Here is a 57,671-nt window from a genome sequence, read left to right as displayed (position 1 = left end):
GCTCGCCCTGCTCGCCCAGCGCCCCGGTGTGGTCTTCCGCCGGGAGCAGATCATCAGCGAGGTCTGGCGCACCAGTTGGGAGGGGACGGGGCGCACCCTGGAGGTCCACATCGCCTCCCTGCGCTCCAAGCTGCGGATGCCCGCCCTGATCGAGACCGTGCGCGGGGTGGGCTATCGCCTCGTCGCCCCGGCCTGCTGAGCGACCGGGGCTCCCTCGGTGCGCACTCGGCTCCTCCCGCTCCTCATCGTCCTCATGGCGGGCGTGCTGCTCGCGCTCGGCTTCCCGCTCGCGGGGAGTCTGGCCGCCCGGGAGCAGCAGCGTGTGGTCGTCGACCGGATCGACGACACCGCGCGCTTCGCCGCGCTCGCCCAGTTCGTCACCGCCGGGCCGACCGGGGCGGTCGGCGCAGAGGGGAACGAGCGGCTGGGCACCCTGCGCGCCGAGCTGAAGCGCTACCACGACCTGTATGGCATCCGGGCCGGGGTCTTCTACCGGGACCGGGACGCACCGCCCATGGCCGAGGCGCCCGGCGCCTGGCGGCTGCCGGACACGGGCGAGAGCGCCCAGGCGTTCGACGAGGCCCTCGCCGGGCGCCGCAGCCACGATCCGCCCCAGGTGTGGCCCTGGCAGCGGGGCAGGCTCACCGTGGCCTCCCCTGTCGTCCGCGACGGGGACGTGGTGGCCGTCGTCGTCACCGACTCGCCCACCGGCCAGATGCGGTCGCGGATCCTGCACGGCTGGCTGGTGATCGGCGCGGGCGAATGCGCCGCGATGCTGCTGGCCGTGGGGGCCGCCTTCCGGCTCACCGGATGGGTGCTGCGGCCGGTGCGCGTCCTGGACACCGCGACCCACGACATCGCGACCGGGCGGATGCAGTCACGCGTCGCGGCCGCCTCGGGGCCCCCGGAGCTGCGGCGGCTGGCCCGCTCGTTCAACGAGATGGCCGACAACGTCGAGCAGGTCCTGGAGCAGCAGCGGGCGTTCGTCGCCGACGCCTCCCACCAACTGCGCAATCCGCTCTCCGCGCTCTTGCTGCGCATCGAGCTGCTGGCGCTGGAGCTGCCGGACGGCCATGAGGAGATCGCCTCGGTGCGGGCGGAGGGCAAGCGCCTGGCCAGAGTCCTGGACGATCTGCTCGACCTCGCCCTGGCCGAGCACTCCGCCGCGGATCTGCGGCTCACCGATATCGCGGAGCTGGCGACCGACCGGGTGGACGCCTGGCTTCGGGTGGCCGAGCGGGAGGAGGTCGGGCTCGCCTACACCGGCCCCGCAGCCATCACCGGCTGGGCCGACCCGGTGGCCCTGTCCAGTGCGCTGGACGCCGTTGTCGACAACGCCCTGAAGTTCACGCCCGAGGGGGCGCATGTGGAGGTCTCGGCGCGTACGGAGGGCGACACCGTGGCGATCGTCGTCGCCGACGGCGGCCCGGGCCTCACCGAGGACGAACTCGCCCGCATCGGCGACCGCTTCTGGCGCAGCAGCCGCCACCAGAACGTCTCGGGCTCGGGCCTGGGCCTGTCCATCACCCGCGCGCTGCTCGCGGCGGGCGGGGGCACGATCGACTACGCGCCCAACGAGCCCCGCGGTCTGCGCGTGACCATTACGGTGCCGCGGACGGGGCCCGGCGAGACCGTGACGACCGTAAGGACGTGAGGCGGGCTGTGAGGACCGTGAGGCGGGCCGTAAGGACGTGAGGACGTGAGGCGGGCCGTAAGGTCGCTCGCCGCTCAGTCCGGCGGCTTGCGCCAGACGATGCTGTAGCGCCACAGGACGTGACGGCGGTACCGCGAGCCGGGCAGGAGCTCGGCGGCCAGCGCCCGCATCTCCGGGTAGGTCACCGGCGGCGGCCATACGACGGGGGACGGATGGTTCCAGTGCCCTTTCCTGGCGAGGTGGACGGTACCGGCGGCGATGGCGGCGAGGACGCGCGGCAGATCCTTGGGCATCGAGTTCCGGGCGAGGCCGACGACGGCCAGGACGCCGCCGGGCCGCAGCAGGTCGCGCATGCGGGCCAGTCCGGTGGCGGCGTCCATATGGTGCAGGGTGGCCACCGACGCGATGACGTCGAACGAGGCGGGCTCGAAGGGATGGCTCAGGGAATCGCCCAGGACGTAGTCGACGTCGTCCCCGTACGCACGTCCCCGATCGATGCTTGCCGCGTCGAGGTCGATCCCGGTGACCTGTGGCACGGTCCGCCGGAGCGCGCGGGCGAGCATGCCCTCGCCGCAGCCGACGTCAAGGGCGCGCTGGGCGCCGTCGGGGACCGCGTGGAGGATGCGGGGGTGGTAGTGGATGTTGTGGTTCCACCGCCTGCCGTTCTTCACCGCCATGTGATGATCCTGCCGGACGAGGCCCCGTTCGTCCGCCATATCGAGGCGGCAGCGGTGCCGGACTACGGCTTGACCGAGCGGTAATAGCGCGCCGCGCCCTTGTGGAGGGCGAGGGGATCGGTGAAGACGGCGGTCCGCAGGTCCACCTTCTGGGCGGCGTGCACCTTCGCGCCGATGCGGTCCCGGTTCTCTATCACCGTGCGGGTGACGCCCTCCGCCAGATCGGGGGCCACCCGGTCCGTGGTGACCAGGAGGTTCGGTACGGCGATCGTCTTGACCGGCTCCGGCCTGCGTATCTCCTCGTACGCGTCGGCGGGCACGGTGGCCGCCCGGTAGTAGCGCGTCACCCCGCCCTGCCGGTGCAGCGGGCCGGTGAGGTCGCCGAGCTGGACGAGCCGGATCGGGTAGGCGTGGGCCAGGGTGCGCACCGCGGTGGTCGGCAGCCCGCCCGACCAGAAGAAGGCGTCGAGCTTGCCCTGCCGCAGCAGCCTCGGCATGGCGTCGATGCCGACCCGCTCCGCCCGGATGTCCCGGTCGAAGTCGAGCCCGGCGGCCTTGATCAGCGCCCGGGTGATCAGCTGCACGCCAGAGCCGTCGTCGCCCACCCCCACCCGCAGATGCTTCAGATCGCGGGCCGATCGCACGGCCGAGCCCCTCGGCACGACCAGCTGCATGTAGTCGTCGTACAGCCGGGCGCAGGCCCGCAGCCGCCCCGCTCCCTCGCCCTGATAGGCGGCGACGGCGTCGGTGGCCGCGATGGCGAAGGTGGCCCTGCCCCGGGCCAGCCGCTCGACGTTGTCCGGGGACCCCCTGGACTGCTCCAGCCGCACATCGACATCGGGGAGGTCCCGGGCGAGGTCCTGCTCGAGCATCCGGCCGTAAGTGTCGTAGACCCCGGTGGAGACCCCCGTCGCGAACGTCACCCGGCCGCTGGGCGAGGGGCCACCGCCCGACGCCAGCAGCCACCACAGCAGCAGCCCGAGGGCGACGAGGCCCGCGGCGGCGGACTGCAGGGCACGGCGCCGGTCCAGGCGCGGAAGGGTGACGGCCATGGCGAGGATCTTGCCAGGCCGGCTGACGGGAGGGGAGGGGCGAGCCGTGACGGGAGGGCAGGGGCGAGGCGCGTATCCCGTCGAGCGGGCGCGCCCTCCCGCTCACCTGCCGGAGCGCAGGGCCCTCGACAGGCCCAGGGCCGCCGTCCGGACCGCCGGTGCCAGCTGCGCCGGGCGGAAGCGGCCGCGGGGTACGGCCACCGACAGCGCCGCCACCGAGGTCGGTCCGTCGAACACGGGAGCCGCGATGCAGCTGACCCCCGGAGCCGCCTCTTCCTCTTCGTAGGCCAGACCCGCGACCTGGGCCTGCTCGACGGCCGTGCGCAGCCGGTCCGGATCGGTGATCGAGTGGGAGGTCAGGGCGGGCAGAGGCGCGGCCAGGATCTCCTCGACCAACTCGGAGCCCGAGAACGCCAGAAGCGCCTTGCCGACGCCGGTGCAGGTCAGGGGCAGTCGGCCGCCGATGCGGGACGGCAGTCGAAGGGCGTCGTGGCCGTGGATGCGCTCGACGTAGACCACCTCGTGGCCCTCGCGCACCCCGAGGTGCACCGTCTCGTGCGTGGCCTCGAAGAGGTCCTGCAGGAACGGCAGCGCGGCTTCCCGCAGATCGCGCCGGCGCGGGACGAGCGAGCCCAGTTCGAAGAGGGTGCCTCCGAGCCGGTAGGTCTCGGCGTCACGTTCGAGCAGGCCGAGACGGACCAGATCGGCGCAGAGCCGGAACACGGTGGTCTTGGCCAGCCCGGTCCGCGCGGACAGTTCTGTGAGACGGAACGCGCCGCCGTCGGGCCGGAAGCAGTCGAGGACGGCCATCGCCTTGTCGAGCATGTTGCCCTGCGCGCTGTTCCGTGTCATGGAACACAGTGTGCCGGTGCTCGGCCCTCGGTCCACCGCCGGGGGACGGGTCGGTGGCCCGTTCAACCGCCCGGCAGAGGGGCTTCGCGTGAGCGCCTACCCTTGTCGGGTGACCATCAGCAGCGACCGGAGCCCGGCAGTGGACGTTCAAGCACCCAAGAGCTACGAGATCCGCACCTACGGGTGCCAGATGAATGTCCACGACTCCGAGCGGCTCTCGGGCCTCCTGGAAGAGGCGGGCTATGTCCGCGCGCCCGAGGGCACCGGCGAGGGCGAGGCCGACATCGTCGTCTTCAACACCTGCGCGGTGCGGGAGAACGCCGACAACCGGCTGTACGGCAACCTCGGCCGGCTCGCGCCGATCAAGGCGCGGCGGCCGGGCATGCAGATCGCCGTCGGCGGCTGCCTGGCCCAGAAGGACCGCGACACCATCGTCAACAAGGCCCCCTGGGTCGACGTGGTCTTCGGCACCCACAACATCGGCAGCCTGCCGGTGCTGCTGGAGCGCGCCCGCGTCCAGGAGGAGGCCCAGGTCGAGATCGCCGAGTCCCTGGAAGCCTTCCCCTCCACGCTGCCGACGCGGCGCGAGTCCGCGTACGCGGCGTGGGTCTCCATCTCCGTGGGCTGCAACAACACCTGCACCTTCTGCATCGTCCCGGCGCTGCGCGGCAAGGAGAAGGACCGCCGCCCCGGCGACATCCTCGCCGAGGTGGAGACCCTGGTCGCCGAGGGCGTCACCGAGATCACCCTGCTCGGCCAGAACGTCAACGCGTACGGCTCCGACATCGGCGACCGCGAGGCGTTCAGCAAGCTGCTGCGCGCCTGCGGGAAGGTCGAGGGCCTGGAGCGGGTCCGGTTCACCTCGCCGCATCCGCGCGACTTCACCGACGACGTCATCGCCGCCATGGCGGAGACGGAGAACGTGATGCCGCAGCTGCACATGCCGCTGCAGTCCGGCTCGGACACCGTGCTCAAGGCGATGCGCCGCTCGTACCGGCAGGAGCGCTACCTGGGCATCATCGAGAAGGTGCGGGCCGCGATGCCGGACGCCGCCATCTCGACCGACATCATCGTCGGCTTCCCCGGCGAGACCGAGGAGGACTTCGAGCAGACGCTGCACGTGGTGCGCGAGGCGCGCTTCGCCCAGGCGTTCACCTTCCAGTACTCCAAGCGGCCCGGGACGCCCGCCGCCGAAATGGACGGCCAGGTGCCCAAGGCGGTCGTCCAGGAGCGCTACGAGCGGCTGGTCGCCCTCCAGGAGGAGATCTCCTGGGAGGAGAACAAGAAGCAGGTCGGGCGCACGCTGGAGGTGCTGGTCGCCGAGGGTGAGGGCCGTAAGGACGACGCCACGCGGCGGCTGTCCGGCCGTGCCCCCGACAACCGCCTGGTGCACTTCGCGCGCCCCGAGGAGCCGGTGCGCCCCGGCGATGTGGTGACGGTCGACATCACCTACGCCGCCCCCCACCATCTGCTGGCCGAGGGCCCGGCCCGGGGCGTGCGGCGCACCCGCGCCGGGGACGCCTGGGAGCGGCGGAACGCGCCCGAGGAGAAGAAGCCCGCGGGGGTGATGCTGGGCCTGCCGACGGTCGGCGCCCCTCCGCCGCTGCCGGCCGCGCCCGCCGCGGGCTGCGGCTGCGACTGAGCGCACGGCTAGGCTGACGATCATGCTGATCGCCGCCGCCGTCTGCCCGTGTCCGCCGCTGTTGGTGCCCGAGGTCGCCGCCGGAGCCGCCCCCGAGCTGGACGGGCTGCGCGCGGAGTGCTTCAAGGCCATCCACGCCCTCGCGGCGGCGCGTCCGGAGCGCCTGATCGTGGTGGGGCCCGCCGATCGCGCCGGGCGCGGGCCGCATGCGCAGGGCGCGGCCGGGACGTTCCGCGGCTTCGGCGTGGAAGTGGATGTGCGGCTCGCCGCGCCGGTGGCGGAGGACGAGGCGTCCGGCGGCGGTGATGCCGCGGACGGCGGGTCCTCGCGCTCGCTGCCGACGTCGCTGCCGACGTCGCTGCCGACGTCGCTGGCGGTCGGCGCCTGGCTGCTGGAGCACGCGGAGTGGGACCCGGCGGTGCCCGTCGAGGGGCTGGGCGTAGGGGAACCTCTCGCGGCCGAGCGGTGTATTGAAGTCGGAAGGGAGCTCGCCGGGCGGGCGGAGCGGGTCGCGCTGCTGGTGATGGGCGACGGCACCGCATGCCGCACGCTGAAGGCGCCGGGCTATCTCGACGAGCGGGCGGCCCCGTTCGACGCCGAGGTGGCGCGGGCGCTGGCGGCCGCCGACACCGGAGCGCTGGCCGCGCTCGACGAGGAGTTGGCGTACGAGCTCAAGGCGGCGGGCCGCGCGCCGCTGCAGGTGCTCGCGGGGGCGGGCGAGGGGGCGCGCCTGAAGGGGGAGTTGCGGTATGACCAAGCACCGTACGGCGTGGGGTATTTCGTGGCGAGCTGGTCGTCCTAGGGGGCTCGCGGCCGTGGAGCCTGCACTCCACGGCCGCGTACCGGCGGGGCCGGCCGGTCCGGGCCCGGCATCGCCCGCCCCCGTCTTCTGTGCCTTGTCTGCTTGGCCCGTCTTATGCGTCGCCCTTGTCCTTGGGCTTGCGCTCGTCCATCTGCGAGAGGCGGTTGAGAGCGTCCTTCGCCTTGCCCGTGCCAGTCTCGATCTTGGCGCTGTACTTGCCCTTGGTCCTGGTGTCGACCGTCTTGGCCGCCTTCTCCAGGCCCCGCCCGATCCTGGCCTCGTGCTGCTGCGCGAAGCTGCCGGCCTTGCCCTTCATCTGACCGGCCTTGGCCTTGAGATTGTCCATCAGGCCCATGTGCCACCTACCCTCGTCGGTTGCCTATGCGCGGGCGCTCTCACCGGTCTCGCTGTCGGCCGCCTCGGCCGCGGACTGCTGCTTGGGGATCCCGGCGCTTCCACCCACCGGGTTCTCCTTCCCACTCCGCGCGGCCTCAGCCCCATCGGCGGTCCCGGACTCGGTCTCCGCCGTCATGGCGTCGGCCGTGGCCTGGGCGTCCCGCACGGACGGTGCCTCCTCGGACGAGCGGCTCGCCTCCTTCGACACACGACGAAACCTGGAAAACACGCCCATATCTACTCCATACCTTACTCGTGTGGGCGAAACTCGCGTGGGCGGAATCCCGTGCCGCCCGGAGTGCCCCCTTGTGCGGTGCGCGGCGACTGTGCGGCGCGCGGCGGCCGATTCCCCGAACCGGCACTCGAAGCCTCGCAACAGGCAACGAACCCGGCGGTGCCCCGTCACGTCGCTCATTCGAGGAGCCCCCGGGGCATTTGCGAGACTGGCCCGGTGAATACTGCAGGCCACCCGCCGCGAGTCATCGCCGTCGTCGGCCCCACAGCGGCCGGAAAGTCCGATCTGGGCGTCGCGCTCGCCAGACACCTCGACGGCGAGGTCGTCAACGCCGACTCCATGCAGCTGTACCGGGGCATGGACATCGGCACCGCCAAGCTGACGGAGGACGAGCGGCAGGGGGTGCCACACCGGCTGCTGGACATCTGGGACGTCACCCAGACCGCGAGCGTCGCCGAGTACCAGCGGCTGGCCCGCGCCGAGATGGACCGCCTGCTCGCCGAGGGCCGCACCCCCGTCCTGGTCGGCGGCTCCGGCCTCTACATCCGCGGGGCCATCGACGCCCTCGATTTCCCGGGCACCGACCCCGCCGTCCGGGCCCGGCTCGAGGCCGAACTGGAGGAGCGGGGCTCCGGGGTCCTGCACGCCCGGCTCGCCGACGCCGACCCCGAGGCGGCGCGCGCGATCCTGCCCAGCAACGGCCGCAGGGTGGTCCGGGCGCTGGAGGTCATCGAGATCACCGGCCGCCCCTTCACCGCCAATCTGCCCGGGCACGAGGCGGTCTACGACACGCTCCAGATCGGCGTCGACGTCGAGCGGCCCGAGCTGGATGAGCGGATCGCCCTGCGGGTGGACCGGATGTGGGACGCCGGGCTGGTCGAGGAGGTCCGCCGGCTGGAGGGCGCCGGACTGCGCTCCGGGCGTACCGCCTCCCGCGCGCTGGGCTATCAGCAAGTGCTCGCCTCGCTCGCGGGGGAGTGCGCCGAGGAGGAGGCGAGGGCCGAAACCGTGCGCGCCACCAAGCGGTTCGCACGCCGTCAGGACTCCTGGTTCCGCCGGGATCCGAGGGTCCACTGGCTCAGCGGAGCGGCCGACCGCAGAGGGGAACTCCTGGCGAGCGCGCTCGCGTTGGTTGAACGGGCGGTCACAGCCTGATCACGTCATGGCATCGGGAAGCTCAGCTCGTCATTCGGGCCCCGGCGGGCATGCCATCATCAAGCTCCGATCGTGCCGTGGTGTCTGGAGTTGGGAGGGCGTGTGGCGATGGAGGCCGGCCCTCGCGACGCATCGCAGCAATCGCCGCACGGAGACGCGCGGCCACTGACCCCGGACGGCCCTGACGAGGCCGGAAGACTCCACGAACCCGGCGCGCCGGTCCTCGGGGACGGCTCCGAGGGCGAGGCCGGCGCGGGCTCGGTCTCCGGAGAGTCATTCCGGGAGCTGCGCCCGCCGCGTCGGCTGCGGATCTGGCAGATCGCGCCGATCGTCGCCCTCGCCATCCTCGGCTCGCTGATGTTCGCCTTCCCGCTCGCCTTCGAGTTCGGCGACGGAGGGGCCGTCGTGGCCATGCTCGGCCTGCTGCTGAGCTGCTGTGCGGCGGGCTGGGGCCTGATGGCCGCCCGCCGGGTGGGCTACACCTGGCCGGGCCTGCCCCCCAGAGGCTCCGGACGCCGCCCGGACTGGCGCTTCGTCGTGCTCTACGTGGTGATCGTGGCGTTGCTGGCCGCCCTCACCTTCTGGCGGGTGGCCCGCCTCCGCTGAGCGCTCCGCGGGAAGTGGTGCCATGCGTCGTTGGCCGACTGCGGCGCCGTCGTGGCTGGTCGCGCCCGCGCGGCGGAGCCGCACATCGACACGGCCCCGCGCCCCTTCGGGGCGCTGCCCGAACCGTAGCGGGCTTCCTCCGATCTGCTCAGGCCCTCCGGCCAGTGGTTCCCCCAGGCGGCCCGGGCACCGGGGGACGGCGCGCGCGGTGCCCCGTAGGATCGAGGAATGAGCACCGCACCACGGCTGGCCTTCCTGAAGGGGCACGGCACCGAGAACGACTTCGTCATCGTCCCCGACCTGGACGGCCGTCTTGAGCTGTCCGCGGCCACCGTCGCCCGGATCTGCGACCGCCGCGCCGGTATCGGCGGTGACGGCCTGATCCGCGTCGTGCGGTCCTCGGCGCACCCCGAGGCGCGGGCCATGGCCGACCAGGCCGAGTGGTTCATGGACTACCGCAACAGCGACGGCAGCATCGCCGAGATGTGCGGCAACGGAGTCCGCGTCTTCGCCCGGTACCTTCAGCGCGCCGGGCTCGTCGAGGCGGGCGATCTCGCCATCGCCACCCGGGCCGGGGTGCGCCGGGCCCACATCGCCAAGGACGCCGGTGACGCCGCCCAGCCGGGCGAGGCCACGACCGGGTCCGACGCCCCGATCACCGTGGTGATGGGTGAGGCCACACTGCCCGAGCCCGGCCCCGAAGGGGCGATCACGGTCACGGTCGGTGACCACAGCTGGCCCGCGCGCAACGTGAACATGGGCAATCCGCACGCGGTCGCCTTCGTCGACGACCTCGCCCAGGCCGGTGATCTTTTCGCGGCCCCCGCCGTGCGCCCCGCCGCCGCGTACCCGCACGGCACCAACGTCGAATTCGTCGTCGACCGCGGCCCGCGCCATGTCGCGATGCGCGTGCATGAGCGCGGCTCCGGTGAGACCCGCTCCTGCGGCACCGGCGCCTGCGCCGTGATGGTCGCCGCCGCACGCCGTGACGGGGACGATCCGGCGGTCACCGGCCACCCGGTCACGTACACCGTGGACGTTCCCGGAGGGCGGCTTGTCATCAGCGAACGGCCGGACGGTACGGTGGAGATGACCGGCCCTGCCGTGATCGTGGCCGAGGGGGAGATAGATGCCTCTTGGCTGGGCACGGACCTCGGCTGACACTTCCCTCGAATGGGTGATCCGTTTCACTCTGGGCGAGAGCCGGTCGGCCGTGCGTGATGGGCTCGATAGCATCAAGCACCGGCCCCGGGGGAGTACCCACGCCGGTTGACGCTCGACGCCGCCGGAGGTGCCCATGAGCGCAGAGGCCACCGACCAGGCCCCGTTCGGCCGCAGGCGCGGCCTCCCCCGCATCGACCTGCGCAATCTCCGCAGGTTCAGCCGGGCCGCCCTGCTCGGGTCCGCCTCCCGCGGCCGGCTGCCGGACGCGATCGAGCATGTGGCCAAGGTCCACCGCGCGCACCACCCCGGAGCCGATCTGGACGTGCTGCGCAAGGCGTACGTCCTGGCCGAGTCCTCCCACCGCGGCCAGATGCGCAAGAGCGGTGAGCCGTACATCACCCACCCGCTGGCCGTCACGCTGATCCTCGCCGAACTGGGCGCCGAGACCACGACGTTGACCGCCTCGCTGCTCCACGACACCGTCGAGGACACCGATGTGACCTTGGATCAGGTGGGGGAGCAGTTCGGCGAGGAGGTCCGCTATCTCGTCGACGGCGTCACCAAGTTGGAGAAGGTCGACTACGGCGCGGCGGCCGAGCCCGAGACCTTCCGCAAGATGCTCGTCGCCACCGGCAACGACGTCCGGGTGATGTCGATCAAGCTCGCCGACCGGCTGCACAACATGCGCACCCTCGGCGTGATGCGCCCCGAGAAACAGGCGCGCATCGCCAAGGTCACCCGCGATGTGCTGATCCCGCTCGCCGAGCGGCTCGGGGTGCAGGCGCTCAAGACCGAGCTCGAGGACCTGGTCTTCGCCATCCTCCACCCCGAGGAGTACGCGCGGACCCGCGAGCTCCTCCAGGCCCACGCCGGCCGCCCCGACCCGCTGGCCCAGGCCGCCGGGGACGTACGGGGCGTGCTGCACGAGGCGGGCATCACCGCCGAAGTCCTGGTCCGGCCGCGGCACTTCGTCTCCGTCCACCGGGTCGGGCTCAAGCGCGGCGAGCTGACCGGCACCGACCTCGGCCGCCTTCTCGTCCTCGTCTCCGACGACGCGGACTGCTACGCGGTCCTCGGTGAACTGCACACCTGCTTCACCCCGGTGATCTCGGAGTTCAAGGACTTCATCGCGGTTCCCAAGTTCAACCTCTACCAGTCGCTGCACACGGCCGTGGCCGGGCGCGACGGCGAGGTCACCGAAGTCCTCATCCGCACCCACCAGATGCACCGGGTCGCCGAGGCCGGAGTGATCGCCCTCGGCAATCCGTACGCCCCGACGGAGGGCGCCGACGCCCCCGAGGGCGAGCGGGCCGACCCCACCCGCCCCGGCTGGCTGTCCCGGCTGCTCGACTGGCAGAGCGCCACCCCCGACCCCGACATCTTCTGGACCTCGCTCCGCGACGACCTCGCCCAGGACCGGGAGATCACCGTCTTCCGCTCCGACGGCGGGACGCTCGGCCTGCCCGCGGGCGCGAGCTGCGTGGACGCCGCGTACGCCCTGTACGGCGACGACGCGCACTCCTGTATCGGCGCCCGGGTCAACGGCCGGATCGCGACCCTGAGCACAGTGCTGCGCGACGGCGACACCCTGCAGCTGCTGATGGCGAGCGACACCCGGGACACCGCCTCCCACGGCCCTTCGCCGGAGTGGCTCGACCATGCCCGCACCCCGGCCGCCCGGATCGCCATCAACCGCTGGCTGGCCGCCCATCCGGCGTCGCAGCTCGAGCCCCGGGAGGCCGCCGAGGAGCCGGAGTCCGCCTCCGAGCTCACCGGCCGGGACGGGCAGGGCGGACAGGAGGCGCAGGACGGGCAGGAGACGCAGTACGCGCAGGTCACGCGAGGGCCGCAGGTTTCGCAGGGCGGTCAGACCGTCGCCCCCGCGCCCGGTGCGGGCCGTCCCGAGGCGGGAATCGTCGTCGACCTGCCCGGCGCGACCGTACGGCTCGCCCGCTGCTGCACCCCGGTGCCGCCCGACGCGATCACCGGCTTCGCGGTCCGCGGCGGGGCCGTCACCGTGCACCGCGAGCGGTGCCCCGGAGTGGCGCGGATGACCGCGACCGGGCGCTCGACCGTCGGAGTGCGCTGGGCGGACGAGGACGACGGGGACGGGGGCGGCGACTATCGCGTGACCCTCTTCGCGGAGGCGTTCAGCAGACCGCATCTGCTCGCGGACCTCACCGAGGCCATCGCCGCCGAGGGTGCGGAGGTGGTGGCGGCCGCCGTCGAACCGCCGCGTGAGCAGCGCGTCCGGCACACCTACACGCTTCAGCTGCCCGACGCGGGCAGGTTGCCGACGCTGATGCGGGCCATGCGCAACGTCCCCGGGGTGTACGACGTGACGCGCGAGGGCCGCAGCATGGCCGCGGCGCACTGACGGGCGGGCGCGCTCCTCCAGCGGCGCCCTCCTGAGCGCGCACGCTCCTGACCACCGTTGGGTCGTCCGCACTCCTTCGGCCGTCTGAACTCCTTCGGGTGGATCAAGCCCGGGAGCGACTGCGCGGGCGCCGGGACGCTGGTAGCCGTAGGGCATGACGCTTTATTCGGGGCGCCGCCCCTGGCCGCCGCGCACCGGGCGCCGCAGGACCGCGCCGGTGGCCGCCGCCATGGCCGCCGTCTTCCTCGCGGTCGGCCCCTCCTCCGCCGCGGGGCCGGTGTCCCCCGCGCACCCGAGTCCCCTGGGCATCGGCGACCCCCTCTTCCCGCAGCTCGGCAACCCCGGGTACGACGTCACGGCGTACGACATCGCGTTCGCCTACCACCGTCAGGACCGGCCGCTCGACGCCGTCACCACCATCGACGCCCGCGCGACCGCCCCGCTGCGCACCGTCAACCTCGACTTCGCCCAGGGCGTCGTGGACTCGGTGCGGGTCGACGGAGCGCGGGCCCGGTTCGTGACGGCCGGTGAGGACCTGGTGATCACCCCGTCCGCCCCGCTCCGTAAGGGCGCCGCCTTCCGGATCACCGTCCGCCACACCAGCGATCCGCGGAGCGACACGAACGGCGGCTGGGTCCGCACCAGCGACGGGCTGGCCATGGCCAACCAGGCCAACGCCGCCCACCGGGTCTTCCCCTGTAACGACCACCCCGCCGACAAGGCCCGCTTCACCTTCCGGATCACCGCACCGAAGAGCCTTACGGTCGTCGCGGGCGGACTGCCCGGGCAGCGCGTTCGCAAGGGATCGCGCACCACCTGGACGTACCGCCTCGCCCACCCCATGGCCACCGAGCTGGCGCAGATCTCCATCGGCCGCTCCGCCGTGCCGCGCCGCACCGGGCCCCACGGGCTTCCGGTGCGCGACGTCGTCCCCGTGGCGGACCGCGCACGGCTGGAGAAGTGGCTCGCGCGCACCCCCGGGCAGCTGGCCTGGATGGAGAAGAAGGCCGGGCGCTACCCCTTCGAGACCTACGGTGTGCTGATCGCCCACGCCACCACCGGCTTCGAGCTGGAGACCCAGACGCTCTCCCTCTTCGAGCGCGATCTGTTCACCAGCGAACAGCTTCCCCGGTGGTACATCGAGTCGATCATGGTGCATGAGCTGTCGCACCAGTGGTTCGGCGACAGTGTTAGCCCGCGCCGCTGGTCCGATCTGTGGCTCAACGAGGGCCACGCCACCTGGTACGAGGCGCTGTACGCCGATGAGCGCGGTAAGGCGAGCCTGGAGCGGCGGATGCGCAAGGCGTACGGGCAGTCCGACGCCTGGCGGGCCGAGGGAGGGCCGCCCGCGGCCCCCGAGGCCGCCGACCCCGGCCAGCCGATCGGCATCTTCCGCCCGGTGGTCTACGACGGCAGCGCGCTGGTGCTGTACGCGCTGCGGCAGCGGATCGGCCGGGCCGCCTTCGAGCGGCTGGAGCGGCAATGGGTGCTCCGCCACCGCGACGGCGTGGCCTCGACCGCCGACTTCGTCCGGCTGGCCTCCACCGTGGCGGGGCGCGATCTGAGCGGATTCCTCCATCCGTGGCTGTACGGCAGGAAGACGCCGCCGATGCCGGGACACCCCGACTGGAAGCAGACGGAGAAGGAGACCACGAAGGGCGCCGCGCTGCCCGGCGCGCGGGCGGGCCGGCACGCGGTACGTTACGCGGTGCCATGGGCCGTGAAACCCGGGTGACGGCCCGCCCGCCGCGTGCGACCATCAAGGGGTCGGCGTTCGCGTCCGGCCCGGCGGGGAATCCCGCGGGCCCGCCACGCGTTGTCGACAGTGACGGTATTCCACGACCTAAGGATTCCTTTGACCCACTCCTCTTCCCTTCCGCAGGACCGGCAGCGCCTCGCCGAGAGCCTTCGGGCCGACGCCCTGATGGAAGAGGACGTCGCCTGGAGTCACGAGATCGACGAGGAGCGTGACGGCGACCAGTACGACCGCTCCGACCGTGCCGCGCTGCGGCGTGTGGTGGGGCTGTCCACCGAACTCGAGGACGTCACCGAGGTCGAGTACCGGCAGCTGCGCCTGGAGCGGGTGGTGCTGGTCGGCGTGTGGACCTCCGGCACCGTCCGGGACGCGGAGAACTCCCTGGCGGAGCTCGCCGCCCTCGCCGAGACCGCCGGCGCCCTGGTGCTCGACGGCGTGATCCAGCGGCGCAACAAGCCGGATCCCGCCACCTACATCGGCTCCGGCAAGGCCGAGGAACTGCGTGACATCGTGGTCGAGTCCGGTGCCGACACCGTGGTCTGCGACGGTGAGCTGAGCCCCGGACAGCTGATCCACCTCGAGGACGTCGTCAAGGTCAAGGTGGTCGACCGGACCGCCCTGATCCTCGACATCTTCGCCCAGCACGCCAAGTCCCGAGAGGGCAAGGCGCAGGTCTCGCTCGCCCAGATGCAGTACATGCTGCCGCGGCTGCGAGGCTGGGGTCAGTCGCTGTCCCGCCAGATGGGTGGCGGTGGCTCCGGATCCTCGGGCGGAGGTATGGCCACCCGTGGTCCCGGTGAGACCAAGATCGAGACCGACCGGCGCCGCATCCGCGAGAAGATGGCGAAGATGCGCCGCGAGATCGCCGAGATGAAGACCGGCCGCGACATCAAGCGGCAGGAGCGCCGGCGCCACAAGGTCCCCTCGGTCGCCATCGCCGGATACACCAACGCGGGCAAGTCCTCGCTGCTCAACCGGCTCACCGGCGCCGGTGTCCTGGTGGAGAACGCGCTGTTCGCCACCCTCGACCCGACCGTGCGCCGGGCCGAGACCCCCAGCGGGCGGCTCTACACGCTGGCGGACACCGTCGGGTTCGTCCGGCATCTGCCGCACCACCTGGTGGAGGCGTTCCGCTCCACGATGGAGGAGGTCGGCGACGCCGATCTGATCCTCCATGTGGTGGACGGCTCGCATCCGGTGCCGGAGGAGCAACTGGCCGCCGTGCGTGAGGTGATCCGCGATGTGGGCGCGGTCGACGTGCCCGAGATCGTTGTGATCAACAAGGCGGACATGGCCGATCCGCTCGTTGTGCAGCGGCTGCTGCGCATGGAGCGGCGCGCCATGGCGGTGTCGGCCCGCAGCGGGCTGGGCATCGACGAGCTGCTCGCGGTGATCGACGAGGAGCTGCCCCGGCCCCAGGTCGAGATCGAGGTGCTGCTGCCGTACACCCACGGCAAGCTCGTCGCGCGCACCCACACCGAGGGCGAGGTGCTCTCCGAGGAGCACACCCCCGAGGGCACCCTGCTCAAGGCGCGGGTGCACGAGGAGCTCGCGGCGGAGCTGCGGCGCTTCATCCCGGCCGCGGCCGCCGGACAGCGCTAGTCACGACAGCCGCACCGCGTCGGCTACGACACCTGCACGGCGAGGGCCCGCCCCCGGATCTCCGGGGGCGGGCCCTCGCCATGGGATGGATGGCTGCCTGACGGCTACCGGCTCAGCCGGTCACTGGCTCGCGAACTTCTTGCTGACCGCGCTGTAGACGCCCTTCGCCTCGGGGCCCAGGTGCGGGCCCGCCAGCCAGGTCGCGTTGGACGGGCCGATCGAGGTGTTGGACACCAGCGCCGGCTTGCCGTCCGCGCCGTTGGCGACCCAGCCACCGCCGGAGGAGCCCGCGGTCATGGTGCAGCCGATGCGGTACATCGTCGGCTGCTTGGCGTCCAGGGAGAGCCGGCCCGGCTTGTCCGCGCACTGGTTCATCTTCTGGCCGTCGAACGGCGGGGCGGCCGGGTAGCCGGTGGCCGTGATCTCGTCGATGGACTTCACCGCCGGGGCGTTGAAGTCGACCGGCAGCGCGCCGCCCACCGTCTCCTCGAGCGACTTGCCGCCGCTGACCTCCGGCTTCACATGCATCACCGCGAAGTCGTACGGAGCGCCCTTGCCGCCCACGGCCGCGCCGTTGTCGATCCACTGCGAGGAGGTCTGCGCCCAGTCGGCCCACCAGACGCCCTTGGGAGCCAGCTCCTCCTTGGTGGCGTTCTCCAGCTCCGCCTGCGACTTGCCCGCGTCGTTGTAGGAGGGCACGAACATCAGGTTCTTGTACCAGCCGCCGCCCTTGCCCGCGTGGACGCAGTGGCCCGCCGTCCACACCAGGTTGGACTTGCCGGGGTGCGCCGGGTCCTCGACCACCGTCGCGGAGCAGACCATCGAGCCCTCGGGGCCGTCGAAGAAGACCTTGCCCGCGTAGGGGACGTTGGAGCTGTACGGGCTGGCGACCTCCTTGGCCGGGACGGGCTGCGGATCGGGGTCGGTCACCCCCTGGTCGTCCGCGATGTCGCTGTCGTCCACCGGCTTGTCGGGCTCCTGCGCGTCGCGCATCCGGTCCGGCTTCCACAGGCCCTTGATGATCGGGTTGATGAAGTCACCGGCCTCGCGCAGCCAGTCGTCCTTGTCCCACTTGTTCCAGGCACCGTTCTTCCACTGGTCCAGATCGATGCCGAGGTTCTTCAACTTGTCGTTGAGGTTGTCGGGCAGCTTGATGTCGCCCACGCCCTGCTGCTCCGACGACGCGGTCGGCTTGGCGTCGGTGGTGTCGTCCGAGGAGCCGCACGCGGTGGCGGTGAGCGCCAGAACCGAGGCTATGGCGGCCACGGCCAGTGCGGGTCGGCGTTTGGATGGCATGGGCGGGACTCCCCCTGAGGTTCTGAGCTGCTCTACGGCCTGTGTGGAATTGTCATGCACCGCCCCGGCAATGGGGTGGTATCCCACTATGCCGGTGCCGCGTACGACGGCTGCGGGCGGGTCCTTGGTTCCCGGCCGCAAGGATCTTCGCCCAGCCCGTGATCCAGAGCGCCACGCGTCGTTGGTACGTACGGGGGAACAGCCGGAGGGTGTTCAGCAGCAGGAGGACCGAGACGCGTGGCCGTGACCCAGCTCCCGCCGATGGCCCTGGCCGCCGTCTCCGACGACGGCGGCGCCACGCAGGGCATTCTGCGGCGCCAGGCGCTGCGTGAGTCCGCCGCCCGCACCTACGCCCGGGCGCTGCCCATCGTTCCGGTGCGCGCCCGGGGGATGACGGTCGAGGGGGCCGACGGCCGCCGCTACCTCGACTGTCTCTCCGGCGCCGGTGCGCTGGCCCTGGGGCACAACCACCCGGTGGTGCTGGACGCGATCCGGGCCGTCCTGGACGCGGAGGCGCCGCTGCAGGTCCTGGACCTGGCCACACCGGTCAAGGACGCCTTCACGGACGAGTTGTTCGCCACCCTGCCGCCCGAGCTGGCCGCCCGGGCGCGGGTGCAGTTCTGCGGACCGGCGGGCACGGACGCGGTCGAGGCCGCGCTCAAGCTGGTGCGGACCGCCACCGGGCGCGACGGCCTGCTCGCCTTCTCCGGGGCCTACCACGGCATGACGGCCGGAGCGCTGGCCGCCTCCGGCGGCGCCCCGTCGTCCGGTGTGACCCGGCTGCCCTTTCCGGACGACTACCGCTGCCCGTTCGGGGTCGGCGGGGAGCACGGCGCCGACCTCTCCGCGCGCTGGGCCGAGAAGCTGCTCGACGACCCGAAGGGCGGGGTGCCCGCCCCGGCCGGGGTGATCCTCGAGCCCGTACAGGGCGAGGGCGGGGTGATCCCGGCCCCGGACGGCTGGCTGCGCCGGATGCGCGACATCACCGCGGCCCGCTCCATCCCGCTCATCGCGGACGAGGTCCAGACCGGCGTCGGACGCACCGGGGCCTTCTGGGCGGTCGACCACAGCGGAGTGGTGCCCGATGTGATGGTGCTGTCGAAGGCCATCGGCGGTGGCCTGCCGCTGGCCGTCGTCGTCTACCGCGAGGACCTCGACGTCTGGCCTCCTGGAGCCCACGCGGGCACCTTCCGCGGCAACCAACTGGCCATGGCCGCGGGCGCCGCGACCCTCGCCTACGTCCGCGAGAACAACCTCGCCGAACGCGCGGCAACCGTCGGCGCCCGGATGCTGGACCGGCTACGCCAATTCGCCACCGGACGCCGGTGGATCGGAGACGTACGCGGCCGCGGCCTCATGATCGGCGTGGAGCTGGTGGACCCGGAGACCGGGGCTGCAGAGGAGGCCGGGAACGCGGCGTCGGCCGGGTACACCGCGGGGGCCGGGGATGCCGCGCGGGCCGGGTCCGCAACGAACGCCGACCGCGAGGGAACCCCGGGCCGCGCATCCCCGTACCAGGCATCCCCGAGGTACCAGGCATCCCCGAGCGAGACGGCCCCGTGCGGGATGACTCCGCGTGAGGGAGCCCGCCGGGAGGGCACTCAAGGTGACGGCGCGGACGGGGCGTTGGGCGGGGGAGCCCCATGCGCCGGTGACGCGCGTGCGGCGGCTCCGCCCGCCGATCCCGCGCTCGCGGCGGCCGTCCAGCAGGAGTGCCTGCGCCGCGGGCTCATCGTCGAACTCGGCGGACGCCACAGCGCGGTGATCCGCCTTCTCCCTCCACTCACCATCACCGATGAGCAGGCAGAGGCCGTCCTGGACCGGCTCACCGACGCCCTGGACGCGGCGATCCGCACCGCTGGCGCCCGCTCCCGTGAACTCCCTCCCGCCGCCCCGTTCGCACCGCCACTCACCGGAGACCACCGGTGACGCGTCCCGCACCGTACGACCGCACCGCCATCGCATCACCGAAGGAGGCAGGCGCCGGGCCCAGGACATGAACGCCGTGACGCCCGCGCCGCACCCACCATGCCGCACACCCCCGGGGGAGCCCCCTTGTCTCCCCAACCGCAGCCCGCGCCCGGCGCCCTGACCGACCCCGACGACTCCGCTCGCCCCGGCCCCCCGCCGCCCCTCCCGCACCCGCCCCACACCGCGCCTCCCCCGGCCGAGGCGACAAGACCGCCCGCGCCACCCACGGCGGTCCCGACGGTCAGGGCACCGTCCACCGCCACGACGGCTGCGGGCGATCAGGCGGCACCCCCAGCACCGCCATCGCCCCCGGGGGCGGTGCCACCGCCCCCGGCGCCGGTGCCACTGCCCCCGGACGCGTCGCCCGCCACGACGCCGCTCGCCGGCGCGGCGGGAGCGGGGATGGGAGCATCCCAGCCACCTGCCCCGGAGCCGCTACCCGCCCCAGAGCCCTCGGCGGAGGAGTCGCCCGCGCCGCGGCTGCCCGCCCAAGGGCCGCCCCTCGCCGCGACGGCCGTGCCCCGGCAGCACCGCGACAGCCGTGAAACGCCCGACGACCGCGCCCGCGAGGCTGGCGCCCGCGAGGTCGGCGCGGACCCCCTCGACGACCCCGACCCGCAGATCGCGGCCGACGCCGCGGCCGTCGAGAACCTGCTGCGCTGTTGGGTGCGCGAGAGCGGCCTCGCGCGGCCCGACGGCGACACCCTGCGCATTTCCCTCGCCGCCAGCGGAACCGTCCTCCTCGTCCCGGTGCGCTATTGGTCGCCCACCGGCTGGCACCGCTTCGGGCCGCCGCTGCTGGAGCACGGCCCCCATGACGCGCCCGCTGTCGGCGCCGTCACCCTCGCGGCCCTGCTCACCCGCGAGGCGACGTACAGCGCGCGGCGGGACGACCCCGACGCGGACGCCACCGAACTCGTCGGCCGTGTCGCGGACTCCGTACGGCGCACCGCCCTCTTCCTCACCCTCCGCCGGGCCACGCCCGCCGATCCGAGCACGAGCACCCCGTTCCTCAGCGCGGAACAGTCCCTCCTCTTCGGCCACCCTCTGCATCCCACGCCGAAGAGCCGCGAGGGCCTCTCCGACTCCGAATCCACCATCTGCTCACCGGAGACGCGTGGCTCCTTCCCCCTTCACTGGATCGCGGTCGGCCGGTCCGCACTGGCCTGCGAGTCGGCCTGGACGGAGCGCGGCCGGACCGTACCCGCCGAGCGGCTCGCCCTCTCCCTGGCGGGCAGCGGCCTCCAACTGCCCACCGGGACCGTGCCCCTGCCCCTGCACCCTTGGCAAGCTCGCGAGATCCGGCACCGTCCGGAGGCCGCCGCGCTCTTCGACGCGGGCCTGCTGCACGACCTCGGGCCGTCCGGCGGGCCCTGGCACCCCACCTCCTCGGTCCGCACCGTCTACCGGCCCGGTGCTCCTGCCATGCTCAAACTCTCCCTCGGTCTGCGGATCACCAACTCCCGTCGTGAGAACCTCCGTAAGGAACTCCGCCGCGGTGTCGAGGTGCACCGGCTGCTCCGCAGCGGACTGGCCGAGCAGTGGCGGGCGGCCTTCCCCGGCTTCCCGGGCTTCGACATCGTCCGGGACCCGGCCTGGCTCGCCGTCGACGGACCGGATGGCGAACCGCTGACGGGCCTTGACGTCGTCATCCGGCACAACCCGTTCGGCCCCGGCGACGACGCCGTCTGCGTCGCCGGACTCCTCGCGCCGCGCCCCTGGCCCGGACAGCCGGTGATGCGCTCCCGGCTCGCCCGCCTCGTCGCCCGGCTCGCCGCTCGCACCGGCCGTTCCACCGCGGCGGCCGGCACGGAGTGGTTCCTGCGCTATCTGCACACGGTCGTACGCCCCCTGCTCTGGCTGGACGGAGAGGCCGGCATCGCGCTCGAGGCGCACCAGCAGAACACCCTGGTGCTGCTGGACCCCGACGGCTGGCCGGTCGGCGGCCGCTACCGGGACAACCAGGGCTACTACTTCCGTGCGTCCCGGCACGCCGAACTTCAGCGCCGGCTGCCCGGTATCGGCGGCCGCAGCGACACCTTCGTCTCCGACGAGGTCATCGACGAGCGGTTCGCCTACTACCTGGGTGTCAACAACGTCCTCGGACTGATCGGCGCCTTCGGATCCCAGCGACTCGTCGACGAGCGCGTCCTGCTGGCCGCGTTCCGCCGCTTTCTCGCCGAGGCCGCGTCCGGCCCCGGGAGAACCCGCTCACCGCTTCCCGCCCGGCTCCTGGAGACGCCCACCCTGCGCTGCAAGGCCAATCTGCTCACGCGGCTGCGCGGCCTGGACGAGCTCGTGGGACCGGTGGACACCCAGTCCGTCTATGTGGCCATCCCCAACCCCCTTTCCCTGTCTGTCTCGCCTTCCGGCTCCACCGCCGTCACTCCCATGGCTTGACTCCGCGACCCGCGATCACGCCCCTCACCCCCGCGCCCCTCCCAACGTGCCCAGACCCCTGAGAGGAGAGCATCGCCGTGCCGCACACCGACTCCAGTACGAGCTCCAGCACCGACGACACCATCGACATGCGGCTGCGCCAGGAAGAGGACATCGCACGACTCATCGACCTGGACTCCGCTCGACCGCAGGCCGACGACCGGTCTGATCTGCTCGACCACATCGTCGAATGGGGGCCCACCGGCACCCCGTTGGGCACCTTCCAGCTCGTGCCGGTCCGGATCGGGCGTGATCTGCGGCTCATCGCCCGATGGATGAACGACCCGTCCGTGGCCGCTTTCTGGGAGCTCGACGGCCCCGAGGAGACCACCGCGAGCCACCTCGGGGACCAGCTCGACGGCGATGGGCGCAGCGTGCCCTGTCTGGGCGTCCTGGACGGCGTCCCGATGAGCTATTGGGAGGTCTACCGCGCCGATCTGGACCCGCTCGCCCGGTACTACCCGGCCCGGCCGCACGACACGGGTATCCACCTGCTCATCGGCCGGGTCAGCGATCGCGGCCGTGGTCTGGGGACGACCCTGCTCCGCGCGGCCGCCGACCTCGTCCTCGAGCACCGTCCGTCCTGCACCCGGGTCGTGGCCGAACCGGATCTCCGCAACACCCCCTCCGTGGCAGCCTTCCTCGGTGCCGGCTTCCGCTTCTCCGCGGAAGTCGAACTCCCCGGCAAACGCGCCGCGCTGATGCTGCGCGACCGTGCCCTGCGACACGTCCTGTGAACGTCCGCAACCATCCGTGCCCCCCGGTGATCCATCCGCCTCGATGCGAGATTCCACTGTTGATACACCGCTCGCCCGGTCCCGGTTCCCACGCGGCGCGGATCCGCCCGTGCCACGAAGCGAAGATCCGTCCGAACCCCGCCCGGCCGAAACCGTCCGTCACCGACCACACCGACAGGAGTGATGTCGGTGCCGCCCCTTAGGCTGGCAGCCCTATGACTGAATCGTCCTCGCCTCCACTCGAAGATCTGCTGCACGCCGCCGTGACCGCCGTCGGCGGCACCGAGCGCCCTGGCCAGACCGCCATGGCCCAAGCGGTGGCGGAGGCGATCGACGACAGCTCCCACCTGCTGGTCCAGGCGGGCACCGGCACCGGGAAGTCCCTGGGCTACCTGGTGCCCGCCCTCGCCCACGGCGAGCGTGTCGTCGTCGCCACGGCGACCCTCGCCCTGCAGCGGCAGCTCGTCGAGCGCGACCTCCCCCGCACCGTGGAGGCGCTGCACCCGCTGCTGCGCCGCCGCCCCGAGTTCGCCATGCTCAAGGGCCGCTCCAACTATCTGTGCCTGCACCGGCTCCACGAGGGCGTACCGCAGGAGGACGCCGATGAGGCCGGGCTCTTCGACCCGTTCGAGGCCGCCGCGCCCACCAGCAAGCTCGGCAAGGACCTGCTGCGGTTGCGCGACTGGTCGGACGACACCGAGACGGGCGACCGGGACGATCTGACCCCCGGTGTCTCGGACCGTGCCTGGTCCCAGGTATCGGTCACCTCCCGGGAGTGCCTCGGCGCGTCCAAGTGCGCCTACGGCGCGGAGTGCTTCGCCGAGGCCGCCCGTGAGCGGGCCAAGCTCGCCGATGTCGTCGTCACCAATCACGCGCTGCTCGCCATCGACGCCATCGAGGGCGCCCCCGTGCTGCCCAGCCATGAGGTGCTGATCGTCGACGAGGCCCACGAGCTGGTCTCCCGGGTCACCGGCGTCGCCAGCGGAGAGCTCACCCCGGGCCAGGTCAACCGTGCCGTGCGGCGTGCCGCGAAGCTGGTCAACGAACAGGCGGCGGATGCCCTCCAGACCGCCTCGGAGGGCTTCGAGCGGCTGATGGAGCTCGCCCTGCCCGGCCGCCTCGAGAAGATCCCCGAGGACCTCGGCTATGTGCTGATGGCGCTGCGCGACGCGGCCCGCACGGTGATCTCGGCGCTCGGCGCTACACGGGACGCCTCGGTCAAGGACGAGGACGCGGTCCGCAAGCAGGCGCTGGGCGCCGTGGAGAACATCCACCAGGTGGCCGAGCGGATCGTCGAAGCCTCCGAGTACGACGTGGTCTGGTACGAGCGGCACGACCGCTTCGGCGCCTCGCTGCATGTCGCCCCGCTCTCGGTGTCGGGGCTGCTGCGCGAGAAGTTGTTCGAGGACCGGTCCGTCGTCCTCACCTCCGCCACGCTCAAGCTGGGCGGGGACTTCAACGGGGTGGCGGCCTCACTCGGTCTCGCCCCCGAGAGCCCGCAGGATCCGGAGGGCGGCGAGGAGGCCGCGCCGCGCTGGCAGGGTCTCGACGTCGGCTCGCCCTTCGACTACTCCAAGCAGGGGATCCTCTACGTCGCCAAGCATCTCGCCCAGCCCGGCCGCGAGGGCAGCCGCGCCGACATGCTCGATGAGCTCGCCGAGCTGGTCGAGGCCGCGGGCGGTCGCACGCTCGGGCTGTTCTCGTCCATGCGCGCCGCCCAGGCGGCCGCCGAGGAGCTGCGTGGGCGTCTGGACGTGCCCATCCTCCTCCAGGGTGAGGAGACGCTGGGCGAGCTGATCCGTTCCTTCGCCGCCGACGCCAGGACCTGCCTGTTCGGCACGCTGTCCCTCTGGCAGGGCGTCGATGTGCCGGGGCCCAGCTGTCAGTTGGTGGTGATGGACCGGGTGCCCTTCCCCCGTCCCGACGACCCTCTGATGAGTGCCCGCCAGAAGGCGGTGGAGGAGGCCGGGGGCAATGGCTTCATGGCCGTCGCCGCGACCCATGCGGCGCTGCTGATGGCTCAGGGCGCGGGCCGGCTGGTCCGGGCTTCGGGCGACCGGGGCATCGTCGCCGTCCTGGATCCGCGGGTCGAGCGGGCCCGCTACGGCTCGTTCCTCCGCAAGTCCATGCCGGAATTCTGGTACACCACCGACCGCAACCAGGTGCGCCGCTCGCTGGCCGCCATCGATGCGGCGGCCAAGGCCCAGGAGTCCTAGCGGGGGCGCGGTCGCCTCATATGACAGGGCCCGACTGACAGGGCCCGACTGACGGGGCCCGACGGTCGCCAGGCACAGCAGGGCCCCGGAACCGGCGCAGTGGTCCCGGGGCCCGGTCGTGGGGCACGCTAAGGGCGCACCTCGATCCGGCGCGCTCAGACGCGCCGCAGCACTGCGACCACCTTGCCCAGAATGGTGGCCTCGTCGCCGGGGATCGGCTGGTAGGCCGCGTTGTGCGGAAGCAGCCACACATGGCCGTCCTCACGCTTGAAACGCTTCACCGTGGCCTCACCGTCGAGCATGGCGGCGACGATGTCGCCGTTCTCCGCGACGGGCTGGCGGCGCACCGTCACCCAGTCGCCGTCACAGATGGCGGCCTCGATCATGGAGTCGCCGACCACCTTCAGCACGAAGAGCTCACCGTCGCCGACCAGCTGCCGGGGGAGCGGGAAGACATCCTCGACCGACTCCTCGGCGAGGATCGGGCCACCGGCCGCGATCCGGCCGACCAGCGGTACATAGGAGGCGGCGGGCTTGCCGGTGGTGTCCGGGGGCTGGGTGCTGGGCTGGTCGGAGCCTCGGACCTCGTAGGCCCGGGGCCGATGGGGGTCGCGCCGCAGAAAGCCCTTCCGCTCCAGAGCCATCAGCTGATGGGCGACGGACGAGGTGCTGGAGAGGCCCACCGCCTGGCCGATCTCCCGCATGGACGGCGGGTAGCCACGCCGCTGCACAGAGTCGCGGATGACCTCGATGACGCGCCGCTGCCGGTCGGTCAGCCCCGAGCTGTCCGCCCGGATGCCTGGAGGTCGCCCTGGTAGCGAGCGCGCGGGCTTCTGCCCCTCCGGGGTCGTGGTGTCGTCGTTCATCGGGTGGGTCTGGTTCATCGCGTGTGTCTGTTCGAGTCGGCTCTGGGAGCGCTCCTGGGCGGTAACGGTTGCGCTCTCTGCGGTGGTGGTCACGACGGCCCCTCTCGAGATGTTCTCCCTAGTTGGACAACGGTAGTTGCTTTCGAAAGGTTGCGCCAAACACACGTTCGAGTGAAATTTCGCAGATGGACTGACGTGATCACAGGGTTGGGTGTATAGGCCGTTTGGTCCGGTCGTCGTGCGGCGGCCCCAGTCTTGCATCCCGACCCCTGTGAATCCGGGACGCACGGGGGTCGCGTAGTCTCGTGCCTGCTCCCGACCCGTGACACGCCATCCGGCTCGGTTGAGTGCCGGACACCAGATCTAGTGGTTTGATGGATGCAAGCCACCCACAGGTTGTGGTCCCTGGTGAATCCGTCGACAGATTTTTGGCCTATGCTTGTGGCCGCCTCGGAGGGCCTTACGGCCCGCACGGGGCTCATCAGGCATGTTCAGGCATGTTCAGTCATGCGCCGTTTTTGAGGGTGAGGGAGGGATCGGAGTCATGCACTGCCCCTTCTGCAGGCACCCCGACAGTCGCGTCGTCGACAGCCGTACCACGGATGACGGCTGCTCGATCCGCAGGCGCCGCCAGTGCCCCGACTGCTCGCGTCGCTTCACGACCGTCGAGACCGCGTCACTCATGGTGATCAAGCGGAGCGGGGTCACCGAGCCCTTCAGCCGCGACAAGGTCATCTCGGGGGTTCGCAAGGCGTGCCAGGGCCGTCCGGTCACCGAGGACGCCCTCGCCAAGCTCGGTCAGCAGGTGGAGGAGGCGGTCCGGGCCACCGGCAGCGCCGAGCTGTCCACCCATGACGTCGGGCTCGCCATACTCGGCCCGCTCCAGAAGCTCGACCTCGTCGCCTACCTCCGCTTCGCCTCCGTCTACCGCGCCTTCGACTCCCTCGAGGACTTCGAGGCCGCCGTGGCGGAGCTGCGTGACCAGCAACGGCCTCCCGCGCACGATCGCGGGCCCGGCGCCGAAGGGGCCGCGGAGGCCCCCGCGCCGGCCATCGCCGCCGACTGACCGGCGGCCCACACACCCGCCCGGCGCGCTTGCGCGTCCGGGTGAAAGACAGACACACCGTGCCCGGGGAAGAAATGGGCACATCAGGGCGTTTTCGCCCGTACAGGGAGGCGGAATGACAGAGACGACGAGCGGCCCGGCACGAGGCTCCCGCTCCAAGGGCAGCAAGGCGAACAAGGGTCTGCGCATCGAGCGCATTCACACCACCCCCGGCGTGCATCCGTACGACGAGGTGGTTTGGGAGCGCCGTGACGTCGTCATGACCAACTGGCGCGACGGTTCGGTCAACTTCGAGCAGCGCGGCGTGGAGTTCCCCGACTTCTGGTCGGTGAACGCGGTCAACATCGTCACAAGCAAGTACTTCCGTGGTGCGGTGGGCTCCCCGGACCGCGAGGCGAGCCTCAAGCAGCTCATCGACCGCGTGGTGCGCACCTACCGCAAGGCCGGTGAGGACAATGGCTACTTCGCCTCGCCCGCGGACGCCGAGATCTTCGATCACGAGCTCACCTACGCGCTGCTGCACCAGGTCTTCAGCTTCAACTCGCCTGTCTGGTTCAACGTCGGCACCAAGCAGCCGCAGCAGGTCAGCGCCTGCTTCATCCTCTCCGTGGACGACTCCATGGAGTCGATCCTGGACTGGTACAAGGAAGAGGGGATGATCTTCAAGGGCGGCTCAGGCGCCGGCCTGAACCTCTCCCGCATCCGTTCCTCCAAGGAGCTCCTCTCCTCGGGAGGCAACGCCTCCGGTCCCGTCTCCTTCATGCGCGGCGCCGACGCCTCCGCCGGAACGATCAAGTCGGGCGGCGCCACCCGCCGCGCGGCCAAGATGGTCGTGCTCGACGTCGATCATCCGGACGTCGAGGCGTTCATCGAGACCAAGGTCAAGGAGGAGGAGAAGATCCGCGCCCTGCGCGACGCGGGCTTCGACATGGACCTGGGCGGCGACGACATCACGTCCGTCCAGTACCAGAACGCCAACAACTCCGTCCGCGTGAACGACACGTTCATGAAGGCGGTGGAGTCCGGCTCGTCGTTCGGGCTGCGCAGCCGGCTGACCGGTGAGCCCATCGAGGAGGTCGACGCCAAGGCCCTCTTCCGCAAGATGGCCGAGGCCGCCTGGGCCTGCGCCGACCCTGGCATCCAGTACGACGACACCATCAACCACTGGCACACCTCGCCGGAATCGGGCCGGATCACCGCCTCCAACCCGTGCAGCGAGTACATGCACCTGGACAACTCCTCGTGCAACCTCGCCTCGCTCAACCTGATGAAGTTCCTCCAGGACGACGACGCGGGCAACCAGCGCTTCGACGCCGAGCGCTTCGCCAAGGTCGTCGAGCTGGTCATCACCGCGATGGACATCTCCATCTGCTTCGCGGACTTCCCGACCGAGAAGATCGGCGAGACCACCCGCGCCTTCCGCCAGCTGGGCATCGGCTACGCCAACCTGGGCGCCCTTCTGATGGCCACCGGCCACGCCTACGACAGCGACGGCGGCCGGGCCCTGGCCGGAGCCATCACCTCCCTGATGACCGGCACCTCGTACAAGCGCTCCGCGGAGCTCGCCGCCGTGGTCGGCCCGTACGACGGCTACGCCCGGAACGCGGACGCCCACAAGCGCGTCATGAAGCAGCACTCGGACGCCAACGCCGCCGCCAAGCGCATGGACGACCTGGACACCCCGGTCTGGGCTGCGGCCACCGAGGCATGGCAGGACGTGCTGCGCCTCGGCGAGAAGAGCGGCTACCGCAACGCCCAGGCGTCGGTGCTCGCGCCGACCGGCACCATCGGCCTGATGATGGACTGCGACACCACGGGCGTCGAGCCGGACCTGGCCCTGGTCAAGTTCAAGAAGCTGGTCGGCGGCGGCTCCATGCAGATCGTGAACAACACGGTCCCCAAGGCGCTCAAGCGGCTCGGCTACCAGCAGGAGCAGATCGAGGCGATCGTGGCCCACATCGCCGAGCACGGCAATGTGATCGACGCGCCGGGGCTGAAGCCCGAGCACTACGAGGTCTTCGACTGCGCGATGGGCGAGCGTTCCATTTCGCCGATGGGCCATGTGCGGATGATGGCGGCCGCCCAGCCGTTCCTGTCCGGCGCGATCTCCAAGACGGTCAACATGCCGGAGTCGGCCACCGTCGAGGAGATCGAGGAGATCTACTTCGAGGGCTGGAAGCTCGGTATCAAGGCACTGGCGATCTACCGCGACAACTGCAAGGTCGGCCAGCCGCTCTCCGCCAAGAAGAAGGAGGAGAAGGAGCAGGCCGAGCCCGAGGTCGAGAAGGTCGTCGAGTACCGCCCGGTCCGCAGGCGCCTCCCCAAGGGCCGTCCCGGCATCACCACCTCCTTCACGGTGGGCGGCGCCGAGGGCTACATGACCGCCAACTCCTACCCGGACGACGGTCTCGGTGAGGTCTTCCTGAAGATGTCCAAGCAGGGCTCGACCCTGGCGGGCATGATGGACGCCTTCTCGATCGCCGTGTCGGTCGGCCTGCAGTACGGCGTGCCGCTGGAGACCTACGTCTCGAAGTTCACCAACATGCGCTTCGAGCCGGCCGGTATGACGGACGACCCGGACGTGCGGATGGCGCAGTCGATCGTCGACTACATCTTCCGCCGGCTGGCGCTGGACTTCCTGCCCTTCGAGACCCGCTCGGCGCTCGGCATCCACTCCGCCGAGGAGCGCCAGCGCCACCTGGAGACCGGTTCCTACGAGGCCGCCGACGACGAGGTGGACGTCGAGGGCCTGGCCCAGTCGGCGCCGCGCCATGTGGCTGCCCCGAAGAGCAGTGGGCCGTCGTCGCAGTCGCGGGCCGGGTCCGAGCCGGCGAAGGAGGCCCACAGCTCGACCGAACTGGTCGAGATCCAGCTGGGGCTGAACGCGGACGCGCCGCTCTGCTTCTCCTGCGGCACCAAGATGCGCCGTGCGGGCAGCTGCTACCTGTGCGAGGGCTGCGGTTCGACGAGCGGCTGCAGCTGATCGTGAGACCTTGCGGATGACATCCGAGGGGATGACATCCCAGGCGGGGCGCGGGCCTTCGGGTCCGCGCCCCGCCGCCGTTGTCCCCGGCGCCGTATGACGCGATGCCGAACCGGGGGCGGACTCTCCGGTATGTGATGAGGGCCACCGTACGGCCGTAGGATGGCGCGGTGCTGGTCAAGTGGATTCGCTGCACCGTGGTGGACCGCCCGGGTTTCGAGCGGGGGCAGCGGAAGTGGGCGGGGTTGCCCGGCGAACCGGGATTCCGGGGGCAGGGCGGTGGCTGGAGCCGGGGGCGGCCGAACGTGGCGCATGTCTTCTCGTTCTGGGAGAGCCGGGCGTTCTACGACTCCTTCATGGCGCGCTCGCACGACCGGCTGGCGGCCTCGCAGTCGGGCACGTACCGGGATATGCAAGTCCGGCTGTTCGAGCACCGATTCGATGTGAAGGTCGGCTTCGAGCCGCGGTTCTCCGACGCGGACGTGGTGCGCGTCGCGCACTGCCGGGTGCGCCCCGACCGGGTGGATCACTTCACGCTGGTGCAGGAGAAGGTGTGGAATCCGGCCATGGCCGGTTCGCCCGGGATGCTGCGCGGGGTGTTCGGGGAGGCGCCGGGGAGCGAGTTCCTGGTGTTGTCGATGTGGGACTCGGCGGCCGAGCACGGGAAGTACCGCGTGGAGCGGGTCGAGCGGCTCGGCCTGCGCGCGCAGACGGAAGCGGATGTGGCGGCGATCGCCGGCGATGTCGTACGGGTCGAGTCCGCCTGGACGGTGTGAGGCGGAGCCCTCTGCCGGTCAAGGGGCGCTCTTCCTGATCAGCGGCGGGCGGGAAGATACGCCCCGGCCCGGACCGCGGCGGCGACAGCGGCCGCCGTCTGGTCGGCGAGCGGGGTGTCGATGGGCTCGCGGGTGATGAGCGCCCGGAAGAACAAGGGCGCGGAGACGGCGCGTACGACCGCCGCGGCGTCGGTGCCGGAGGGGGCCTCACCTCGGTCGACGGCCCTCCGCACCACGGATTCGCAGCGCGCGAAGCGCTCGGTGTAGAAGTCGCGCAGCGCCTGCGCCGCGCGCTCGGACTGGAAAGCGGCCGCGATGAAGGCGGTCGGCGCGGCGGCGGCCGGCGCGCTGCCGAAGGTCTCGGTCACCTCGCGGGCGAGGGCGCGCAGATCGCCCTCCAGGCTTCCGGTGTCGGGCGGCGTCCAGGCGTCCTCTCCAGCCAGGTCCAGCGCGTCCGCCACGAGCCCCTCGACGCTGCCCCAGCGCCGGTAAACGGTCGTCTTGTGGACGCCGGAGCGCTCGGCGACGTACTCCACGGTCAGACCCGGATAGCCGTGCTCGGCGAGGCCGGTGAGCACGGCGTCGCGCACCGCCGAGCGGGTGCGCGCGGTGCGCCCGCCGGGGCGCACGGTGCCCGGCGTCGGGGCGGCGCTCTCTGTGGACAAGTGCAACTCCGGTTGTGTTAGTGGGTTTGCTGTGCCATGCTGAGGGTAACGCAACTTCAGTTGTGTTTGGAGTGTGCGGTCCGGATGGCCGCTCGCGTGCTCGGAGGTGCGCCCTTGCCCACTCAGATCTCGCTGCGAGGCGTCACGCTGTCCCGGGGCGACCGGCTGCTGCTCGACGACGTGTCCTTCGCGGTGCGGCCGGGGGAGCGGATCGGCGTCGTGGGGGAGAACGGAGCCGGTAAGTCCACCCTGCTGCGGCTGCTGGCCGGACGCGAATCACCGGACGACGGCGCCGTGGTGACGGTGGCCGACGGCGGCGTCGGCCACCTCGGCCAGACCCCCGAGCTGCCGCCTGACCACACGGTGCGCGACGCGGTGGACACCGCCCTCGCCGAGGTGCGCGCCATGGAGCGCGGGCTGCGTGAGCTGGAGGCGGATCTCGGCGGCGGCGCCCCCGACGTGCTCGCCGCGTACGGCGATCTGCTCACCGCGTTCGAGGCCCGCGGTGGCTATGAGGCGGATGCCCGGGTGGAGAAGGCCCTGCACGGCCTGGGGCTCGGCGGCATCGGGTACGAGCGGCGGCTCGGCAGTCTGTCGGGCGGTGAGCAGGCGCGGCTCGGGCTCGCCTGTCTGATCGCGGCCGCCCCCGAGGTGATGCTGCTGGACGAGCCGACGAACCACCTCGACGGCGCGGCGCTCGGCTGGCTGGAGGAGGCGCTCCGGGCGCATCCGGGCACCGTCCTCGCGGTCTCCCACGACCGGGTCTTCCTGGAGCGGGTGGCGACCGCGATCGTCGAGGTGGACGCCGATCGGCGCACCCTGGTGCGGTACGGCGGGGGGTACGGCGGATTCGTCGCCGAGCAGACCGCCGCGCGTCGCCGCTGGGAGCAGGCGTACGAGGAGTGGTGCGCGGAGACGGCCGCGCTCGCCGAGGCCGCCACCACCGTCGCCCGGCGGGTCGCCCCGGGTCGCGGCATGAAGGACGGCAACAAGATGGCCTACGACCGGGACCGGGGGCGTGTGCAGTCCTCGGTGTCCAGCAGGGTGCGGAACGCGCGGGAGAGGCTGCGCAGACTCCAGGAGGACCCGGTGCCGCGCCCGCCGGAGCCGCTGCGGTTCTCGGCGCTCCCGGCCGCGGGCACGGCGGACGGTCTGCTCGTCGACCTCCACGACGTCCGGGTGGGGGAGCGGCTGGCGGTCGACCGGCTCACGGTGGCGGCCGGAGAGAGACTGCTCGTCCACGGTGCCAACGGCGCGGGCAAATCCACGCTGCTGCGGGTCATGGCCGGGGTGGAGAAACCGGAGGCCGGTCGGGTGGTCCGCCGGGGCAGGATCGGCTACCTCGCTCAGGAGATACCGGTTGCCCGGCCCCGGGAGCGGCTGCTGTCGGCCTTCGGCCGGGGGCTGCCGGGGACACCGGAGGAGCAGGCCGACCTGCTGCTGTCGTACGGGCTCTTCCGCCCGGATGCCCTCCACGTCCCGGTGGGGTCGCTCTCCGCGGGCCAGCGCCGCCGGCTGGCGCTCGCCCGGCTGCTGGCCCGCCCCGCCGATCTGCTGCTGCTCGACGAGCCGACCAACCATCTCGCCCTCGGCCTGGTGGAGGAGCTGGAGGAGGCGCTGGCCCAGTGGACCGGGGCGCTGGTGGTGGTCTCGCACGACCGGCTGCTGCGCAGCCGCTTCACCGGGCGGCGCCGCGAGATACGAGGAGGCCGGCCCATGGCCGAGGAGGGGAGCGAGGCGCCGGCCACGGCCTCGATCTAGGGTGGCGCCATGGCACGACCCCGGCGCATCGTCCTCCTACGGCACGGAGAATCAGAGGGGAATGTCGATGACTCGGTGTACGAAAGGGTGCCCGACCATGCCCTGAGACTGACCGAGACCGGGCGCCGGCAGGCGGAGGAGGCGGGCGAGCGGCTGCGCGCCACCTTCGGCGACGAGCGCGTGTCGATCTATGTGTCGCCGTACCGCCGCACCCACCAGACCCTGAAGCTGCTCGATCTCGACCCCTCCCGCACCCGGGTCAGGGAGGAGCCGCGGCTGCGAGAGCAGGACTGGGGGAACTGGCAGGACCGCGAGGACGTGCGGAAACAAATGGCGTACCGCGACGCCTACGGGCACTTCTTCTACCGGTTCGCACAGGGTGAGTCGGGCGCCGATGTCTATGACCGGGTGGACGCCTTCCTGGAAAGCCTGTGGCGCAGCTTCGAGGACCCGGCCCATCCGCCGAATGTCCTGCTGGTGACCCATGGGCTGACCATGCGGCTGTTCTGCATGCGGTGGCTGCACTGGAACGTCGCCGAATTCGAGTCGCTGTCGAACCCCGGCAACGGCGAGATGCGGACCCTGCTGCTCGGCTCCGACGGGCGCTACCACCTCGACCGGCCCTTCGAGCGCTGGTGCACCCCCAAGCCCTACGGCCACACCGGTTAGAGTGCGCAGCGATGACCGCTGACCGTTTCCACCGGGCTCTGCGGAGCCTGCGCGGGCTGGCCGTGGGCGACGCCCTCGGCTCCCAGTTCTTCGTCCCCGCCAACTATCCCTACCTCAAGCGTCGCGAGCTGCCGCCCACCCCCTGGCAGTGGACCGACGACACCGAGATGGCCTGTTCGATCCTGGCCGTCCTGGTGGCTCACGGCCGGATCGACCAGGACGATCTCGCCCGGTCCTTCGCCGACCACCATGATTTCGACCGGGGCTACGGCCCCGCCGTGAACCGGATGCTCCGCCTGATCAGGGAGGGCGGCGACTGGCGTGACCTGGCCGCCGGACTGTTCCAGGGGCAGGGGTCGTGGGGCAACGGCGCCGCCATGCGGATCGCTCCGCTGGGCGCCTGGTACGCGGGCGATGTGGAGCAGGCCACGCATCAGGCGGAGATCTCGGCGTACACCACGCATCAGCACCGCGAGGCGGTGGCGGGAGCCATGGCGGTGGCCGCGGCCGCGGCGCTGGTGGCCGATCCGGCGGGCCACGGAGGGCCCGGGGAGCTGCTGGACCGGGTGGTCGAGGTGGTGCCGCGCAGCGCCGTCCGGGCGGGGCTGCGCCGCGCCCGCGACATGCTCGACTACGCGGACGCCGGGACCGTCGCCGCGGTGCTCGGCTGCGGCCGCCGCACCAGCGCCCATGACACCGTGCCGTTCGCCCTCTGGGCGGCCGCCCGCCACTTGGGCTCCTTCGAGGAGGCGTTCTGGAGGACGGCCTCGGCCGGTGGCGATGTGGACACCACCTGCGCCATCGTCGGGGGAGTGGTCGCGTCCGAGGCCACCGGTGCGCCGCCCGCCGACTGGCTGGACCGCACCGAGGCGCTGCCGGAGTGGGTCCCGGCGGGCGCCGACTGACCCTCCGCGTGGGCGTGATGCGGTGCGCCGTCCGGTTTGCCCCACCCGTCGAACCTGCCGGGCATCGCGTCGTGTTGGGCGGAAACGGCCACCGGATCCACCAGGGCGGCGACCGCCGGGGGCGGCCGGTGATCACTGCCGGGGATCCGGGTTCCGAACGCAGGTAAGAGCGGCGTAAGGTTGTCCTCGCCATGGCCTATGAACCGCCCACTCACAGTGTCGAGCGCTCGCTCCGCGCCACGACGGGAGCCAAGATCGTCGTCGGTATCGACGAGGTCGGGCGCGGGGCATGGGCCGGTCCGGTGACGGTCTGCGCGGCGGTCACCGGTCTGCGTCGTCCGCCGACCGGGCTCACCGACTCCAAGCTGCTGAGTCCCAAGAAGCGCACGGCCCTGGCCCAGGAGTTGGACTCGTGGGTCACCGCACACGCCCTGGGTCACTCCTCTCCCGAGGAGATCGACGACCTGGGGATGACGGCCGCCCTCCGGCTCGCCGCCACGCGTGCGCTGGACGCGCTGCCGGTCCGGCCGGACGCGGTGATCCTGGACGGGAAGTACGACTACCTCGGCGGTCCCTGGACGGTTCGTACGGTCATCAAGGGCGATCAGTCCTGTGTGTCCGTCGCCGCCGCCTCGGTGATCGCCAAGGTCCGCCGGGATGCGATGATGGCCGAACTGGGAGCCGAGCACACGGACTTCTGCTTCGGGGACAACGCCGGATATCCGTCCCCCACGCACCGCGCCGCCCTGCGGGAACTGGGGCCCACGCCCCACCACCGGCTGTCCTGGGCCTATATGGACGGGCTGCCCCGCTGGCGGCACCTGAAGCGGTTCCGCAGCACATCCGAACCGGTCGGGCTGGAGGACGAAGGCCAACTCGGCTTCGACTTCTGAGCAGACCAAGCGGTCAAAACCGCCACCCGCCGATGCGACTCGCACCGACGTTTGATAGACATCAGCCCATGCCTCTCATCCCCGAGGAGCCTCAGATTCACGAGAGTGTCCCGGGTCCCCGCGCGACACCGGCCGTAGGCCGTACCGCGCCGACCCCTCGTCCTGTCCCTGGTCCCGGCCCCCGGCCCGCACCGCGGCGGCCCGGAAGCCCCGGTCCCAACCGTGGCTCCGCCGGAACCTCGTCGGCTCAGTCGCAGCGCACCACGAGCGATGCGACGAAGCCCGTGCCGACCGCCCCGGCGGCTTCGGCTGCCAAGGCCGCACCCACCGCCACGAAGGCCACGCCCCAGATCCAGCTGATCCCCGCCACGGTGGACGGCGCCCTGGACGCGGCGGACGAGGCGGTCGACCTGCTGCTGGATTCCGGCCGGGCGCCTGGTGACATCCTGGTGCTGACCACCGGGGAGCAGCATCCCTGGGCGGCACATGAGTTGTCCTTCGGCGAGGCGTCCTACTGGGCGCAGTACGACGCCGGAGACGATGTCTTCTACGCCGGCGCGGATGCCGACCGCGCCAAGGGCCGCCCGGTCGTGGTCGTCGCCGTCAACGGCGGTGCGAACGACGCCGTGGCCCGCGCGCTGCCCGAGGCGATGGGCCGGGCCGGGACGCTGCTGATCGTCTGCGGCGATCCGGAGCGCATCAACACCCTCATCGGCCCGGGCGTCTGAGGCCGCACGTCCCCGAACGCCCGGTGTCCGGCAGTCTCTGTCCCCTGTGGCGGAGCTGTCCGGCGTCCGGACGGCCGGTGGCCGCGCGGCCCGCGACCGGTCAGACGGCGGCGGAGTGGCTCAGTGCCTTGCGCCGCCCTCCGAGGTGGGGCCGTGGCAGCGCCTTGGCGTCGCCGTCGTCCTCGACGGCCACGCCCAGCTCGGTGGGCAGCGAAGCGGAGTGCGGCCGACGGCCGCCCCGCCCCTCGCCGAGGACCCGCCATCCGTCGTGGGTCAGCGTGATGTACGCACCGCAGCGCAGGCCGTGCAGGGTGCAGGCGTCGCGCAGCCCCCACATCCAGGCGCCGTCCTCCTCCGTCCACCGGCTCTCGCCCTCGCGGCAGTAGAGCAGCACGGCGGTGCGGATCGGTGTGCGGCGCCGCAGATCGTGCGGGATCACCCGGCGCAACTGCGCCAGCAGCGCGTTCCGGAAGTCCCAGCCGTCGACGGCGGCAGCGCCGCGGCGGACGAACGAGGCGCTCGCCGTGAGCCGTTCGTCCGGATCGAGGACCGCGACGACGGCGGTCGAGGGCCTGGGCAGATGGCGGATGTGCAGTCCGGTGACCACCTCGCGCGGATTGCGCAGCAGCGGGATTCCCGCTGCCGCCCACTCGGCGGGCTGGAGCATCCGGCCGGCTCGGGAAGCGGAATCGGCGGACGGTGGCGGAGCGAAGCCGAAGGTCACGGTCCTCCCTTCGTCTGCGCCCACGGTCCGTGCGAAGGGTCGGGCACGGGCGCGGGCCACGACACAGCCCCGTCGGTACCACGGCCGGACCGGGGGCGGGGGAGCTGCTGACAATTCTCGCGGTAGCGCCCGCGTGCGGCAATGCACAGTCGCCACCACCGACCGTTTTGCCTGGATGTGCGTTCTATATTCCTGGCCGGTTCACGCCCCGCCGCGGCCCCGGCCTTCCCTACCCCTGCACAGCGAGGACCAGCGGAAACACCCCCGCCGCCCCGGACCGGCGGAGCAGTCGGGAGGCGACGGCCAAGGTCCAGCCGGTGTCCGCCAGGTCGTCCACCAGCAGCACCGGTCCACCCGCCTCGGCGAGGGCCGCCGCCAGCGGCGCCGGCACGGTCAGCGCGCCGTGCAGCGCCCGCAGCCGCTGGGCGCTGTTGGTGCGCGGCACTCGGGTGTCGATCTCGCCGTCGTGGTACGCGACGCTCCCGAGCAGGGGCAACCGGCCGACGGCGGCGATCCGTTCACCCAGTGACCGGATCAGCTCGGGGCGGGTGCGGGAGGCGATGGTGACCACGCCCACCGGTCGGCCCGGGGCATCCGGCGCGCCCGAGGCCCAGCCGCCGGGGCCCTTGGCCCAGTCGGCGAGCACCGTCACCACCGCACCGGCCACATCGTCGGGCACCGGCCCGTCCGGGCTCTGTGGGGCCAGCAGCGGCCGCAGCCGGTTTCCCCAGCCGATGTCGGACAGACGCCCCAGGGCCCGGCCCGGAGCGGCCTGCTCATCCGCCGGAATGCGGCCCTTGAGGTCGACGCCCACCGCGGGCAGCCCGGTCGGCCACATACGGCGCGGCTCCACCTCGACACCGGGGCGCCCCAGCTCACCGCGCGCCGCGTCCAGCGCGGCGGCGGACACCTCGGTGGTGAACCGCGCCCCCGCGCAGTTGTCACAGCGGCCACAGGGCGCCGCCTTCTCGTCGTCCAGCTGCCGCCGCAGGAACTCCATCCGGCAGTCGGCCGTCGTGGCGTACTCCCGCATGGCCTGCTGCTCGGTCTCCCGCTGGCGCGCCACCCACGCATACCGCTCCGCGTCATACGCCCAGGGCTGCCCGGTGGCGGTCCAGCCGCCGCGCACCCGCCGCACCGCGCCGTCCACGTCGAGCACCTTGAGCATGATCTCCAGACGCGACCGCCGCAGCTCGACCTGGGGCTCGAGCGCGGGCAGCGACACCGGCCGGTCCGACGCCGCGAGCACGTCGAGCGTGCGGCGCACCTGCTCCTCGGGCGGGAAGGCGAGCGAGGCGAAATACCGCCAGATCGCCTCGTCCTCGCGGCCGGGAAGGAGCAGCACCTCGGCGTGCTCCACACCGCGCCCGGCGCGCCCGACCTGCTGGTAGTAGGCGATGGGGGAGGACGGCGAACCGAGATGCACCACGAAGCCGAGGTCCGGCTTGTCGAAGCCCATGCCCAGCGCCGAGGTGGCGACCAGCGCCTTGACCCGGTTGGCCAGCAGGTCCTCCTCGGCCTGCTGGCGATCCGCGTTCTCCGTCTTGCCGGTGTACGACGCGACGGTGTGGCCGCGCTGCCGCAGGAACGCGGTCACCTCCTCGGCCGCGGCGACGGTGAGGGTGTAGATGATCCCGGAGCCCGGCAGCTCATCCAGGTGGTCGGCGAGCCAGGCGAGCCGATGCGCGGCGTCCGGCAGCGGCAGCACACCCAGCCGCAGGCTTTCCCGGTCCAGCGGGCCGCGCAGCACCAGCGCCCGCCCGGCTCCTTCGCCCGTGCCCAGCTGCTCGGCCACATCGGCGGTGACCCGCGCGTTCGCGGTCGCGGTGGTGGCGAGCACGGGCACGCCCTGGGGCAGATCGGCGAGCATGGTGCGCAGCCTGCGGTAGTCGGGCCGGAAGTCATGGCCCCAGTCGGAGATGCAGTGTGCCTCGTCGACCACCAGCAGGCCGGTGGCGGCGGCGAGCTGGGGCAGCACCTGGTCGCGGAAGTCGGGGTTGTTGAGCCGCTCCGGGCTCACCAGCAGCACATCCACCTCGCCCGCGGCCACCTCCGCCTGGATGGTGTCCCACTCCTCGGTGTTCGCGGAATTGATCGTGCGGGCGTGGATACCGGCGCGCGCGGCGGCGTCGACCTGGTTGCGCATCAGCGCCAGCAGCGGGGAGACGATCACGGTGGGACCGCTGCCGCGCTCACGCAGCAGCGCGGTGGCGACGAAATACACCGCCGACTTGCCCCAGCCGGTGCGCTGCACGACCAGTGCCCGGCGGCGCTCGGCGACCAGCGCCTCGATCGCCCGCCATTGATCCTCCCGGAGCCGGGCGGTGCCGGTGGTGTCCCCGACGAGGCGGGCCAGGACGCGGTCGGCCGAGAGGCGCAGGTCTTCGTCGCTCATGCCCCCATGCAACCCGATCCCACCGACATCGCGCCAACGCCCCCGGCGGCCTGTGGATAACGTTATCCACAGGGGTGGCGGGGTCGGCGGGGCTGAGGGACCGTCGGGCCATGACTCGACACAACGAAGCGGCCGGTCTGCCCGGCGAAGAGCAGGTCACCCTCCGCAGCCCGGCCGAGCTCGCCGATGCCCTGCCGTATGTCCTGGGCTTCCAGCCGGACGACAGCATTGTGATGATCGCGCTGCACGGCGCCCGCGGCCGGTTCGGCGGCAGGCTCAGGCTCGGCATTCCCCGGGTCCCGGAGGAGTGGCCCGAGGTCTGCGATCAGCTCGCCGAATGCCTGATCAGCGGCAGCGAGCGGCGTGGCGTGCGGCCGGACGGGGTCGTTCTGTTCCTGTGCCAGGAGCCGGCCGAGGGAGAGTCCGCGCAGGAGGCGATGGAGCGGCTGCGGCCCCTCGCCCAGCGGCTGCGCATCGCGTGCGGCGGTTTGGAGGTGCCGGTGTTCGAGGCGCTGTGCATCTCCGGCGGCCGCTTCTGGTCATATGTCTGCCCCGACCGGCGCTGCTGTCCGCCGGAAGGCGTTCCGCTCGCCCTGCCCGGCACCTCGGTCATGGCCGCGGCGGCGACGTTCGCGGGGGTCCAGGTGCGCGGCTCGCTGCGCGAGATGGAGGCCAGGCTGACCCCGCTCGGCGGGCCCCGGGCCGATGGTCAGGAGCGGGCGCTGGACGCGGCCGGGGCCGAGCTCGTGCCGAGGATTCTGGACGGCGCCGGCTCCGCGACGGTGTGTGCGCAAACCCTCGGTCTGGTGGGCCGGACGCTGGACACGTTCCAGGCCGCGCCGCCGGTCGCCGACGCCTGCGCGGCCGATCTCCGCGATGACGGTCTGCTCGACGACCGGGAGGCGGCGGCGATGATCATCGGGCTGCAGGACCGGCGGACCCGGGACCGGGTGGCCGGGTGGATGGAGGAAGCGGACGCCGACGCGGCGCTGCGGCTGTGGCGCGCGCTGGCCCGTCGCTGTGTCGGCTCCTACGGGGAGCATGCGGCGGCGCCGCTCACCCTGGCGGGGTGGGTCGCCTGGTCGGCGGGTGATGAGCTCATGGCACGGGTGGCGCTCGGCCGTGCCCTGCGAGTCGACCCCGACTACCTCTTCGCGAGGTTGTTGCACCAGGCGTGCAACGAGGGGGTCCACCCGAAGCTGCTGCGTCAATGCCTGCGCCGAGAGGACTCCGAGCGCTCCGACCGGGCCGACCGGGCCGACCGCGCCGTGCACGCCGCGGTGCACGCGGAGCTGGAGCGGCTCGGCGACTTGGCTGCCGCCGAGCCGCTGGGGGCGGCCGGAGTCCCGGTCGAAACGGCCATGGAAACGGACGGACCGGCCGAGACGGCTGACCCCACCGAGTCGGCTGAGCCCACCGAGTCGGCCGCCCGCGTGGAAGCGGAGGAGTTGGAGGAAGCGGAGGAATCGGGGAAGGCGGAAGGCCAGAGGGAGCGGCAGTCGGCGCGGGAGCGGCCGAGCGGGGCGGCGGGCCCGGGCGGCAGGAGCGGCTCGGCCGGGGCGAGCGCCCCGGGTGGCAGGCGCCGCCCGGAAGGACGGCCGCGCCCCCGGCGCCGCACCGGCGGCCGGGGTACGCGCAGCCGCCGCTGACCCGGCCGGGGGAGCCCTGGCGCGGGGGCCAGGAGCGGCCGGCGGGTTGCCCTCGGGGATCCCGATCCCCTGGACGGCTCGGGCCCAAGACCCGCGGCCCGGAGGCAGCCGATGGGCGGCAGGCGGATGTGCTGAGGTCCGGCGGCCAGGGGGCGGTAGGTGGGCGGCAAGGGAAATGGGCCGAGGCGCGGGGGCCGGGAGCGGGCGGTGGGCGGCAGGGAGTGGGCTGAGGAGTGGTGGTTCGCGGGCGCGGCGCGGGTCGGGGGATTCGGAAGGGGGTGTGGCAATCGTGCAGGCGAGCGCTTGAGAGAGCGATTTCACGAACATCGGTGATCATGCTCAAGAGCCTGATTATCGTCAGGCAGACGACTATGATCGCGTCATGCCCTACGACCCGTCGGCTTTTCCGGCATTCGCCGTCACCGTTGATCTGGTCGTGCTCACCGTACGGCGGCATTCGCTGTGTGCGCTGGCCGTTCGCCGTGGGGAGCCGCCCTTCAAGGGGCGGTGGGCGCTGCCCGGTGGGTTCGTGCGGCCCGATGAGGATCTCGCCGTCGCCGCTGCCAGGGAGTTGGCCGAGGAGACCGGGCTGCTCGCCCATGAGCCCACGCTTCCGGTCCCGCCGAACGCCGCCCATCTCGAGCAGCTCGCCACCTACGGTGATCCGAAGCGGGACCCCCGGATGCGCGTGGTCAGCGTGGCGCATCTCGCGCTGGCGCCCGATCTGCCCGCGCCCCGGGCCGGGGGCGACGCGCACAGCGTGCGCTGGGCGCCGGTCGAGTCGCTGCTCGACCAGGACGGGGCCTTCGGGCGCGACAGCGAGCTGGCCGCCCCCCTTGCCTTCGACCATGCCCGCATCCTCGCGGACGGGGTCGAGCGCGCCCGCTCCAAGATCGAGTACTCCTCGCTGGCCATCGCCTTCTGTCCGCAGGAGTTCACGGTCGGCGAGCTGCGCCGGGTGTACGAGGCGGTGTGGGGCGTGGCCCTGGACCCGCGCAACTTCCACCGCAAGGTCACCGGGACCCCGGGATTCCTGGTGCCCACCGGCGGTACGACGACCCGTCAGGGTGGCCGTCCCGCCCAGCTGTTCCGGGCCGGAGGGGCGACGCTGCTCAATCCGCCCATGCTTCGTCCCGAGGTGTGACGGGCCATGACACGACGACTCCCCGGGAGTGCTATGTCCTGAAGAAATAGGACATAGCGGGTTACCGTTCTTCGGTACGCCACCAGTCCCCACGTGCCATCGAGCGGTTCCATGCCCCGCGGGAGAAGCCATGATCCAGGCCACCGGACTGACCAGCACCCCCCGCCGCAACCATCCGCCCGTTGTCGACGACCTCACCTTCGAGGCCCCGGCGGGCCGGGTCACCGCACTGGTCGGCGGCCCCGGCGCGGGCAAGACCACCGCGCTGCGGCTTCTGCTGCAGCTCGACCGGGGCCATGGCTCCGCCTTCTTCCGGGGCCGCCCCCTGCACCGCATCCGGCGCCCGGCTCATGAGATCGGCGTTCTCCTCGAGGACGTCCCTGGCCACCCGGGCCGCACCGTGCGGGGGCATCTGAGGATGCTCGGTGCCGCGGCCGGGGTGCCCGCCGCACGCGCCGATGTCGTGCTCGATGTGGTTGGCCTCACCGATCTGGCGGACGAGCGTCTCGGTGATCTGTCCACCGGGGCGGAGCGCCGTCTCGGGATCGCCACCGCACTGCTCGGAGACCCGCACACCCTGGTCCTCGACGAGCCCGCACGGGGCCTGTCGGCCCGGGAGACCGCCTGGCTCTACGGGCTGCTGCGCCAATTCGCCGCTCAGGGTGGTGCCGTCCTCGTCGCCACCGAGGACGCCGAGGGTGTGATCCGCCTCGCGGACCAGGTGCTCACCCTGGAATCGGGGCGGCTGGTGGCCGATCAGCCGGTGGACGAGTTCGCCCGCACCCGGCTGCGTCCGCGTGTCGTCGTCCATTCGCCGCTCGTCGGCCGCCTCGCCGCCGTCCTGGAGGAGGAGGTCGAGGCCGCCCGGAAGTTGGCCGAGGCCCAGGCGGCGGAGGAGGCCCGGGCAGCGGCCGAGCTCGCGGCCAAGGCCGAGGCTGCCCAGGCCGCCGACGCCGCCCAGCCCGACGTGGCCGACAGGGGCGACGTCGTCAAGGCCGAGAGCGCCGGGCCCAAGGTCAGGAAGAGGGCGATCTGGCGCAAGGTCAGGAAGGCCCAGTTCGCCACCCGGGGTTCCGCCGCCGGGGCCGAGGCGAAGAAGGCCGCCGCGGAAGCCGCGGCCAACGACAAGACGGCCAACGACAAGGCCAACAAGGCAGACCCGGCAAACCCGGCGGACAAGGCTGCCCCCGCCTCCGCCCCCGCCGCCATCCCCGCCCCCGCCACCGACACCGACGCGCCCGGCGCCGAAGCGGCTCACACGCGGACCGGGGTCGGTGTCGCAGCCGGGATCGGAGTCGGGACCGAGGCCGAGGAGGAACTGGTCGCCGCGCCCGCCGACCCGTTCTCCGTGGTGCGGGACGACGAGACCCACATCTCCGTCTACGGCCTGTCCCCCGCCTCCGTCGGGGAGACCGCCTATCGCCACGGCATCGTGGTCCACCGGCTGGTCGAGGAGACCGCCGATCTGGGCCCGGGGACTCCCGCGGCCGCCCGTGCCCGCGACCCCGAGGCGCCCCCACTGCGGCTGCTCCCCAGGCTCCGCTTCCCCGGCCCCGCCTGGCCGATGCGCTACGAGGTGCGCCGCGCCACCGGCGTACGGACCGGCTGGCTGATCGGCGTCGCCTCCATCGTGGCCTCGCTCCTCGCCTCCGTGCTGCTCGCCCGCGCCGGTGACGCCGGGGAGCTGCACCGGCTCACCGGCTGGCCCGCCGACCTCCCGCTGCCTCCCGTCGCCATCGCGGCCGGTCTCCTGGGCGCCCTCGCCTTCGGCGACGAGTTCCGCTTTCCGGCACTGGCCGCGGCCCGGGACGCCGTGCCCCGCCGACTCGGGCTGCTGGCCGCGAAATTCGCGGTCTGCGCGGCCGGTGCCGTCCTGCTGTCGCTCGGCGTCATCGTGCTCGACAGCGCGGCGCTCCTGCTGCTCGTGGGCGGCAACGCGGTACCGCTGCCGGGCGACTGGCCCGCGCTGGTGGTCGGCGTCTTCGGCCTGACCATCGGCTCGTCGTGGGCCGGGCTGCTCGCCGCCGGCGTCTTCCGTTCCACCGCGCTCGGGCTGGCCACCCTGCTCGCCGTGCCGATCCTCGCGGTGCCCGTCGTCCAGCGCGCGGCGCAGGACCCGTCGCTGCGTTCGCTGGTCATGCTGCCCCACCGGCTGCGCGCGGCGACGCTGGACCGGTCACCCTCCATGATCGACCGAGGGCTGGCGGTCGCGCTGCGGCTCGCGTCCCAACCGGTCGGACAGGCGCTGATGTTGTCGGTGGCCGTCCTGCTGTGCGCCTACGCCCTCACCGGTCTGCGCGGTAAGAGCACCCGCCAGTAGCACCCGCCCCGCGCCGTCGACCGCCCGACCGCACGCTCCGACGCCCGCCCGCTCCGACGACCCCCCACCTCGCCGCCCGCTCGGTCCGGAGGTCGCCCGGCCCCGTACCGAGCCAGTGGATCAGGCCCGAAGCGGATTCGCACAGCCATCGCGCGAACTGCTCGCAACTCCCCGAAGGTGCTTCTTTCTGTCCGATTGAGCGTCAATTATGAGGTAATGGGCGATCACCCTTTCGTGTGCTTTTCACCAAAGACCTCAAGGGCTTCCGAGGCGTCGCCGACAAAGGATGCGTGAGTACCCTTGCGCACACCACGATGACCGCGGCTCGCCCCGCCGACTCCGGCCTGGCCGGTTCGGGCGAGCTTGACCGCTACACCTACGCCGAAGCCCCCGGCGCCGACCGCGGCAGCGCCCCCTCCTCCTGGGACGGTGCCGAGGCGGAGATCGGCCGGGTGGGCCGACGCGCGGCCGGCAACCGGGGCCGCGGGCTGCACGGCCAACTCGTTCAGCAGCTGGGCCAGATGATCGTCTCCGGTGACCTGGGCGCGGACCGTCCGCTCGTCCCCGAGGAGATCGGTCAGCGCTTCGAGGTCTCCCGCACCGTCGTGCGGGAATCGCTGCGCGTCCTCGAGGCAAAGGGCCTCGTCAGCGCCCGCCCCAATGTGGGCACCCGGGTCCGCCCGGTCAGCGACTGGAATCTGCTCGATCCGGACATCATCGAGTGGCGCGCCTTCGGTCCACAGCGCGACGGCCAGCGCCGCGAGCTGTGCGAGCTGCGCTGGACCATCGAGCCGCTGGCCGCCCGCCTCGCCGCCGGGCACGGCCGCGAGGAGGTGCAGCAGCGGCTCGGCGACATGGTCGAGATCATGAACCATGCGCTGGCACAGGGTGACGCCCTCACCTTCTCCCGCGCCGACGCCGAGTTCCACGGGCTGCTGCTCCAGGTCGGGGGCAATCGGATGCTGGAGCACCTGGCGGGCATCGTCGCCGCCGCGCTCCATGTCTCCGGGGCCCCGGTCTCCGGCTGCGACCGCCTCACCGAGGCGGGGGTCGCCCACCACCGCCGGATCGTCGAGGCGATCGGCGAGGGTGACGCCGTGGCGGCCGAGGCGGCGATGCGCCAGCTGCTGACCGTCCACCCGGATCTCGATCATGCCGAGGTCGGGGTGCCCGCGCCGCGCGAGCACTGATCCGCGGCGCGTCCGGCCGCCCGGACCGCCGGGTGTCCGGAGCGTGCTGTGTACGACGTACGGCAAGGCGGTGCCAGTGGGCGGCGAGTTCCGGCCCGATGGATGCCGTACGGCGTACGAGAGGGCGTCGCCGGATCCCGCGTCGCGGGTTCGGCGGCGCGGCGCGATCTGATCGATCAGCGCCGTCCGACTCCCATCGGTGCGCGACTGGGAGTTTTCTGTCCCGTTGGATGGGCATTAAGACCGTTATGGGGTGTGACTCGGGCCACGAGTATTGGGCGTAACGCTCTTTGGGGCAGCGCGATGATTAAAGAGGTGGCAGCCGCGGAGGGAATACGGATGTCGCTCATAACGCTGTACACCTCCGCACTCCGCCCGCGCCGTCGGTTCATCCCTGCCGGCGGTCGTCGGCTCCGGTCCCCAGTGGACTGAGCCGGAAGCCGTTTCCAACGTTCCGAGAGGTTGTTCGTGTCGGCCAGCACATCCCGTACGCTCCCGCCGGAGATCGCCGAGTCGGAGTCTGTCATGGCGCTCATCGAGCGGGGAAAGGCTGAGGGGCAGATCGCCGGCGACGATGTGCGCCGGGCCTTCGAGGCTGACCAGATTCCGCCAACCCAGTGGAAGAACGTACTGCGCAGCCTCAACCAGATCCTCGACGAGGAGGGTGTGACGCTGATGGTCAGTGCCGCAGAGGCGCCCAAGCGCACCCGCAAGAGCGTCGCAGCGAAGAGCCCGGCAAAGCGCACCGCCACCAAGACTGTCGCGGCCAAGACGGTCACCGCCAAGAAGGCCCCCGCCGCCCCGGCCGCTCCCACCGCGGACCCGGGCGCTGCCCCGGCCGGTGAGGCCACGGCGGCCCCCGCGAAGAAGGCCGCCGCCAAGAAGACGGTCGCCAAGAAGACGGTCGCCAAGAAGACCACCGCCGCCGCCAAGAAGACGGTCGCGAAGAAGACCACCGCCAAGAAGGACGTCACCGACGAGCTCCTCGAGGGCGAGGACGTCATCGAGGAGGCACCGGGCAAGCCCGGCCCCGAGGGCGCCGAGGCCGAGCCGGAGAACGCGGGCTTCGTGCTCTCTGACGAGGACGAGGACGACGCCCCCGCGCAGCAGGTCGCCGCGGCCGGTGCCACGGCCGACCCGGTCAAGGACTACCTCAAGCAGATCGGCAAGGTCCCGCTGCTCAACGCCGAGCAGGAGGTCGAGCTCGCCAAGCGCATCGAGGCCGGTCTGTTCGCCGAGGACAAGCTCGCCAACGCCGACAAGCTGGCCCCCAAGCTCAAGCGCGAGCTGGAGATCATCGCCGAGGACGGCCGCCGCGCCAAGAACCACCTCCTGGAGGCCAACCTCCGTCTGGTGGTCTCGCTGGCCAAGCGCTACACGGGCCGCGGCATGCTCTTCCTGGACCTCATCCAGGAGGGCAACCTCGGTCTGATCCGCGCGGTCGAGAAGTTCGACTACACCAAGGGCTACAAGTTCTCCACGTACGCCACCTGGTGGATCCGTCAGGCGATCACCCGCGCCATGGCCGACCAGGCCCGCACCATCCGTATCCCGGTGCACATGGTCGAGGTCATCAACAAGCTGGCGCGCGTCCAGCGCCAGATGCTCCAGGACCTGGGCCGTGAGCCCACCCCGGAGGAGCTGGCCAAGGAGCTCGACATGACCCCCGAGAAGGTCATCGAGGTCCAGAAGTACGGCCGTGAGCCGATCTCGCTGCACACCCCGCTGGGCGAGGACGGCGACAGCGAGTTCGGTGACCTCATCGAGGACTCCGAGGCGGTCGTCCCGGCCGACGCGGTCAGCTTCACCCTGCTGCAGGAGCAGCTGCACTCCGTGCTCGACACGCTCAGCGAGCGCGAGGCGGGCGTGGTCTCGATGCGCTTCGGCCTCACTGACGGTCAGCCGAAGACCCTCGACGAGATCGGCAAGGTCTACGGCGTGACGCGTGAGCGCATCCGTCAGATCGAGTCCAAGACGATGTCGAAGCTGCGCCACCCGTCCCGCTCCCAGGTCCTCCGCGACTACCTGGACTGATGATGCGGACCGCCGCCTCATAGCGAAGCGGTACAGCACGAAGGCCGGGCTCCCTCCGGGGGAGCCCGGCCTTCGTGCTGCGCGGGGTCATGTTCCGTGGTCATGTTCCCCGCTTGGCCCACTCGGGATGCGCTTCGCGACAGAGGGGGTAACGCTGAGTATGCGTCTTGCTCCGTATGGTCAGGAGGCCGCATGCCCAGGTCGCCCCGCTCTCTCCTCATCGCCCTGGCGGTGCCGCTGGCCGCCGCACTCGCGATAGTGCTCACCGCACCCGCTCCGGCGACGGCCGACCGTGTGGTGATCGGCGGGCATCCGGCCCGTACGGTCGAGGCGCCCTGGACGGTGGCCGTGGCCAGCCGTGCGCTCTTCGGGGACAAGAGGTCGGGCCAGTTCTGTGGCGGGGCGGTGGTGGGCCCCACAACGGTCGTCACGGCGGCCCACTGTCTGAGCCGTGGGGTGCTCGGCAAGGACTGGCAGGAGGTACGGGACCTGAAGGTGATCATCGGCCGCAACGACCTGCGGAAGAAGGACGGGGTGGAGTACCCGCTCGCGCGGGTCTGGGTCAATCCGGCCTACGAGGGCGACAACCGGGCCGGGGACATCGCGGTGCTCACCCTGGGGGTCGCGGTGCCCGCGGCCTACACCATCCGCATGGCGGGCACCGGCGACCAGGCGTACCGGCCGGGTGAGCGGGCCGCCGTGTACGGCTGGGGCGATACGGAGGGCGATGGCACCTATGCCTCGTCGCTGCGCACCGCGACGGTCCGGGTGCTGGCCGACAGCGTCTGTGAAAGCGCCTATCCGGGCAATGCGGAGGGGGACTACGACCAGCGCTCCATGGTCTGCGCCGGGCTCCCGGACGGGGGGCGGGACGCCTGTCAGGGGGACAGCGGAGGGCCTCTGGTGGTCCGGGGACGGCTGGTGGGCCTGGTGTCCTGGGGGAGTGGATGCGCCGTGGCGGGGCGGCCCGGCGTCTACACGAGGATCTCTTCGGTGGCCGGTCTGGTGGCCGCCCATGGCTGACGCCGAGCCCGGGGGCGCCCGTGGAAGGGCCTGGAAGGGGCCCCGGAGCGAGTTCCGCAGGGCCCTTGGGTCATGCCGAAAGTCCCGAAAGACCCACGATACGAGCGTGGGCGGCCGCCCCGCTCAGGGGCAGACCGCCCGGGATTCCGGCCCTGGGCCGGCGTCGCTCGTCGTCGTGGGTATGAGGCGTCAGCGTTCGTCTTCGGACGCGGACGCCGGAACGGCCGTGAGTCGCTCGGTCTCGTCCTGTATTTCCGCGGCGATCTTCTTGAGTTCCGGCTCGAACTTGCGCCCGTGGTGGGCACAGAAGAGCAGTTCACCACCGCTGATCAGCACGACGCGCAGGTACGCCTGGGCGCCGCAGCGATCGCAGCGGTCAGCGGCCGTCAACGGGCTCGCGGGGGTCAGAACAGTAGTCACGTCGCCTCTTCTCTAGCTCGACGAGCTGTCGTACCAGGGTCAACATCCAACCAGCCTGAAATCGTTCCCGCTCGTGGCTTTTTCCCAAAAGTTGCTTCTGAGTAGGCCGGATGGTGACGTTTGGCGGCGAATGAGCCGTATTGCCTAGCTTTGATGCTTCGCGTCGATTGTCTGGTTTGCCCTCCCGGCTGGGTTGCCGGTTGTGAATGAGGACGTGCCCGGAGCCTAAATGGTTCATGCCTGAAAGGGAACGTGATGTGTGTGGCACCGCCGTGACCTATCGAACGTACGAGCGAAACGGTGGCCGGTGCGACTAGCATGGACGTTTCAACGGGTGGCGGCACAAAGGCTCTATCAAGCCTCGGTACGCTCTGACGGGCGACCATGCCACCATCGTGCCCACAGTCGGGCCAACCAGAAATTCAGCGAGGAGCGAACCGCGTGACCGCCGACACGTCCGTGCCGTCCACTGCGCTGCTGACCGGAGCAGACCGGGGCGGCGGTAACTACACCGCGCGGCACCTTCTCGTCCTCGAGGGGCTCGAGGCGGTGCGCAAGCGCCCCGGCATGTACATCGGCTCCACCGACAGCCGCGGTCTCATGCACTGCCTCTGGGAGATCATCGACAACTCGGTGGACGAGGCCCTGGGTGGCTTCTGCGATCACATCGAGGTGATCCTCCACGACGACGGATCCGTGGAGGTGCGGGACAACGGCCGGGGGATCCCGGTGGACGTCGAGCCCAAGACGGGGCTGTCCGGCGTCGAGGTCGTGATGACCAAGCTGCACGCCGGCGGAAAGTTCGGCGGCGGCGCGTACGCGGCCTCCGGCGGTCTGCACGGCGTCGGCGCCTCCGTGGTGAACGCGCTGTCCGCCCGTCTCGACGTTGAGGTGGACCTCCACGGCAGGACCCACGCGATCAGCTTCCGCCGCGGCGTCCCCGGGATCTTCACCGAATCCGGGCCGGACGCCCCGTTCGACCCGTCCAGCGGCCTCCTCAAGGGCAAGAGGGTCCCCAAGACCCGCACCGGCACCCGCATCCGCTACTGGGCGGACCGCCAGATCTTCCTCAAGGACGCCAAGCTCTCCGTGGAGACGCTGTACGCGCGCGCCCGGCAGACCGCGTTCCTGGTGCCGGGGCTCACCCTGGTGGTCCGGGACGAGCGGGGCCTGGAGGGGCAGGAGGGGCCGGTCGAGGAGACCTTCCGCTACGACGGGGGGATCAGCGAGTTCTGCGAGTACCTCGCCCAGGACAAGGCCGTCTGCGATGTGCTGCGGCTGTCCGGGCAGGGCACCTTCAAGGAAACCGTGCCGGTCCTCGACGAGCGCGGTCACATGAACCCGACCGAGGTCACCCGTGAGCTGGGCGTGGACATCGCGCTGCGCTGGGGCACCGGCTACGACTCGACCGTCAAGTCCTTCGTCAACATCATCGCCACCCCCAAGGGCGGCACCCACGTCTCCGGCTTCGAGCGCTCGATCACCAGGACCGTGAACGAGGCGCTGCGCGCCACCAAGCTGCTGCGGGTCGCCGAGGACGACGTCGTCAAGGACGACGCCATGGAGGGCCTGACGGCGGTGGTGACCGTAAGGCTGGCGGAGCCGCAGTTCGAGGGGCAGACCAAGGAGGTGCTGGGCACCTCGGCGGCCTCCCGCATCGTGGCCAATGTGGTCTCCAAGGAGCTCAAGGCGTTCCTGACCTCCTCCAAGCGGGATGCCAAGCAGCAGGCCCGCGCCGTCCTGGAGAAGGTCGTGGCCGCGGCCCGTACGCGCATCGCGGCCCGTCAGCACAAAGAGGCGCAGCGCCGTAAGACCGCGCTGGAGTCCTCCTCGCTGCCCGCGAAGCTGGCCGACTGCCGCAGTGACGACGTGGGCCGCAGCGAGCTGTTCATCGTCGAGGGGGACTCGGCGCTGGGCACGGCCAAGCTGGCCCGGAACTCCGAGTTCCAGGCGCTGCTGCCGATCCGCGGCAAGATCCTCAACGTGCAGAAGTCGTCGGTCTCCGACATGCTCAAGAACGCCGAGTGCGGTGCGATCATCCAGGTGATAGGGGCCGGATCGGGCCGGACCTTCGACATCGACCAGGCGCGCTACGGCAAGGTCATCTTCCTCGCCGACGCCGATGTCGACGGCGCCCACATCCGCTGTCTGCTGCTGACCCTCTTCCAGCGCTATATGCGGCCGATGGTCGAGCAGGGACGGGTCTTCTCGGCGGTGCCGCCGCTGCACCGGGTGGAGCTGGTGAACCCCAAGCGGGGGCAGAGCAAGTACCTCTACACCTACTCCGACCAGGAGCTCCAGGAGACCCTGCTGGACCTCCAGCGCCGGGAGATCCGCTACAAGGACGGCATCCAGCGCTACAAGGGTCTCGGTGAGATGGACGCCGACCAGCTCGCGGAGACCACGATGGACCCGCGCCACCGCACCCTGCGGCGCATCAACATCAGCGACCTGGAGGCCGCCGAGCGCGCCTTCGACCTGCTCATGGGCAATGAGGTCGCGCCCCGTAAGGAGTTCATCACCAACTCGGCGGCGACCCTGGACCGGTCGCGCATCGACGTCTGACGCCCGGCCCCCCGGCGGGGCCGGTTCGGCGGGGTCTCCCACCCGGGGGACCCCGTTCGGCGTTTTCCGCTCTGCCCGCTCCTGGAGTGCCGTTTCCGGGCCGTTCATCACCTGAGTCACCTGATGGGGTGAAGGTCCGGTATTGAAGGGTCCTGGATCTTTCTGATCTGCCCATCCTTGGTCACGCGGCGAAGGCGGCAGTGAACAAGGAGTGTTCGGGGTGGACATGCACAACGCGCGCGACACGGGAGCGGCGCGGCTGGAGGACCCGTGGTACGACGCGCTCGCGTCCGGCTGGGGTGAGGCGGACGACACGGACGGCGGGCCTCGGCGCGCGCGTCCGCCCGCCGCCCAGGCGGTCTACACGGAGGTGCACGGCAGCGCCGCCTTCCAGGAGGTGCGCCGGCGCCATCGCCGGTTCGTGTTCCCCGCGGCCGCCGCGTTCCTCGTCTGGTACCTGGCGTATGTCGTCGCGGCCACCACCGCACCCCATCTGATGGCCCGTCCGGTCGTGGGCACGCTCAATGTGGCGATGGTCGCGGGGCTCGCGCAGTTCGCCACCACCTTCCTGCTGACCTGGGCGTACGCCCGGCACGCACGGCTGCGCCGGGACCGGGTCGCGCTCGAACTCCGCTGGGTGACGCAGGAGATGATGCGGGGGCACGGGCGGTGATCGGCAATCAGCGGAGCCTGGCGCTGCTGCTCTTCGGCGTCTTCGTGGCGGCCACCTTGTCCATCACCACCTGGGCGGGGCGTCGGCGGCACGGCTCGCCGGAGGAGTTCTACGCGGGCGGGCGGTTGTTCTCCCCGATGGAGAACGGCTTCGCCATCGCCGGTGACTACATGTCCGCCGCGTCCTTCCTCGGAGTCTCCGGCCTGATCGCGCTCTTCGGCTATGACGGCGTGCTGTACTGCGTGGGCTTCTTCGTGGCCTGGCTGGTGGTCCTGCTGCTGGTGGCCGAACTCGTCCGCAACTGCGGCCGGTTCACCCTGGCCGATGTGCTGGCCGCCCGGATGCGGGAGCGCCGGGTCCGGATCGCCGCGGGCATCTCCTCGGTCACGGTCTGTGTGCTCTATCTCGTGGCCCAGATGGTCGGCGCGGGCAGTCTGGTCGCCCTGCTGATCGGGGAGACGGGCGGGCGCGCCCGCGCCTGGACGGTGATCGGCGTGGGCACCCTGATGGTGGTCTTCGTGGCGCTCGGCGGGATGCGTGCCACCACCTGGATCCAGATCGTGAAGGCCGTGCTGCTGATGGGCGGGGCGGTCACGCTGACCGCCCTGGTCCTCGTCCGCTTCCGGGGCGATCTCGACACCCTGCTCAGCACCGCGGCGCGCAACAGCGGCCACGGCGTGGACTTCCTCGCCCCCGGGCTCAAGTACGGCGGCAGCTGGACCGCCCGGCTGGACTTCGTGAGCCTTGGCCTGGCCCTGGTGCTGGGCACCGCCGGGCTGCCGCACATCCTCTCGCGCTTCTACACGGTGCCCACCGCCCGCGCCGCCCGCCGCTCGGTGATCTGGTCCATCGGGCTGATCGGCGGCTTCTATCTGATGACGATCGTGCTCGGCTTCGGCGCGGCCGCCGTGCTGGGCACCGATGCCGTACGGACCTCCAACGCGGCCGGGAACACGGCCGTTCCGCTGCTCGCGCTCGACCTCGGGGGCGGCGCCGGATCGACCGGGGGCACGGTGCTGTTCGCGGTCGTCGCCGCGATCGCCTTCGCCACCATCCTCGCCGTCGTCGCCGGGATCACCCTCGCCTCCTCGGCCTCCGTCGCCCATGACCTCTACGCCTCGCTGAGCAGGCGGGCGGGCCGCACCCCGCGCGGCGAGGTGGCGGTCGCGCGGATCGCCGCGGTGGGGATCGGGGCGGCCGCGATCGGTCTTGGGCTGCTCGCCGAGGACCTCAATGTGGCGTTCCTGGTGGGGCTCGCGTTCGCCGCCGCCGCGTCGGCGAACCTTCCGGTGCTGCTGTACTCGCTGTTCTGGCGGCGGTTCACCGCGCGCGGCGCGGTCTGGTCGGTCTACGGGGGGCTGCTTCCGGCGGTGGTGCTGGTGGTGCTGTCCCCGGTGGTCTCCGGCGGCCCGGACGCGATCTTCTCCGGAGTGGACTTCCACCTCTTCCCGCTCCAGAACCCGGGGCTGGTCTCGGTGCCCCTCGGGTTCCTCGCGGGCTGGCTCGGGACGGTCACCTCACCGGCGCCCGCGGACGGCCCCGGCCATGCCGCCAAGCACGCCGAGACGGAGGTGCGGGCGCTCACCGGGGCGGGCGCGGCCTGAGGCGAGGAAGGGCTCAGACCCAGTCGTAGCGGTGCTCGGGGCGGCCGGTCTCGCCGTATTTGAGGCTGAGCCGCACCCGGCCCGTGCGCTCCAGCAGCTTCAGATAGCGCTGTGCGGTCTGTCTGCTGAGCGAGGAGCGCTCGGCCACCTCCTGCGCCGACAGGGGGCCCTCGGCGCCCCGCAGCACCTCCCGTACGAGATCGGCGGTGAGCGCCGAGTGGCCCTTGGGCAGTTCCGCGGGGCCGGCCGAGGCGCCGCCCAGGGCGCCGAAGATCCGGTCCACCTGGTCCTGCCCGGCCTCGCCGTCGCCCTCCAGCGCACGGCGCAGCGCCGCGTACCCCTCCAACTTGGTGCGCAGCCCCGCGAAGGTGAACGGCTTGACCAGGTACTGCAGCGCGCCATGGCGCATCGCCGCCTGGACGGTCGCGATGTCGCGGGCCGCGGTCACCATGATGATGTCGGTGTGATGGCCGAGCTGCCGCAGCCGCCGCACCAGCGACAGCCCCGTCTCGTCCGGCAGATAGTGGTCGAGCAGCACCAGGTCGACGTGGGTGCCCTGGGCGCCCTCCAGGAAGGCCAGCGCCTCGGCGGCGGTGTGGGCCTGCCCGGCGACGCGGAACCCGGCCACCTTGCCGACGTACGCGGCGTTGACCCGGGCCACCCGGACGTCGTCGTCCACGACCAGCACCTCCAGGGGCCCGCCCGGTCCGGTTCCAAGGGTCATCGTGGCTCTCCTGTCACGGTCAGCGGCGTCCCGGCCGGCTGTTCGGTCAGCGCCTCGGGGAGGACGACGGTGAACTCCGCGCCCCCGCCCTCGCGGTCGGACACGCGGACGCTGCCGCCCTGGCGTCCGGCGAGGCGGCGTACCAGCGCGAGCCCTATGCCGCGCTTGCCGTGCGCGGGCGGCTCCTTGGTCGACCAGCCCTCGGTGAAGACCACATCGCGCCGGTCGGCGGGGATCCCGGGGCCGGTGTCGGAGACCCGCAGCAGCACCGTACGGTCGTCAGCGCACAGCTCCACCTCGACCCGCGGCTCCGGCGAACCGACCGCCGCGTCCAGGGCGTTGTCGATGAGATTGCCGACGATCGTCACCAGCCCCGGTGGGTCCACCAGCCGGTTGGGCAGCAGGCTGTCCTCGGCGACGGACAGCGAGACGCCGCGTTCGGTGGCGACCGTGGCCTTGCCGACCAGCAGGGAGGCCAGCAGCGGATCGTGCACCCGCTCGGTGACCTGCTCGGCGGTGGCCCGGTGCACCCCGATCGCCTCGGTGATGAACTCCGTCGCCTCGTCGTGCAGTTCGAGTTCGAGCAGGCCGAGGAGGGTGTGCATCTGGTTGGCGTGCTCATGGTCCTGGGCCCGCAGGGCGTCGATGAGTCCCCGGGTGCCGTCCAGCTCGCGGCCCAGCCGCTCCAGTTCGGTGCGGTCACGCAGGGTGACCACCGCGCCGCCGTCGTCCGTCGGCATCCGGTTGGCGACCAGCACCCGGCCGCCGCTGACGGTCAGCAGATCGGCGCCGGTGACCCGCCCGGACAGCACATCGGTCGTACGGCCCGGGGCCAGCACCGCCTCCAGGTGCTGCCCGGTGTCCTCGGGGCGCAGATCCAGCAGCCGCTGGGCCTCGTCGTTGATCAGCCGGATCCGGCCGTGGGCGTCGAGGGCGACGACGCCCTCCCGGATGCCGTGGAGCATCGCCTCGCGTTCGGCCAGCAGTGCCGAGATATCGGAGAAGGCCAGGTCATGGGTGCGTCGCTGGAGCCGGCGGGAGACCACGTACGCGGCCAGGGCGCCGACCGCGAGCGCGCCGCCCGCGTAGGCGAGCATCTCCGGGACCGCGGCGACGAGCCGGGCGCGCACGCTCTCGTAGGAGATGCCCACGGAGACGGCGCCCACGATATGGCCGTCCCCGGCGCGCAGGGGCACCTTGCCGCGGGCCGACCGGCCGAGGGTGCCCTCGTCGATCTCCATGACCTCCCGGCCCTCGAGGGCCTCGGTGGGGTCGGTGGAGACATGCTTTCCGATCTCGTCCGGGGAGGTGTGCGACCAGCGCACCCCGCGGCGGTCCATGATCACGACATATTCGGCGCCGGTCGCCCGGCGGATGCGTTCCGCCTCGGTCTGCACCGGCCCGCCGGGGGTGGGCCGGGTGTGCTGGAGCGCCTCGGCCATCCGGGGCTCGGCGGCCGTGGTCTGGGCGATGGCGAGGGCGCGGCGCATGGCCTGGTCGTCGAGGTGGTCGCTGAGCGGCGCGAGGAAGAGGCCGGTCGCGAGCACGGTGACACCCGTGGCGATGGCCAGCTGCATCAGCAGGACCTGGGAGAAGACGCGTCGGGGCCAGCCGATGCGCCACCTTGTGGCCGTGGCTGCCGGCCCCGGCGGTATCGCGGCGCTCATGGCAACGAAGGGTAACCAAGGGCGGGTGGGAGGGACCGGGGCAGGACCTGGAGAGGCGCCCGAGGAGGGCCCCGGGAGCGGCCATCCCGGGGTGCTACGGGGGTGGTGGTCGTGGGTGTGACGAGGGCGGGGCGTGGGGCGGCGGAGGCGCTTGGAGAGGGGCGTGGGGGCCAGAGGCGCCCGGAGAGCGGGGCCCGGGAGTCAGAGGCGCCCGGCAGCCATCGCCCGTACGCCGTGTGCGGGCCGCTGGGCGGTCCGGATCCCGACGACCTCCATCCGGGCCGGGGAGCCCAGAGGGAAGCCGCAGCTCTCCGGCCGCGGCGGCGCCGCGGCGAGCTGCGCGACGCTCACCCGCCAGGCCCGGCCGTCGCGGTGCGCGACGGTCACGGACCAGACCGGGGCCTCGCCCTCGGTCCGTACGACGGTCAGCGCGTCGGCCCCGTACTCGCCGGTCAGCTCGCGAACGGCCAGCTCCGCCGCCTGGCCGGGGCGCTCCCAGGCGGAGCGGCCGCGGCAGCCGTCGGTGACCACCCGGCCGTGCCGCAGCGCCTCGATGACGTCCTTGACGCCCTGCGCGGTGGCACGGCCGTACGTGTAGCCGTGCGGCAGCACGACGAGGGTGGGGGAGAAGCGATGGCCGCCGATATGGGTGATCTCCCAGGTGCTGTGGATCCCGGAGGCGGCCAGCTCACCGGCCAGCGGGCGGCCGAGGAGGGCGCAGCAGCGATCGCGCTTGCCGTTGGTGCACACCAGCACCAGCGGATCGCCCGTGTACTCCTCCCAGGCGGCGGGGTCATGGGGTTCGTGGGGCGCCTGGGGCCGCAGGGTGAGCCCGCCGGGGTCGCCCGCGCCCAGCGCGGCGAAGTCCAGGCCGAGCAGCCGTGCCGGGTCGTCCAGGGCGGTGGTGCGGATCCAGGAGCGGCCGGGCCGGGTGTGGGCCACGAACACCCGGTGCCGGGCGCCGGTGTGCAGATCGGCGTGGCGGCCGGGGCGGCGGATCAGCGCGACCCGTACGCCGGTGCCCTCGGCGGCGCGCTCCAGGGCGCGCCCCACGGCCGGGTCGAGCCGGCTGGCGGTGAGGGCCTCGGCGCCCCAGGGGCCGGGCTGTTCCACCAGCAGCCAGGTGGAGGCGGTGGCCGCCGTCCCGGCGAGCGGCTCGGACAGGTCGCGGGAGGCGGTCGCGCACGTGCTCACGAAGGTAAGCCTAACCTCTCTTGATCGAGAGCGCTCATCGGGCCGTGCGTACGCGCCGGAGCCGTGGTGGCGGGGCGAACGACCGGAGCCGGACGGGACCTCATCGGTCCCAGGCGGCGGAGCGCGGCAGTCCGTATTCCGCCGCGTACTCGCCGTTCCATGGGGTGGGAGCAGGCGGGAAAATGGCGCTCAGGGGGCGGAGGGGGCGGACATGGACGGCTTATGGGCGCGGTGGCGCAGACGCCGGGGGAGACGCGGGGCGCGCTCGCTGGATCCCGGGCTGAGGGCCATGGTGAGGGCGGCCTACGACGAGGGGCGGCCGATCCCCGAAGCGCTCGCCCGTAAGGCGGCCGAGGCCGGGGATCCGCGAGGGATGACCGTCTACGGCATCGGCCTGGGGCAGC

Annotated in this window: 46 protein-coding genes (2 of these 46 running past the window's edge); 32 read left to right on the top strand and 14 right to left on the bottom strand. The window is 72.1% G+C overall.

Translation table 11 applies throughout. From position 1 onward, the window contains the following. Nucleotides 1-199 carry the 3' portion of a response regulator transcription factor gene (locus tag ACZ6TD_RS14920; RefSeq protein WP_470011864.1) on the top strand. The gene continues 512 nt to the left of window position 1, outside the view, so 199 of the gene's 711 nt are visible here — the last part of the coding sequence; its start codon lies beyond the left edge, outside the window; its stop codon occupies nt 197-199. Between the two features lie 18 nt (nt 200-217). Continuing rightward, nucleotides 218-1,654, top strand: a complete 1,437-nt coding sequence (locus ACZ6TD_RS14915) for an ATP-binding protein (RefSeq protein WP_471354270.1) — start codon at nt 218-220, stop codon at nt 1,652-1,654. A 74-nt stretch (nt 1,655-1,728) separates the two neighbouring features. Here ACZ6TD_RS14915 and ACZ6TD_RS14910 read toward each other — a convergent pair whose 3' ends face one another. From ACZ6TD_RS14910 to ACZ6TD_RS14900, 3 genes are all read right to left on the bottom strand, one after another. Beyond that, nucleotides 1,729-2,331, bottom strand: coding sequence for a class I SAM-dependent methyltransferase (locus ACZ6TD_RS14910; RefSeq protein WP_471354269.1), 603 nt, complete (start codon nt 2,329-2,331; stop codon nt 1,729-1,731). A 62-nt stretch (nt 2,332-2,393) separates the two neighbouring features. Beyond that, nucleotides 2,394-3,383, bottom strand: a complete 990-nt coding sequence (locus ACZ6TD_RS14905) for a TAXI family TRAP transporter solute-binding subunit (RefSeq protein WP_471354267.1) — start codon at nt 3,381-3,383, stop codon at nt 2,394-2,396. A gap of 102 nt (nt 3,384-3,485) precedes the next feature. Beyond that, nucleotides 3,486-4,208 (bottom strand): IclR family transcriptional regulator, encoded by a 723-nt coding sequence (locus tag ACZ6TD_RS14900; RefSeq protein ID WP_471357747.1) that lies wholly within the window; start codon nt 4,206-4,208, stop codon nt 3,486-3,488. Between the two features lie 136 nt (nt 4,209-4,344). On the opposite strand from ACZ6TD_RS14900, the gene miaB reads away from it, so the two are divergent. Beyond that, entirely contained in the window at nt 4,345-5,877 is a 1,533-nt protein-coding gene (gene miaB / locus ACZ6TD_RS14895; RefSeq protein ID WP_471354265.1) for a tRNA (N6-isopentenyl adenosine(37)-C2)-methylthiotransferase MiaB, read from the top strand. 22 nt (nt 5,878-5,899) lie between these two features. Beyond that, a complete protein-coding gene (locus ACZ6TD_RS14890; protein ID WP_471354263.1) occupies nt 5,900-6,679 on the top strand; it encodes a class III extradiol dioxygenase subunit B-like domain-containing protein in 780 nt (259 codons plus the stop codon). Nucleotides 6,680-6,791: 112 nt separating this feature from the next. Here ACZ6TD_RS14890 and ACZ6TD_RS14885 read toward each other — a convergent pair whose 3' ends face one another. Beyond that, nucleotides 6,792-7,034 (bottom strand): antitoxin, encoded by a 243-nt coding sequence (locus ACZ6TD_RS14885; RefSeq protein WP_471354261.1) that lies wholly within the window; start codon nt 7,032-7,034, stop codon nt 6,792-6,794. A gap of 24 nt (nt 7,035-7,058) precedes the next feature. Then, nucleotides 7,059-7,283, bottom strand: coding sequence for a hypothetical protein (locus tag ACZ6TD_RS14880; RefSeq protein ID WP_471354260.1), 225 nt, complete (start codon nt 7,281-7,283; stop codon nt 7,059-7,061). A 243-nt stretch (nt 7,284-7,526) separates the two neighbouring features. On the opposite strand from ACZ6TD_RS14880, the gene miaA reads away from it, so the two are divergent. The 6 genes from miaA (at nt 7,527) to hflX (ending at nt 15,970) form a co-directional block, all read left to right on the top strand. After that, entirely contained in the window at nt 7,527-8,465 is a 939-nt protein-coding gene (gene miaA / locus ACZ6TD_RS14875; protein WP_471354258.1) for a tRNA (adenosine(37)-N6)-dimethylallyltransferase MiaA, read from the top strand. A gap of 108 nt (nt 8,466-8,573) precedes the next feature. Beyond that, nucleotides 8,574-9,071 (top strand): hypothetical protein, encoded by a 498-nt coding sequence (locus tag ACZ6TD_RS14870; protein ID WP_471354256.1) that lies wholly within the window; start codon nt 8,574-8,576, stop codon nt 9,069-9,071. 228 nt (nt 9,072-9,299) lie between these two features. Beyond that, entirely contained in the window at nt 9,300-10,232 is a 933-nt protein-coding gene (gene dapF / locus ACZ6TD_RS14865) for a diaminopimelate epimerase (protein WP_471354254.1), read from the top strand. Nucleotides 10,233-10,368: 136 nt separating this feature from the next. Further along, entirely contained in the window at nt 10,369-12,612 is a 2,244-nt protein-coding gene (locus ACZ6TD_RS14860) for a RelA/SpoT family protein (protein ID WP_471354252.1), read from the top strand. Between the two features lie 154 nt (nt 12,613-12,766). Continuing rightward, complete coding sequence (locus ACZ6TD_RS14855; protein WP_471354251.1) at nt 12,767-14,347, top strand: M1 family metallopeptidase; 1,581 nt, start codon at nt 12,767-12,769, stop codon at nt 14,345-14,347. A gap of 120 nt (nt 14,348-14,467) precedes the next feature. After that, nucleotides 14,468-15,970, top strand: coding sequence for a GTPase HflX (gene hflX / locus ACZ6TD_RS14850; RefSeq protein ID WP_471354249.1), 1,503 nt, complete (start codon nt 14,468-14,470; stop codon nt 15,968-15,970). 120 nt (nt 15,971-16,090) lie between these two features. On the opposite strand, the gene ACZ6TD_RS14845 is transcribed toward hflX, so the two are convergent. Then, nucleotides 16,091-17,266 carry a trypsin-like serine peptidase gene (locus tag ACZ6TD_RS14845; RefSeq protein ID WP_471354247.1) on the bottom strand — a complete coding sequence of 392 codons (1,176 nt, stop codon included), beginning with the start codon at nt 17,264-17,266 and terminating at the stop codon, nt 16,091-16,093. A 261-nt stretch (nt 17,267-17,527) separates the two neighbouring features. Between ACZ6TD_RS14845 and ACZ6TD_RS14840 the strand changes: the two genes are divergently transcribed. From ACZ6TD_RS14840 to ACZ6TD_RS14825, 4 genes are all read left to right on the top strand, one after another. Beyond that, nucleotides 17,528-19,195 (top strand): diaminobutyrate--2-oxoglutarate transaminase family protein, encoded by a 1,668-nt coding sequence (locus ACZ6TD_RS14840; protein WP_471357743.1) that lies wholly within the window; start codon nt 17,528-17,530, stop codon nt 19,193-19,195. Between the two features lie 444 nt (nt 19,196-19,639). Further along, on the top strand, nt 19,640-21,637 hold the full coding sequence (locus tag ACZ6TD_RS14835; protein ID WP_471354245.1) for an IucA/IucC family protein: 1,998 nt from the start codon (nt 19,640-19,642) through the stop codon (nt 21,635-21,637). 77 nt (nt 21,638-21,714) lie between these two features. Then, on the top strand, nt 21,715-22,413 hold the full coding sequence (locus ACZ6TD_RS14830) for a GNAT family N-acetyltransferase (protein ID WP_471354243.1): 699 nt from the start codon (nt 21,715-21,717) through the stop codon (nt 22,411-22,413). A 215-nt stretch (nt 22,414-22,628) separates the two neighbouring features. Beyond that, on the top strand, nt 22,629-24,629 hold the full coding sequence (locus tag ACZ6TD_RS14825) for an ATP-dependent DNA helicase (protein WP_471354242.1): 2,001 nt from the start codon (nt 22,629-22,631) through the stop codon (nt 24,627-24,629). 155 nt (nt 24,630-24,784) lie between these two features. Here ACZ6TD_RS14825 and lexA read toward each other — a convergent pair whose 3' ends face one another. Beyond that, nucleotides 24,785-25,588 (bottom strand): transcriptional repressor LexA, encoded by an 804-nt coding sequence (gene lexA, locus ACZ6TD_RS14820; protein ID WP_191066087.1) that lies wholly within the window; start codon nt 25,586-25,588, stop codon nt 24,785-24,787. A 451-nt stretch (nt 25,589-26,039) separates the two neighbouring features. Between lexA and nrdR the strand changes: the two genes are divergently transcribed. The 3 genes from nrdR (at nt 26,040) to ACZ6TD_RS14805 (ending at nt 30,320) form a co-directional block, all read left to right on the top strand. Beyond that, nucleotides 26,040-26,561 (top strand): transcriptional regulator NrdR, encoded by a 522-nt coding sequence (nrdR, locus tag ACZ6TD_RS14815; RefSeq protein WP_020867993.1) that lies wholly within the window; start codon nt 26,040-26,042, stop codon nt 26,559-26,561. 115 nt (nt 26,562-26,676) lie between these two features. Beyond that, a complete protein-coding gene (locus ACZ6TD_RS14810) occupies nt 26,677-29,544 on the top strand; it encodes a vitamin B12-dependent ribonucleotide reductase (protein WP_471354239.1) in 2,868 nt (955 codons plus the stop codon). Between the two features lie 170 nt (nt 29,545-29,714). Beyond that, the gene (locus tag ACZ6TD_RS14805; RefSeq protein ID WP_471354238.1) at nt 29,715-30,320 is read left to right on the top strand and encodes a YdbC family protein; all 606 of its coding nucleotides are present in this window, start codon (nt 29,715-29,717) and stop codon (nt 30,318-30,320) included. Nucleotides 30,321-30,358: 38 nt separating this feature from the next. Here ACZ6TD_RS14805 and ACZ6TD_RS14800 read toward each other — a convergent pair whose 3' ends face one another. Next, nucleotides 30,359-30,985: a TetR/AcrR family transcriptional regulator gene (locus ACZ6TD_RS14800; protein ID WP_471354236.1), complete on the bottom strand. Its 627-nt coding sequence runs from the start codon at nt 30,983-30,985 to the stop codon at nt 30,359-30,361. A gap of 114 nt (nt 30,986-31,099) precedes the next feature. Between ACZ6TD_RS14800 and abc-f the strand changes: the two genes are divergently transcribed. From abc-f to ACZ6TD_RS14775, 5 genes are all read left to right on the top strand, one after another. Next, nucleotides 31,100-32,746 (top strand): ribosomal protection-like ABC-F family protein, encoded by a 1,647-nt coding sequence (gene abc-f, locus ACZ6TD_RS14795; protein WP_471354234.1) that lies wholly within the window; start codon nt 31,100-31,102, stop codon nt 32,744-32,746. Nucleotides 32,747-32,755: 9 nt separating this feature from the next. After that, nucleotides 32,756-33,415 (top strand): histidine phosphatase family protein, encoded by a 660-nt coding sequence (locus ACZ6TD_RS14790; RefSeq protein ID WP_210949499.1) that lies wholly within the window; start codon nt 32,756-32,758, stop codon nt 33,413-33,415. Nucleotides 33,416-33,426: 11 nt separating this feature from the next. Then, nucleotides 33,427-34,320: an ADP-ribosylglycohydrolase family protein gene (locus tag ACZ6TD_RS14785; RefSeq protein ID WP_471354232.1), complete on the top strand. Its 894-nt coding sequence runs from the start codon at nt 33,427-33,429 to the stop codon at nt 34,318-34,320. A 191-nt stretch (nt 34,321-34,511) separates the two neighbouring features. Continuing rightward, complete coding sequence (locus ACZ6TD_RS14780; protein WP_137979865.1) at nt 34,512-35,213, top strand: ribonuclease HII; 702 nt, start codon at nt 34,512-34,514, stop codon at nt 35,211-35,213. Between the two features lie 68 nt (nt 35,214-35,281). Continuing rightward, nucleotides 35,282-35,941, top strand: a complete 660-nt coding sequence (locus ACZ6TD_RS14775) for a hypothetical protein (RefSeq protein WP_471354230.1) — start codon at nt 35,282-35,284, stop codon at nt 35,939-35,941. A gap of 100 nt (nt 35,942-36,041) precedes the next feature. Here the strand turns inward: ACZ6TD_RS14775 and ACZ6TD_RS14770 are convergent, their stop codons facing one another. Both ACZ6TD_RS14770 and ACZ6TD_RS14765 read right to left on the bottom strand, forming a co-directional pair. After that, nucleotides 36,042-36,665: a hypothetical protein gene (locus ACZ6TD_RS14770; protein ID WP_471354229.1), complete on the bottom strand. Its 624-nt coding sequence runs from the start codon at nt 36,663-36,665 to the stop codon at nt 36,042-36,044. Nucleotides 36,666-36,894: 229 nt separating this feature from the next. Beyond that, entirely contained in the window at nt 36,895-39,060 is a 2,166-nt protein-coding gene (locus ACZ6TD_RS14765; protein WP_471354227.1) for a RecQ family ATP-dependent DNA helicase, read from the bottom strand. A 110-nt stretch (nt 39,061-39,170) separates the two neighbouring features. On the opposite strand from ACZ6TD_RS14765, the gene ACZ6TD_RS14760 reads away from it, so the two are divergent. The 6 genes from ACZ6TD_RS14760 (at nt 39,171) to ACZ6TD_RS14735 (ending at nt 48,420) form a co-directional block, all read left to right on the top strand. Next, nucleotides 39,171-40,709: a DUF4192 domain-containing protein gene (locus tag ACZ6TD_RS14760; RefSeq protein WP_471354225.1), complete on the top strand. Its 1,539-nt coding sequence runs from the start codon at nt 39,171-39,173 to the stop codon at nt 40,707-40,709. A 382-nt stretch (nt 40,710-41,091) separates the two neighbouring features. Further along, nucleotides 41,092-41,853 carry an NUDIX hydrolase gene (locus tag ACZ6TD_RS14755; protein ID WP_471354223.1) on the top strand — a complete coding sequence of 254 codons (762 nt, stop codon included), beginning with the start codon at nt 41,092-41,094 and terminating at the stop codon, nt 41,851-41,853. Between the two features lie 130 nt (nt 41,854-41,983). Continuing rightward, a complete protein-coding gene (locus tag ACZ6TD_RS14750) occupies nt 41,984-44,173 on the top strand; it encodes an ATP-binding cassette domain-containing protein (RefSeq protein WP_471354221.1) in 2,190 nt (729 codons plus the stop codon). A gap of 236 nt (nt 44,174-44,409) precedes the next feature. Then, nucleotides 44,410-45,363, top strand: a complete 954-nt coding sequence (locus ACZ6TD_RS14745) for a FadR/GntR family transcriptional regulator (RefSeq protein ID WP_471354220.1) — start codon at nt 44,410-44,412, stop codon at nt 45,361-45,363. Nucleotides 45,364-45,831: 468 nt separating this feature from the next. Further along, a complete protein-coding gene (locus ACZ6TD_RS14740; protein ID WP_471354218.1) occupies nt 45,832-47,397 on the top strand; it encodes an RNA polymerase sigma factor in 1,566 nt (521 codons plus the stop codon). A 192-nt stretch (nt 47,398-47,589) separates the two neighbouring features. Continuing rightward, complete coding sequence (locus ACZ6TD_RS14735; protein WP_471354216.1) at nt 47,590-48,420, top strand: S1 family peptidase; 831 nt, start codon at nt 47,590-47,592, stop codon at nt 48,418-48,420. A gap of 189 nt (nt 48,421-48,609) precedes the next feature. Here the strand turns inward: ACZ6TD_RS14735 and ACZ6TD_RS14730 are convergent, their stop codons facing one another. Beyond that, nucleotides 48,610-48,840, bottom strand: coding sequence for a DUF7455 domain-containing protein (locus tag ACZ6TD_RS14730; protein ID WP_037964812.1), 231 nt, complete (start codon nt 48,838-48,840; stop codon nt 48,610-48,612). 441 nt (nt 48,841-49,281) lie between these two features. Here ACZ6TD_RS14730 and ACZ6TD_RS14725 point away from each other — a divergent pair, with 441 nt between their 5' ends. From ACZ6TD_RS14725 to ACZ6TD_RS14715, 3 genes are all read left to right on the top strand, one after another. After that, a complete protein-coding gene (locus ACZ6TD_RS14725; protein ID WP_471354214.1) occupies nt 49,282-51,405 on the top strand; it encodes a DNA gyrase/topoisomerase IV subunit B in 2,124 nt (707 codons plus the stop codon). Between the two features lie 220 nt (nt 51,406-51,625). Next, the gene (locus ACZ6TD_RS14720) at nt 51,626-52,078 is read left to right on the top strand and encodes a DUF485 domain-containing protein (protein WP_471354212.1); all 453 of its coding nucleotides are present in this window, start codon (nt 51,626-51,628) and stop codon (nt 52,076-52,078) included. Next, the gene (locus ACZ6TD_RS14715; protein WP_471354211.1) at nt 52,075-53,682 is read left to right on the top strand and encodes a solute symporter family protein; all 1,608 of its coding nucleotides are present in this window, start codon (nt 52,075-52,077) and stop codon (nt 53,680-53,682) included. The genes ACZ6TD_RS14720 and ACZ6TD_RS14715 overlap by 4 nt, the downstream gene beginning before the upstream one ends. Before the next feature lie 13 nt (nt 53,683-53,695). Here ACZ6TD_RS14715 and ACZ6TD_RS14710 read toward each other — a convergent pair whose 3' ends face one another. The 3 genes from ACZ6TD_RS14710 to ACZ6TD_RS14700 all read right to left on the bottom strand — a co-directional run bounded on the left by ACZ6TD_RS14710 (nt 53,696) and on the right by ACZ6TD_RS14700 (nt 57,267). After that, nucleotides 53,696-54,406: a response regulator gene (locus tag ACZ6TD_RS14710; protein WP_471354210.1), complete on the bottom strand. Its 711-nt coding sequence runs from the start codon at nt 54,404-54,406 to the stop codon at nt 53,696-53,698. Next, the gene (locus ACZ6TD_RS14705) at nt 54,403-56,073 is read right to left on the bottom strand and encodes an ATP-binding protein (RefSeq protein WP_471354208.1); all 1,671 of its coding nucleotides are present in this window, start codon (nt 56,071-56,073) and stop codon (nt 54,403-54,405) included. The genes ACZ6TD_RS14710 and ACZ6TD_RS14705 overlap by 4 nt, the downstream gene beginning before the upstream one ends. A gap of 201 nt (nt 56,074-56,274) precedes the next feature. Continuing rightward, nucleotides 56,275-57,267, bottom strand: a complete 993-nt coding sequence (locus ACZ6TD_RS14700; protein ID WP_471354207.1) for a sucrase ferredoxin — start codon at nt 57,265-57,267, stop codon at nt 56,275-56,277. Nucleotides 57,268-57,556: 289 nt separating this feature from the next. On the opposite strand from ACZ6TD_RS14700, the gene ACZ6TD_RS14695 reads away from it, so the two are divergent. After that, nucleotides 57,557-57,671, top strand: the 5' end (the start) of a protein-coding gene (locus tag ACZ6TD_RS14695; RefSeq protein ID WP_471354205.1) for a tetratricopeptide repeat protein. It continues 212 nt past the right edge of the window; the window shows 115 of its 327 coding nt (coding positions 1-115); it begins with the start codon at nt 57,557-57,559; the stop codon falls past the right edge of the window.

The organism is Streptomyces yongxingensis (genome assembly GCF_055597465.1).
The sequence above is the reverse complement of the archived record's forward strand: the minus strand, read 5'-3'. Positions and strand labels throughout refer to the sequence as shown.

Coding starts and splice junctions, on each gene's coding strand:
- ACZ6TD_RS14910 (WP_471354269.1), bottom strand. CDS start 2,331: ATGGCGGTGAAGAACGGCAGGCGGTGGAACCACAACATCCACTACCAC.
- ACZ6TD_RS14905 (WP_471354267.1), bottom strand. CDS start 3,383: ATGGCCGTCACCCTTCCGCGCCTGGACCGGCGCCGTGCCCTGCAGTCC.
- ACZ6TD_RS14900 (WP_471357747.1), bottom strand. CDS start 4,208: ATGCTCGACAAGGCGATGGCCGTCCTCGACTGCTTCCGGCCCGACGGC.
- ACZ6TD_RS14890 (WP_471354263.1), top strand. CDS start 5,900: ATGCTGATCGCCGCCGCCGTCTGCCCGTGTCCGCCGCTGTTGGTGCCC.
- ACZ6TD_RS14885 (WP_471354261.1), bottom strand. CDS start 7,034: ATGGGCCTGATGGACAATCTCAAGGCCAAGGCCGGTCAGATGAAGGGC.
- ACZ6TD_RS14870 (WP_471354256.1), top strand. CDS start 8,574: ATGGAGGCCGGCCCTCGCGACGCATCGCAGCAATCGCCGCACGGAGAC.
- dapF (WP_471354254.1), top strand. CDS start 9,300: ATGAGCACCGCACCACGGCTGGCCTTCCTGAAGGGGCACGGCACCGAG.
- ACZ6TD_RS14860 (WP_471354252.1), top strand. CDS start 10,369: ATGAGCGCAGAGGCCACCGACCAGGCCCCGTTCGGCCGCAGGCGCGGC.
- ACZ6TD_RS14855 (WP_471354251.1), top strand. CDS start 12,767: ATGACGCTTTATTCGGGGCGCCGCCCCTGGCCGCCGCGCACCGGGCGC.
- ACZ6TD_RS14845 (WP_471354247.1), bottom strand. CDS start 17,266: ATGCCATCCAAACGCCGACCCGCACTGGCCGTGGCCGCCATAGCCTCG.
- ACZ6TD_RS14840 (WP_471357743.1), top strand. CDS start 17,528: ATGGCCCTGGCCGCCGTCTCCGACGACGGCGGCGCCACGCAGGGCATT.
- ACZ6TD_RS14835 (WP_471354245.1), top strand. CDS start 19,640: ATGGGAGCATCCCAGCCACCTGCCCCGGAGCCGCTACCCGCCCCAGAG.
- ACZ6TD_RS14825 (WP_471354242.1), top strand. CDS start 22,629: ATGACTGAATCGTCCTCGCCTCCACTCGAAGATCTGCTGCACGCCGCC.
- nrdR (WP_020867993.1), top strand. CDS start 26,040: ATGCACTGCCCCTTCTGCAGGCACCCCGACAGTCGCGTCGTCGACAGC.
- ACZ6TD_RS14810 (WP_471354239.1), top strand. CDS start 26,677: ATGACAGAGACGACGAGCGGCCCGGCACGAGGCTCCCGCTCCAAGGGC.
- ACZ6TD_RS14790 (WP_210949499.1), top strand. CDS start 32,756: ATGGCACGACCCCGGCGCATCGTCCTCCTACGGCACGGAGAATCAGAG.
- ACZ6TD_RS14785 (WP_471354232.1), top strand. CDS start 33,427: ATGACCGCTGACCGTTTCCACCGGGCTCTGCGGAGCCTGCGCGGGCTG.
- ACZ6TD_RS14780 (WP_137979865.1), top strand. CDS start 34,512: ATGGCCTATGAACCGCCCACTCACAGTGTCGAGCGCTCGCTCCGCGCC.
- ACZ6TD_RS14775 (WP_471354230.1), top strand. CDS start 35,282: ATGCCTCTCATCCCCGAGGAGCCTCAGATTCACGAGAGTGTCCCGGGT.
- ACZ6TD_RS14765 (WP_471354227.1), bottom strand. CDS start 39,060: ATGAGCGACGAAGACCTGCGCCTCTCGGCCGACCGCGTCCTGGCCCGC.
- ACZ6TD_RS14760 (WP_471354225.1), top strand. CDS start 39,171: ATGACTCGACACAACGAAGCGGCCGGTCTGCCCGGCGAAGAGCAGGTC.
- ACZ6TD_RS14755 (WP_471354223.1), top strand. CDS start 41,092: ATGCCCTACGACCCGTCGGCTTTTCCGGCATTCGCCGTCACCGTTGAT.
- ACZ6TD_RS14750 (WP_471354221.1), top strand. CDS start 41,984: ATGATCCAGGCCACCGGACTGACCAGCACCCCCCGCCGCAACCATCCG.
- ACZ6TD_RS14735 (WP_471354216.1), top strand. CDS start 47,590: ATGCCCAGGTCGCCCCGCTCTCTCCTCATCGCCCTGGCGGTGCCGCTG.
- ACZ6TD_RS14710 (WP_471354210.1), bottom strand. CDS start 54,406: ATGACCCTTGGAACCGGACCGGGCGGGCCCCTGGAGGTGCTGGTCGTG.
- ACZ6TD_RS14705 (WP_471354208.1), bottom strand. CDS start 56,073: ATGAGCGCCGCGATACCGCCGGGGCCGGCAGCCACGGCCACAAGGTGG.